The 57671-nt window shown below is 68.2% G+C and carries 48 protein-coding genes and 2 pseudogenes (2 of these 50 only partly in view); 26 read left to right on the forward strand and 24 right to left on the reverse strand.

The window, feature by feature from the left end; translation table 11 throughout:
- The 3 genes from ACQPYS_RS26030 to ACQPYS_RS26040 all read right to left on the reverse strand — a co-directional run.
- Positions 1–4051, reverse strand: partial view of a non-ribosomal peptide synthase/polyketide synthase gene (locus tag ACQPYS_RS26030; RefSeq protein WP_433491084.1) — the start only. It extends 58982 nt beyond the left edge of the window; 4051 of the gene's 63033 nt are visible here — the first part of the coding sequence; its start codon is at positions 4049–4051; its stop codon lies beyond the left edge, outside the window.
- Between the two features lie 338 nt (positions 4052–4389).
- Positions 4390–5148, reverse strand: coding sequence for a precorrin-4 C(11)-methyltransferase (gene cobM / locus ACQPYS_RS26035; RefSeq protein ID WP_433491085.1), 759 nt, complete (start codon positions 5146–5148; stop codon positions 4390–4392).
- 208 nt (positions 5149–5356) lie between these two features.
- Positions 5357–5785 (reverse strand): PPOX class F420-dependent oxidoreductase, encoded by a 429-nt coding sequence (locus ACQPYS_RS26040; RefSeq protein WP_063061446.1) that lies wholly within the window; start codon positions 5783–5785, stop codon positions 5357–5359.
- Positions 5786–6109: 324 nt separating this feature from the next.
- Between ACQPYS_RS26040 and ACQPYS_RS26045 the strand changes: the two genes are divergently transcribed.
- Together ACQPYS_RS26045 and ACQPYS_RS26050 are read left to right on the forward strand one after the other, a co-directional pair.
- Entirely contained in the window at positions 6110–6457 is a 348-nt protein-coding gene (locus ACQPYS_RS26045; protein ID WP_433491086.1) for a DoxX family protein, read from the forward strand.
- A 544-nt stretch (positions 6458–7001) separates the two neighbouring features.
- Entirely contained in the window at positions 7002–7655 is a 654-nt protein-coding gene (locus ACQPYS_RS26050; RefSeq protein WP_433491087.1) for a Uma2 family endonuclease, read from the forward strand.
- A gap of 556 nt (positions 7656–8211) precedes the next feature.
- On the opposite strand, the gene ACQPYS_RS26055 is transcribed toward ACQPYS_RS26050, so the two are convergent.
- On the reverse strand, positions 8212–9195 hold the full coding sequence (locus ACQPYS_RS26055; protein WP_433491088.1) for an Rpn family recombination-promoting nuclease/putative transposase: 984 nt from the start codon (positions 9193–9195) through the stop codon (positions 8212–8214).
- A gap of 94 nt (positions 9196–9289) precedes the next feature.
- Positions 9290–9895: an SACE_7040 family transcriptional regulator gene (locus ACQPYS_RS26060; RefSeq protein WP_433491089.1), complete on the reverse strand. Its 606-nt coding sequence runs from the start codon at positions 9893–9895 to the stop codon at positions 9290–9292.
- 94 nt (positions 9896–9989) lie between these two features.
- On the opposite strand from ACQPYS_RS26060, the gene ACQPYS_RS26065 reads away from it, so the two are divergent.
- The 8 genes from ACQPYS_RS26065 (at position 9990) to ACQPYS_RS26100 (ending at position 21071) form a co-directional block, all read left to right on the forward strand.
- On the forward strand, positions 9990–11609 hold the full coding sequence (locus ACQPYS_RS26065) for a carboxyl transferase domain-containing protein (protein ID WP_433491090.1): 1620 nt from the start codon (positions 9990–9992) through the stop codon (positions 11607–11609).
- A 5-nt stretch (positions 11610–11614) separates the two neighbouring features.
- Positions 11615–13690 carry a biotin carboxylase N-terminal domain-containing protein gene (locus tag ACQPYS_RS26070; RefSeq protein WP_433491091.1) on the forward strand — a complete coding sequence of 692 codons (2076 nt, stop codon included), beginning with the start codon at positions 11615–11617 and terminating at the stop codon, positions 13688–13690.
- 48 nt (positions 13691–13738) lie between these two features.
- Positions 13739–14899: an acyl-CoA dehydrogenase family protein gene (locus ACQPYS_RS26075; RefSeq protein WP_433491092.1), complete on the forward strand. Its 1161-nt coding sequence runs from the start codon at positions 13739–13741 to the stop codon at positions 14897–14899.
- The gene (locus ACQPYS_RS26080) at positions 14896–15426 is read left to right on the forward strand and encodes a MaoC family dehydratase (protein WP_063041814.1); all 531 of its coding nucleotides are present in this window, start codon (positions 14896–14898) and stop codon (positions 15424–15426) included. The genes ACQPYS_RS26075 and ACQPYS_RS26080 overlap by 4 nt, the downstream gene beginning before the upstream one ends.
- Before the next feature lie 34 nt (positions 15427–15460).
- Positions 15461–16294 carry an HpcH/HpaI aldolase/citrate lyase family protein gene (locus tag ACQPYS_RS26085; protein ID WP_433491093.1) on the forward strand — a complete coding sequence of 278 codons (834 nt, stop codon included), beginning with the start codon at positions 15461–15463 and terminating at the stop codon, positions 16292–16294.
- Positions 16295–16713: 419 nt separating this feature from the next.
- The gene (locus ACQPYS_RS26090; protein ID WP_433493135.1) at positions 16714–18660 is read left to right on the forward strand and encodes an acetoacetate--CoA ligase; all 1947 of its coding nucleotides are present in this window, start codon (positions 16714–16716) and stop codon (positions 18658–18660) included.
- A gap of 206 nt (positions 18661–18866) precedes the next feature.
- Positions 18867–19907 carry an NAD(P)-dependent alcohol dehydrogenase gene (locus tag ACQPYS_RS26095; RefSeq protein WP_433491094.1) on the forward strand — a complete coding sequence of 347 codons (1041 nt, stop codon included), beginning with the start codon at positions 18867–18869 and terminating at the stop codon, positions 19905–19907.
- Positions 19908–20243: 336 nt separating this feature from the next.
- Positions 20244–21071: a mycofactocin-coupled SDR family oxidoreductase gene (locus tag ACQPYS_RS26100; protein ID WP_433491095.1), complete on the forward strand. Its 828-nt coding sequence runs from the start codon at positions 20244–20246 to the stop codon at positions 21069–21071.
- A 121-nt stretch (positions 21072–21192) separates the two neighbouring features.
- Here the strand turns inward: ACQPYS_RS26100 and ACQPYS_RS26105 are convergent, their stop codons facing one another.
- The 4 genes from ACQPYS_RS26105 to ACQPYS_RS26120 form a co-directional block, all read right to left on the reverse strand.
- A complete protein-coding gene (locus tag ACQPYS_RS26105) occupies positions 21193–22056 on the reverse strand; it encodes an alpha/beta fold hydrolase (RefSeq protein WP_433491096.1) in 864 nt (287 codons plus the stop codon).
- A 1729-nt stretch (positions 22057–23785) separates the two neighbouring features.
- Positions 23786–24043 (reverse strand): hypothetical protein, encoded by a 258-nt coding sequence (locus tag ACQPYS_RS26110; RefSeq protein ID WP_431941173.1) that lies wholly within the window; start codon positions 24041–24043, stop codon positions 23786–23788.
- A 109-nt stretch (positions 24044–24152) separates the two neighbouring features.
- Positions 24153–24524 (reverse strand): nuclear transport factor 2 family protein, encoded by a 372-nt coding sequence (locus ACQPYS_RS26115; RefSeq protein ID WP_433491097.1) that lies wholly within the window; start codon positions 24522–24524, stop codon positions 24153–24155.
- Between the two features lie 71 nt (positions 24525–24595).
- Positions 24596–26131: an FAD-binding protein gene (locus ACQPYS_RS26120; RefSeq protein WP_433491098.1), complete on the reverse strand. Its 1536-nt coding sequence runs from the start codon at positions 26129–26131 to the stop codon at positions 24596–24598.
- A gap of 396 nt (positions 26132–26527) precedes the next feature.
- On the opposite strand from ACQPYS_RS26120, the gene ACQPYS_RS26125 reads away from it, so the two are divergent.
- The 4 genes from ACQPYS_RS26125 (at position 26528) to ACQPYS_RS26140 (ending at position 29624) form a co-directional block, all read left to right on the forward strand.
- Positions 26528–27232, forward strand: coding sequence for a PadR family transcriptional regulator (locus tag ACQPYS_RS26125; RefSeq protein WP_063041831.1), 705 nt, complete (start codon positions 26528–26530; stop codon positions 27230–27232).
- 31 nt (positions 27233–27263) lie between these two features.
- Positions 27264–27656 (forward strand): alpha/beta hydrolase fold domain-containing protein, encoded by a 393-nt coding sequence (locus ACQPYS_RS26130; RefSeq protein ID WP_433491099.1) that lies wholly within the window; start codon positions 27264–27266, stop codon positions 27654–27656.
- Positions 27623–28603 carry an NUDIX domain-containing protein gene (locus ACQPYS_RS26135; RefSeq protein WP_433491100.1) on the forward strand — a complete coding sequence of 327 codons (981 nt, stop codon included), beginning with the start codon at positions 27623–27625 and terminating at the stop codon, positions 28601–28603. The genes ACQPYS_RS26130 and ACQPYS_RS26135 overlap by 34 nt, the downstream gene beginning before the upstream one ends.
- 220 nt (positions 28604–28823) lie before the next feature.
- Positions 28824–29624 (forward strand): SDR family NAD(P)-dependent oxidoreductase, encoded by an 801-nt coding sequence (locus tag ACQPYS_RS26140; RefSeq protein ID WP_433491101.1) that lies wholly within the window; start codon positions 28824–28826, stop codon positions 29622–29624.
- Between the two features lie 11 nt (positions 29625–29635).
- Here the strand turns inward: ACQPYS_RS26140 and ACQPYS_RS26145 are convergent, their stop codons facing one another.
- From ACQPYS_RS26145 to ACQPYS_RS26155, 3 genes and pseudogenes are all read right to left on the reverse strand, one after another.
- Positions 29636–30472 (reverse strand): IclR family transcriptional regulator, encoded by an 837-nt coding sequence (locus ACQPYS_RS26145; protein ID WP_433493136.1) that lies wholly within the window; start codon positions 30470–30472, stop codon positions 29636–29638.
- Between the two features lie 350 nt (positions 30473–30822).
- Positions 30823–31023: pseudogene (locus tag ACQPYS_RS26150) on the reverse strand (hydroxylase); the annotation flags it as partial.
- A 21-nt stretch (positions 31024–31044) separates the two neighbouring features.
- Positions 31045–32220, reverse strand: coding sequence for a Rieske 2Fe-2S domain-containing protein (locus ACQPYS_RS26155; RefSeq protein WP_433491102.1), 1176 nt, complete (start codon positions 32218–32220; stop codon positions 31045–31047).
- A 360-nt stretch (positions 32221–32580) separates the two neighbouring features.
- Here ACQPYS_RS26155 and ACQPYS_RS26160 point away from each other — a divergent pair, with 360 nt between their 5' ends.
- Positions 32581–33873, forward strand: coding sequence for a TetR/AcrR family transcriptional regulator (locus tag ACQPYS_RS26160; RefSeq protein WP_433491103.1), 1293 nt, complete (start codon positions 32581–32583; stop codon positions 33871–33873).
- Between the two features lie 10 nt (positions 33874–33883).
- Here ACQPYS_RS26160 and ACQPYS_RS26165 read toward each other — a convergent pair whose 3' ends face one another.
- Entirely contained in the window at positions 33884–34069 is a 186-nt protein-coding gene (locus ACQPYS_RS26165; RefSeq protein ID WP_063041841.1) for a hypothetical protein, read from the reverse strand.
- 270 nt (positions 34070–34339) lie between these two features.
- Here ACQPYS_RS26165 and ACQPYS_RS26170 point away from each other — a divergent pair, with 270 nt between their 5' ends.
- From ACQPYS_RS26170 to ACQPYS_RS26180, 3 genes are read left to right on the forward strand one after another with little or no spacing between them, the layout of a single operon-like run.
- Positions 34340–35653, forward strand: coding sequence for an ABC transporter substrate-binding protein (locus ACQPYS_RS26170; RefSeq protein ID WP_433491104.1), 1314 nt, complete (start codon positions 34340–34342; stop codon positions 35651–35653).
- On the forward strand, positions 35650–36603 hold the full coding sequence (locus tag ACQPYS_RS26175; protein ID WP_433491105.1) for a carbohydrate ABC transporter permease: 954 nt from the start codon (positions 35650–35652) through the stop codon (positions 36601–36603). The genes ACQPYS_RS26170 and ACQPYS_RS26175 overlap by 4 nt, the downstream gene beginning before the upstream one ends.
- Positions 36603–37445, forward strand: coding sequence for a carbohydrate ABC transporter permease (locus ACQPYS_RS26180; protein ID WP_063041843.1), 843 nt, complete (start codon positions 36603–36605; stop codon positions 37443–37445). Before ACQPYS_RS26175 ends, ACQPYS_RS26180 begins: the two co-directional genes overlap by 1 nt.
- Before the next feature lie 20 nt (positions 37446–37465).
- Here ACQPYS_RS26180 and ACQPYS_RS26185 read toward each other — a convergent pair whose 3' ends face one another.
- On the reverse strand, positions 37466–38302 hold the full coding sequence (locus ACQPYS_RS26185; RefSeq protein WP_433491106.1) for a class I SAM-dependent methyltransferase: 837 nt from the start codon (positions 38300–38302) through the stop codon (positions 37466–37468).
- Between the two features lie 71 nt (positions 38303–38373).
- Here ACQPYS_RS26185 and ACQPYS_RS26190 point away from each other — a divergent pair, with 71 nt between their 5' ends.
- The 3 genes and pseudogenes from ACQPYS_RS26190 to ACQPYS_RS26200 all read left to right on the forward strand — a co-directional run bounded on the left by ACQPYS_RS26190 (position 38374) and on the right by ACQPYS_RS26200 (position 40032).
- On the forward strand, positions 38374–38970 hold the full coding sequence (locus ACQPYS_RS26190; RefSeq protein WP_433491107.1) for a TetR/AcrR family transcriptional regulator: 597 nt from the start codon (positions 38374–38376) through the stop codon (positions 38968–38970).
- A gap of 24 nt (positions 38971–38994) precedes the next feature.
- A pseudogene (locus tag ACQPYS_RS26195) lies at positions 38995–39354 on the forward strand (ATP-binding protein); the annotation flags it as partial.
- An 81-nt stretch (positions 39355–39435) separates the two neighbouring features.
- The gene (locus ACQPYS_RS26200) at positions 39436–40032 is read left to right on the forward strand and encodes a DUF234 domain-containing protein (RefSeq protein WP_433493137.1); all 597 of its coding nucleotides are present in this window, start codon (positions 39436–39438) and stop codon (positions 40030–40032) included.
- A gap of 696 nt (positions 40033–40728) precedes the next feature.
- Here ACQPYS_RS26200 and mftG read toward each other — a convergent pair.
- Genes mftG through mftA form a run of 5 tightly spaced genes read right to left on the reverse strand, consistent with a single transcriptional unit; the run spans position 40729 to position 45399 of the window.
- Complete coding sequence (gene mftG, locus ACQPYS_RS26205; protein ID WP_433491108.1) at positions 40729–42186, reverse strand: mycofactocin dehydrogenase MftG; 1458 nt, start codon at positions 42184–42186, stop codon at positions 40729–40731.
- Between the two features lie 19 nt (positions 42187–42205).
- Positions 42206–43606 carry a mycofactocin biosynthesis glycosyltransferase MftF gene (gene mftF, locus ACQPYS_RS26210; RefSeq protein WP_433491109.1) on the reverse strand — a complete coding sequence of 467 codons (1401 nt, stop codon included), beginning with the start codon at positions 43604–43606 and terminating at the stop codon, positions 42206–42208.
- Positions 43607–43641: 35 nt separating this feature from the next.
- A complete protein-coding gene (locus tag ACQPYS_RS26215; protein ID WP_433491110.1) occupies positions 43642–43803 on the reverse strand; it encodes a hypothetical protein in 162 nt (53 codons plus the stop codon).
- Positions 43800–45305, reverse strand: coding sequence for a mycofactocin radical SAM maturase (gene mftC, locus ACQPYS_RS26220; protein WP_084481767.1), 1506 nt, complete (start codon positions 45303–45305; stop codon positions 43800–43802). Before mftC ends, ACQPYS_RS26215 begins: the two co-directional genes overlap by 4 nt.
- 16 nt (positions 45306–45321) lie before the next feature.
- A complete protein-coding gene (gene mftA, locus ACQPYS_RS26225; RefSeq protein WP_431941224.1) occupies positions 45322–45399 on the reverse strand; it encodes a mycofactocin precursor MftA in 78 nt (25 codons plus the stop codon).
- Between the two features lie 348 nt (positions 45400–45747).
- Here mftA and mftR2 point away from each other — a divergent pair, with 348 nt between their 5' ends.
- Both mftR2 and ACQPYS_RS26235 read left to right on the forward strand, forming a co-directional pair.
- Positions 45748–46398, forward strand: a complete 651-nt coding sequence (gene mftR2 / locus ACQPYS_RS26230; protein WP_245664806.1) for a mycofactocin system transcriptional regulator MftR2 — start codon at positions 45748–45750, stop codon at positions 46396–46398.
- 68 nt (positions 46399–46466) lie between these two features.
- On the forward strand, positions 46467–47522 hold the full coding sequence (locus ACQPYS_RS26235; protein ID WP_433491111.1) for a 2Fe-2S iron-sulfur cluster-binding protein: 1056 nt from the start codon (positions 46467–46469) through the stop codon (positions 47520–47522).
- Positions 47523–47854: 332 nt separating this feature from the next.
- Here ACQPYS_RS26235 and ACQPYS_RS26240 read toward each other — a convergent pair whose 3' ends face one another.
- Positions 47855–49120, reverse strand: a complete 1266-nt coding sequence (locus ACQPYS_RS26240; protein ID WP_433491112.1) for an FAD-dependent oxidoreductase — start codon at positions 49118–49120, stop codon at positions 47855–47857.
- Between the two features lie 7 nt (positions 49121–49127).
- Positions 49128–50399 carry an MFS transporter gene (locus tag ACQPYS_RS26245; protein WP_433491113.1) on the reverse strand — a complete coding sequence of 424 codons (1272 nt, stop codon included), beginning with the start codon at positions 50397–50399 and terminating at the stop codon, positions 49128–49130.
- A gap of 172 nt (positions 50400–50571) precedes the next feature.
- On the opposite strand from ACQPYS_RS26245, the gene ACQPYS_RS26250 reads away from it, so the two are divergent.
- On the forward strand, positions 50572–51453 hold the full coding sequence (locus ACQPYS_RS26250; RefSeq protein WP_433491114.1) for a LysR family transcriptional regulator: 882 nt from the start codon (positions 50572–50574) through the stop codon (positions 51451–51453).
- Between the two features lie 165 nt (positions 51454–51618).
- Here the strand turns inward: ACQPYS_RS26250 and ACQPYS_RS26255 are convergent, their stop codons facing one another.
- Positions 51619–52377, reverse strand: coding sequence for a glutamate racemase (locus ACQPYS_RS26255; RefSeq protein ID WP_063041938.1), 759 nt, complete (start codon positions 52375–52377; stop codon positions 51619–51621).
- A gap of 9 nt (positions 52378–52386) precedes the next feature.
- Positions 52387–53586, reverse strand: coding sequence for an NAD(P)/FAD-dependent oxidoreductase (locus ACQPYS_RS26260; RefSeq protein WP_433491115.1), 1200 nt, complete (start codon positions 53584–53586; stop codon positions 52387–52389).
- Between the two features lie 309 nt (positions 53587–53895).
- Between ACQPYS_RS26260 and ACQPYS_RS26265 the strand changes: the two genes are divergently transcribed.
- Positions 53896–54252: an SPW repeat domain-containing protein gene (locus ACQPYS_RS26265; protein ID WP_063041865.1), complete on the forward strand. Its 357-nt coding sequence runs from the start codon at positions 53896–53898 to the stop codon at positions 54250–54252.
- Between the two features lie 320 nt (positions 54253–54572).
- Positions 54573–56639, forward strand: a complete 2067-nt coding sequence (locus tag ACQPYS_RS26270; protein WP_433491116.1) for a hypothetical protein — start codon at positions 54573–54575, stop codon at positions 56637–56639.
- 57 nt (positions 56640–56696) lie between these two features.
- Here the strand turns inward: ACQPYS_RS26270 and ACQPYS_RS26275 are convergent, their stop codons facing one another.
- Positions 56697–57671: the 3' portion of a helix-turn-helix transcriptional regulator gene (locus ACQPYS_RS26275; protein WP_433491117.1), read on the reverse strand. It continues 42 nt past the right edge of the window; the window shows 975 of its 1017 coding nt (coding positions 43–1017); its start codon lies off the right edge, out of view; its stop codon occupies positions 56697–56699.

Raw genomic sequence — 57671 nt, forward strand, 5'->3', positions numbered from 1 at the left:
CCGCCAGCGACGCGTGCAAGACCATGAACAGGGTGGCGCCCTGTTCCCGGGCCAGCGTGTCCAGCCGGGCGTGCATCTCCGCGTCGATATCGAGGGAGACCCGGCCGCCGCGGAAACTCTGCATCGGGGGCCGCGGCCGGTCGGTGGGCAGTCCCAGCTGGTCGGGCAGGCCCGCCAAATGCTCCCGGTGATAGGCGATCTGGCGGGCGGCGATGGATTCCGGATCCGATTCCGAACCCAGCATCTCGCGCTGCCAGATGCTGTAGTCGAGGTACTGCACCGGCAGTGCGGGCAGTTCCGGGACCGAGCCGGCCGCCCGCGCCAGGTACGCGGCGGCGAATTCGCGCGACAGCGGTCCCATGGACCAGCCGTCCGCGGCGATATGGTGCAGTACGAAGGCGACGGCGTATTCCGGGTGCCCGTTGGCGCGACCACCCGAGACCTCGTAGATCCGCCAGCGGAACGGCAGTTCGTGGGTCACATCGAAACCGATGGCCGCGAATTCGGCCAGCACGGCGGGCAGTTCCGCCACATCGATCGACTCCACCGGAGCATCGGTTTCGAGCTGATCGATCGGCAGCACCAGCTGGTAGCCGCCGTCCTCGGATTCGGGGTAGATGGTCCGCAGCGACTGCTGGCGGGCCATCACATCGTTGAGAGCGGCCTGTAGTGCCGCCAGGTTCACCCGGCCGTGCATGCGGATCACGAACGGCACGTTGTAGGCCGGGATGGTGGGATCGAACTGGTTGATGTACCAGAGACGTTGCTGCGCCAGCGAAAGCGGCACCCGCTCCACGACCTCGCCCGTGGGGAGGACCTGGCTGGGACGCGGTTGCGGGACCAGCGGCAGTCGGGTACCCGTCTCGTGCTGCGTATCGACGTGCACCGCCAACGCCGCCACCGTGGGTGCCTCGAACAGCATTCGCACCGGCACCCGGGTATCCAGCGCCGCACCGAGGCGGGCCGCGGCCTGCGTCGCGACCAGCGAGTTACCGCCGAGAGCGAAGAAATCGTCATCGGCGCCGATCCGCTCGACACCGAGAACCTCGGCGAAGACCCGCGCCACTATCTCTTCGACCGGGGTCGACGGCGCCCGGAACTCCCGGGCCTCGAATACCGGCGCGGGCAGCGCTTTACGGTCCAGCTTGCCGGAGGTGTTCAGCGGGAACGCGTCCAGTTGTACGACCGCGGCCGGAATCATATAGACCGGCAACACCTCACGCAGCGAGCTCAGCAGCGCGGCGGAATCGACCTGCGCACCGGGCGCCGGAACGACATAGGCGACCAGCTGTTCGCCGAGATCGGAGGCAGCGACGGTCACCACGGCCTGGCTGACCACCGGCCGGGCCAGCAGCGCCGACTCGATTTCCCCGAGTTCGATCCGCTGACCACGGAACTTCACCTGGAAATCGGTACGACCCAGGTATTCCAGTACCGGCAGGCTCTCGCTGTGCGCATCGACGGTGACGTAATTCCACCGCACCAGGTCGCCGGTGCGGTACATCCGCCGACCGGCGTCGAATGGGCTGGCCACGAAACGATCGGCCGACAGATCCGGACGGGACACATAGCCGCGAGCCAGCTGATCACCCGCGAGATAGAGTTCACCCACCACACCGGGGGGCACCGGCCGCAACCGCGAATCCAGTACGTAGACCCGGCTGTTCCACTCCGGCACGCCGATCGGCACACTGCCGGTCTCCGCACCCGTGGCCTGCCAGTACGTGATCGAGACCGCGGCTTCGGTCGGACCGTAGAGGTTGTGCACGGTCGCATCGGAAATCGCGTGCATCGCCGTCACGGTCTCCGGCGGCAACGCCTCACCGATGACGAATACATGCTCGAGCGACGGAATCGACCCCGCCCCGGTATGCGTGGCGAACACACCCAGCATCGACGGAACGAAGTCCGTCACCGTGACGTTCTGCTCGGCGATCGTCCGCGCGAGATATTCGGTGTCCCGGTGACCGTCCGGGGACGCGACCACCAGCCGCGCACCCGCCGCCGACGGCAGGAAGTAGCCCCACAGTGATACATCGAACGTCGTCGCGGTCTTCTGCAGATACGCGTCCGAGGAACCCATCGGATACTGCGCCAGCATCCACGCGACCTGGTTCACGATCGCCGAATGCGAGACGGCCACGCCCTTGGGACGACCCGTGGAACCAGATGTGAAGATCACATAAGCCAGATTCGACGCATGCAACGGCGCCCGCCGATCGGCATCGGAAAGCGCTGTATCCGCGTACCCCGACAGATCGATCTCGTCGACCACCACCACCGGACAGTGCGCCGTATCGAACGCATCCGCGCTACTCGTCAGGACACACAGCGGTGCGGCGGTATCGAGCACATAGTCGATGCGCTCGGCCGGATGATCCAGATCCAGCGGCACATACGCACCGCCCGCGGTGACGACCGCGTGGATCGCCACCACCAGCTCGGCCGACCGGCGCATCGCGATCGCCACCGGCGTTTCCGGGCCCACCCCGGCTTCGACCAGATGGCGCGCCAGCCGATTGACCCGGCCCGCGAATTCGGTATAGGTGAGCGTCCGGTCCTCGGCGACAACGGCGATCGCGTCGGGTGTACGCGCCGCCTGTTCGGCGAGCAGGTCGGGCAGGGTGGCATTCGGTACCGCCCGCGCCGAATCGTTCCACTCCACCAGGGTCCGGGTGCGCTCGGCCGCGGTGGGTAGATCCAGCTCCCACACCGCCGTATCGGTTCCGGCGGCGACGAAACGGTCGAAGAAGTCCAGGAAACGCGTGTGGTGCCGGTCCGCCTCGGCAGTCGTGTAGAGATTGGGATTGAACTCGAAGTCGAGATTCAGCCGGGTGCCGCGCATCGACTGATAGAGGTTGACACTGAGATCGTTGATGATGCCGGTGGTCAACACCTGCAGGGTGCCGACCGTTTCACCGAGGACGATCTCGTCGTCGAACAGCATGATGTTGACCAGCGGACCGAACGTTGTCGTGCTCGCGCCCGCGTCGCGGCGGATGTCCTCGCTCCGATAGCGCTGGTGGCGCAGGGCTCCGGCCACTTCCAGCTGGACCTGCCGCAGCAGCTCCGCCACCGTGGTGCCGTATCCGACGCGCAGCCGCAGCGGCACGATATTCGACATCACGCCGGCCGAGCGGCGCATGGCCGCCGTGACCCGCGCGGTGACGGGCAGACTCAGGATCACTTCGTCGGTGCCGTTGACCTGAGCCAGGTAGGCGGCGAACGCGGCCAGCAGTTCCTGGGCTGAGGTGGAATCACGCCGGGCGAGGGCCGCGTCCAGCGCGGCCTGCCGGTCATCGGTGAATGCCGCGCGCCGCACTCCCTTGCGTGCCGCCGGCGGAGCCGTCCGGCCGGTGAGACCGTTGCCCGCTTCGAGTCCCGTGACGCGTTCGGCCCAGTACTCCTTGTCCGCCTCGAACCGGGCACTGCCGCGATAGGCGATTTCCTGCTCGTACAGCGTGCCCAGCGTCGCGGCCTTGGCCGGCGCCGGCTCGGTTCCGTTGCGATAGGCCGTGTACAGCTCGGCGACCCGGTTCACCGCGGTCATCGCGCCGAGACCGTCGATCGCGATGTGATGGACGCGCGAGTACCAGTACCAGTGTTCGTCGCCCAGCTGCAGAGCGTAGAAGACGGCCAGCCGATCCCGGGTCGGATCCAGGGGACGGCTGTACTCGGTCTGCATCCACTCCTGGGCGGCGGCGGCCGGATCGTCGGCGTCGCGCAGATCGATATAGCCGACCCGCTCGTGGTCGGCGATCGAATAGTCCACCCACTGCCACGGCTCGCCGTCGCGTTCGACGATGCGCAGGAAGGAGGAACGCATCTCGAAGGAGGCGGCGACAACGGCCCGGCTCAGGGTGTCGACATCGAGTTCACCGCGCAACTCGGCGTACTGCGCGATATTGATCGGAACCTGCGGGTCCAGGTACTGCGCATACCAGATGCCCAGCTGCGCGGGCGACAGCGGGAACAGGCTCCCGTCCGTGGCTGCTGCGCCACTGTCCGTACCGTTCCCGCCGTTGTCCAGCCGGTCCAACCGTAACCTCACTTCCGGAACGCACGCGTGCGCTTCCCGTCAACACCCGGATTGCGACGCGCACCGCCGACAGCGCGGCAACCGCGGTTCCAGGCCCACTTCTCGTTTGCTCAGGCAGAAATGTCCATCGGAGTTATCCGTTTGTGAAGCCGGAGCCGTTACATCGGGTGCCCCGTACCACCCGGCACACCCGGTGCCCCATGCCACCGTGCCATCGCACCCGGGCGTCGACTCCTGACCACCGATCCAATCTACCGAAGCACGGCCGTGTCACCAACCGGGTTCGGCGGCGGTGCCGCCGACCGGTCGGCGGTATCCGGGCGCCCCCGGGCAGTCCGGCCACTGCGCCCTCATCCGCCCAGGTGACTGCGGTCACGCACCGGGTCGTAGAGGTGCGATTGCGCACAATCGATTCCGAGCTCCAGCGCCCGCCCGACCAGGATCACCGCCGCCCGCGAAAGCCCCGCCGCCTCGACCCGGTCCGCGATATCGGCCAGGGTGCCGCGCAGCACGATCTGGTCCGGTTGGCTCGCGCGGTAGACCACCGCGGCCGGGCAGCCCGGTCCATAGTCCGCGGCGAGCTCTTGCGCGAGCTGCCGGATCCGGGTGATCGCCAAGTGCAGCACCAGCGTGGCCCGCGTACGCGCGAACCCCGCCAGTGTCTCGGTCTCCGGCATCGCCGTCGACCGGGCCCGCGTACGGGTGAGCACCACGGACTGCGCGACCTCGGGAACGGTCAGTTCCGTACCCAGCAGCGCCGCCGCGGCCGCGTAGGCGGGCACACCCGGGGTGATATCCCACGGCACCCCGGCGGCATCGAGCCGGCGCGTCTGTTCGGTGAGGGCGGAGTAGAGAGACGGATCACCCGAGCACAACCGCGCCACCTCGCGGCCCGCCGCTGTGGCGCGCACCATATGCGCTGTGATCTCGTCGAGGTCGAGCCGCTGGGTATCGATGAGTTCGGTGGCCGGCGCACAGTGACCGAGCACCTCGGGGTCCAGGTAGGTGCCCGGGTACAGGCACACCGGACACCGCCGCAGCAGCTCCACCGCGCGCACCGTCAGCAGATCCGCGGCGCCGGGTCCGGCCCCGATGAAGTGCACAGCCATGGGTGGAAGTGTAGGCACCGGCCGGTTCCGGGCCGGCCGCCGCGTACCCGGCCCGGTGGATACGATCGCGACCACCTGTGCGCCGGATCTCCACCGACTCGACGCTGCCGGTGGGCACCCGGCGCCGCCCACCGGTCGCGTACCCCGCGGTCCCGAATGCGTAGCCGGCCGGGATGCGGGCGAGCCGCGGCCGGTACATCCGCCCCGGTCAGCTCCCCACGGCGTCGAAGAAGGCGATGACCTTGGTCGGCTGTACCCGGACCAGGAGTTCGCCCGGGACACCGTTGCGCCGTCCGAACTCGTCGGCGCGGGCCGTGCCCATATAGCGTCCGCCGATCGCGGTCGCCGACCGCAGCAGCTCGGCCGGATCCTCGGACAGGGTGGCCGTGCCCTGGATCTGTACCGCCGCGTAGGGGGGCTCCTCGAGGTCCACCACCATCGCGATGCGGGGGTCGCGCTGCAGCGCTTTCCCCTTGGCGGTCTCCTTACCGGTGTTGAAAACGATCTCGTCGCCGTCGAGCAGGAACCACACCGGCGTCACGAGCGGACGCCCGTCGCTCGCGGTGAACGCCACTTTGGCGGTTCGGGTTCCGTAGCTGAGGAATTCACGCACCTTGGGGTCGGAAAGTGAGGCCATACGGGTAAGCCTAGGGCGGGCGGGGCCGTTTACCCCGTCTACCGCCCCGCGGGTCGGAACCCTCCTGCCCAGGGACCTCACTCCTCGGCTTCGCCCTCCCGCTCCGTCGGGCCGGACCCGCGCGCCCCGACCACGTCGGCCGGCTGTTCGGAGGTAACGGAGATGCGTGCGAACGCGCGCCGGGGTGACTACAGCACCGCCCGTGCCGCGAGGTCGCCGATCTCCGGACGGCGGAGCGCGGGCAGGGCACCGATGTCACACCCGGACACTCCGCGTCGTCGACGCAGTGTGCGCCGGGGCACCGGCAGAAGAGAAAGGTTCGCCATGGACATCGCCTACTACATCGTCGCCGCGCTGACCGCCCTATGGGTCGGTTTCTCGGGGTACTCACTGTTCGCGAAGAAGCAGTTCGTGGTCGAATCGCTCGAACAGTATGGTGTGCCGCGGTCGTGGTGGAACTGGCTGGCGCTGGCCAAAAGCGCCGGAGCGCTGGGATTGCTCGCCGGTTTCGCCGTGCCCGTCGTCGGCGTGGCCGCGGCCGTCGGCCTGATCGCCTACTTCCTCGGCGCCACCGCGACAGCGCTGCGCGCGCGTTCGTACAGGACCGCGGTATTCCCCCTGCTCTATCTGGCTCCGGTCCTGGCCACGCTGGTCCTGCAACTGGCCCGGTGAGGCGACCGGGCTCCCACCGGCCGGGCGGTCCTCGAATGAACCCGGCGAAACCACCGATGCCGTGACCGCCCCGGGGTGATACTCCCTGTGGGCCCCCTCGCCGGGGCTGGAGTGTGTGAGGAGTCGGCGATGAGTGTGGTGGACAGGTCCGAGAAGGCCGATGGGACCTCGCCGCCGGATCGGTCCGGCTGAGCAGTCCGGGGCACAGGACCAGCGGTCGTCCTCGTCCGCCGCGAGACATCGCGATGGTTGCGTCGCCGTGGCGGACCGTGAAGTGATCGACTTTCGCAGACATGCCGACCATGCTGAGAGGTTGACCCTGCGTCAAGGTCAACTCCCGCCGCACCAAGACAGTGCGGCGCTACCTGTACCCAGCGAAGTCCGCCCGGGCAGCGCCCCTTGTGCGGCGTGCAGAGCGAGTTCTGCGTTCCGGCGACCCCTGACACATCGCGGTCATGGCCCGTGTCGGCACCTCACGGGCTGCGTCGAGCCAACGTGTCAGCAAACTCGCAGGCCAACGGCATGCTTGGGCTACCATTGCACCATGTCGCGGCCGGATCTACAGCGCCCCGAACTTCCGGAGTACATGACCTGGGAGGAGCTCGAGACCCTACCCGAGGAGATCGCCGAACGCATCGAACTCTGGAACGGGCGAGTGGTGTGGTTGCGACGCGGCCCCCATGAGCACCAAGAGTTCACCAATCTGCTCTGGAGCGGACTGCGTCGATGTGCCCGCACGGCGATGTCGGCCGATCCCGAGCAATGCTGGCGGGTGAGCACCGAGACCAATGTGTTCTTCGGCCGAACCGGGATGTCGGACTTCGTCACCCCGGACTTCATGATCTATCGGTGCATGAGCGAACCGTACCGGTATGTGCGCTCCGGTCGGGTCGTACTGGTGGGCGAAGTGTTGTCCCCGTCGAACTCGGATGCCGACATGGAACTGAAGAAGGCCCGTTATGCGAAAGCCGGAATCCCCTGGTACTGGGAGGTGACCCTGGCGACCCAGCGCAGCGAGATCGCTCATATCCACGCCTACACCCTCGTGCCCGACGTGCGTCCTCCCGAACCCGGCATCACCGTGCTGCATCGCGCCAACTACATCTTGGCGGGCGCCTGGTCGCCGACCGATACGGGGTCGATCACGATCAACCACCCGTTCCCGATCACTATCCCCTGGTCCGAACTGGATTTCTGACCGGCCGGCCCCGCTCCTACTCTGTGGCGAACCGGTTCTTTGCGAGCCGAAAGTAGTCTTTCAGCATTTCGGTGGACCACGGCGCCTGGTGGACCTCTCCGCGTGGCCGAACTCCGCGAACCACGGCTTGATGTCCAATACTGGCGATGAAAGACGATCTCGAGATGGCTGAGATCCTCCAAACCTTATCGCGCGCTGCTCGAACGGACGCGCGAGGGTTTGCTCGCGCTCGATACGCGCACCGATGCGCAAATCCGAGCCGACTCTCGAGGACGGTGAACGCCCGCAACGTGAGGTGGACGGTGTAATCGCGCGGCGGAAGGCCCGGCATCCGGAGATGCGGAGATGACAGAGGTCGTGCCGCAGCCCGGCGTGCAGAACACCATGGGTATCGCCGCGATCCGCCCGAGTATCTCGCGGGTCTGCGACAGGAACGCGGGAGACCGAATCGGCTCGCGTACAGGTCTCGCGCATCCGTGCCGTTGCGCACGGTCGAATCAGCCGGTCACCGGTAGCAAGAGCAACTCGATCAGTTCGTACGCAGCGACACCCGGGTTCAGGCGAACAGTTCGTCGAGGGTGGTGGCGGTCAGCACCCGAGCCGTCCAGATGCGGACCCGGGCGGGGTCGGCCGAGCGGACACGGTCGGCAACCGCGCCGGGCACCGGCCCGAATTTCGCAGTCAGCAACTCGAGCAGCGCCTCCACACGACCGCGTGCTTCACCGCGTGCTTCACCGCGTGCCTCGATGATTTCTGCTGTGGTCACGATCGCCTCCTTCGCTCGCGGGCCGAGCCGTTCGAAGACCGCCGCAAGATCGGCCTCGGCTGTCTCACCGACGGTCAAGATGTAGGTCAGGACTGTCAGGTAGTCGCCGAGTGAATCCGGGCCGGTGTCGAGGGCACGGAGGTCTTCGAGCCAGTCCAGCATATCGTGTCCCAGCCGCCCGTTTCTCGGCGCGATGCGCTGTAGGACCAAGAGGACCCTGGCCGCGGGGGTGAGGTCGCGTTCACGCAGGGCGGCGAGGTCGAGCACGGCGATATCGTCGAGCAGGAACCGCAGCCGTGGGAGGTGAGGACCGAGGGCCTCGCGGGCGGCGGGGTCGAGGTCGAGCAGGTCGGCAAGTTCGGTGGGGTGCGCCGGCGACCAGCGGGTGCCATCGGCAGCATTATGCACGACCAACGGGATGATCACGGGCAGTGTTTTGGATTTTTCATTGTCGATGAGGTGCTGGCGCCAGATGGCGACCATGTATTCGAGCATGCGGAAGGCCATGAACCGGTCACTGCTGGATTGGTGTTCCATCAGCAGGTACACGTAGGCGGGATGCCCGTCGAGGCGGGTGCGGAACAGCAGGTCGCTGAAACGGTTGCGCAGGTCGGAATGCACGAAGCTGCCCGGCTGCAGCTGTAGAGCGGTCCAGTCCAGGCGGGTGCTGATCGACTCCGGTAGCGCGGCGCGTAGTTCGGAGGCAGCGTTGGTGGGGCGGGACATCACTTTGCGGAAATACGCGTCGTGCGGGTTGGACCGCTGCTCGGACATGGCGGCGACTCTATGACCAGCGGCCGACAGGTAGCCATCGGGCGAACCGCCCGGCACACTCGGCCGTCGGCACCGCTTGTCCGGTCCGCCTTGTTCAGTCGGGCGAGGGGCCGGTGAGTGCGGTGAGGGCCATCGCGCGCAGCACGGCGCGGCTGCGGTCCCGGGCCGGGGCGGCGCTGTGCGGGGTGGAGTTGAGCAGGCCGAATACCGCGTGGGCCTGTACCCGGGCGGTCTCCTCGGTGAGGCCGGGAGTCATCTCGCACAGCACCCCGACCCACACCTCCACATAGCGGCGCTGGGTGCGCCGGATCTCGCGGCGGGCGGGTAGCGGCACATTGTCGAGGTCGCGGTCCTGGATGCGGATGAGTTCGGGTTCGCCGAGTGCGAAGTCGAGGTGGAATTCCACCAGCCCGGCCAGCGCCTGCCGGGGTCCGTCCGCGTCGGCGGCGACGGCGCTGCCGCCGTCCAGCAGCCGGCGGCTGATGCCCACCAGCAATTCGACCAGCAGCGCCTCCTTGTTGGGGAAGTGCCGGTACACCGCGGGACCGCTGATCCCGACCGCGGCGCCGAGATCGTCCAGTCGCATACCGAGGTATCCGCGTTCGGCGATGAGCCGTGCCCCGGCGACGAGCAACTGGTCGCGCCGCTGCTGTTTCAGCAGTTCGCGGCGGGTCGGGGTGGCAGAATCGGCACTGGTCACCCGTACTCCTTTCACCCGGCCTGGACAACTCGGTTAGTCAAGATTAACCTCAATTCCAGTTATCAGTGATTAACTCAGACGTCAGGATGACGCGATGACCCGCACCGCGAGCCCAGCGCCCGCCACCCGGTCCGACTCAGATAACCGGACCGCGAATCTCGCCCTGGCCGAGCAGTTGCGTCACCGTCTCGCCGAGACCGCCCGGGGCGGTCCGGAGAAGGCACGGCAGCGCCATATCGCCCGCGGCAAACTTCTGCCCCGCGACCGGGTGGACCAGCTGCTGGACCCCGGGAGCCCGTTCCTGGAGCTGTCCCCGCTGGCGGCCGACGGTATGTACGGCGGCGACTGCCCCGGCGCCGGCATCATCACCGGGATCGGACGGGTTTCCGGCCGGGAATGCGTGATCGTGGCCAACGACGCCACGGTCAAGGGCGGTACCTACTACCCCGTCACAGTGAAGAAGCATCTGCGCGCCCAGGAAGTGGCGCTGCACAACAATCTGCCGTGTGTGTACCTGGTAGACTCCGGGGGCGCCTACCTGCCCAAACAGGACGAAGTATTCCCCGACCGCGAACATTTCGGCCGCATCTTCTACAACCAGGCCACCATGAGCGCCCGCGGTATCGCCCAGATCGCCGCGGTCCTCGGTTCGTGTACCGCGGGCGGAGCCTACGTCCCGGCCATGAGCGACGAAGCGGTGATCGTGCGCGATCAGGGCACGATTTTCCTGGGCGGCCCGCCGCTGGTGAAGGCGGCCACCGGTGAAGTGGTGACCGCGGAGGAACTAGGCGGCGGCGCCCTGCATTCCCGGACCTCCGGGGTCACCGACCATCTGGCCCACGACGACCGCGACGCCCTACGCACGGTCCGCCGGATCGTGGCGACCCTGGGTCCGCGCCCGGAACCGGCCTGGCAGGTGCGGCCCGCGCGCGAACCCGCCGCCCCAGCCGACGAGCTCTACGACATCGTGCCCGCGGATCTGCGCACCCCCTACGACGTCCGCGAGGTGATCGCCCGCATCGTCGACGCCGACGAATCCGGCGCCGCCGGGTTCGGTGAGTTCAAGGCCGAATACGGCACCACCCTGGTCACCGGCTTCGCCCACATCCACGGACATCCGGTGGGCATCGTGGCCAACAACGGCGTGCTGTTCAGCGAATCCGCCATGAAGGGTGCGCATTTCATCGAACTCTGCGACAAACGCGAAATCCCGCTGCTGTTCCTGCAGAACATCACCGGTTTCATGGTCGGCCGCGACTACGAGGCCGGCGGTATCGCCAAACACGGCGCGAAGATGGTGACCGCCGTGGCGTGCGCGCGAGTCCCCAAACTGACCGTGGTGATCGGCGGATCCTATGGCGCGGGCAACTATTCGATGTGCGGGCGCGCCTATTCGCCGCGGTTCCTGTGGATGTGGCCGAACGCGCGGATCTCGGTGATGGGCGGTGAACAGGCGGCGTCGGTGCTGGCGACGGTGCGCGGCGATCAGCTCGACGATAACGGGCAGCCGTGGAGCGAGGCCGATCAGGAGGCGTTCAAGGAACCGATCCGCCAACAGTACGAAGAGCAGGGCGATCCCTATTATTCGACGGCCCGGCTCTGGGACGACGGCGTCATCGACCCTGCCGATACTCGCACCGTCCTCGGGCTGGCGCTCTCGGTGTGCGCGCAGGCGCCGCTGGCACCGGTCTCCTACGGCGTCTTCCGGATGTGATCACCATGCTGAACTCCACTCACCCCCTGCCCTTCGACACGGTGCTGGTCGCCAACCGCGGCGAGATCGCGGTGCGGGTCATCCGGACGCTGCGGGCCATGGGCCTGCGCTCGGTCGCGGTATACAGCGACGCCGACGTGCGGGCCGCGCATGTCCGAGCCGCGGATATCGCGGTGCGGCTGGGTCCGGCCGCCGCCCGGGACAGCTATCTGAACATCGACCGCATCGTCGACGCGGCCCGCCGCACCGGGGCCGGCGCGGTCCATCCCGGCTACGGATTCCTCTCCGAGAACGCCGCTTTCGCTGCCGCGCTGCACGCCGCCGGAATCGTCTTCCTGGGCCCGCCCGCCGCGGCGATCGAAATCATGGGCGACAAGATCACCGCGAAGACCACGGTCGACGCCTCCGGTGTTCCGGTGGTGCCCGGGACCGCCGAACCCGGCCTGACCGACGAACAACTCGTCGCGGCGGCCGCCGATATCGGTTTCCCGGTGCTGGTCAAACCATCCGCGGGCGGCGGAGGTAAGGGGATGCGCCGCGTCGACGAGCCCGCCGCGCTACCCGCCGCGCTGGTCAGCGCCCGGCGCGAGGCCGCGGCTGCTTTCGGCGACGACACCCTGTTCCTGGAACGCTTCGTCACCCGGCCACGCCATATCGAAGTCCAGATCCTGGCCGACACCCACGGCACCGTGCTGCATCTCGGCGAACGCGAATGCAGCCTGCAACGCCGGCACCAGAAGGTGATCGAGGAAGCGCCCTCGCCCCTGCTCGACCCGGCCACCCGTGCCCGGATCGGCGCCGCCGCCTGCGCCACCGCACGCAGCGTCGACTATGTGGGCGCGGGCACGGTGGAGTTCATCGTCTCCGCCGACCGGCCCGACGAGTTCTTCTTCATGGAGATGAACACCCGCCTCCAGGTGGAGCATCCGGTCACCGAGATGATCACCGGTTTCGATCTGGTGGAATGCCAGGTCCGGATCGCGGCGGGGCAACAGATCCGGCTGCGACAGGACGATATCCGGCTGCACGGCCATGCCGTCGAGGCCCGGGTGTACGCCGAGGATCCGGCCCGTGACTTCCTGCCCACCGGCGGCACCGTGCTGGAGCTCACGGAACCCGGCGGCCCCGGGGTCCGGGTCGATTCCGGGCTCGCGGTCGGCACGGTGGTGGGCAGCGATTACGACCCGATGCTCGCCAAGGTCGTCGCGCACGGTCCCGACCGCGCGTCGGCGCTGGCCACCCTGGACCGCGCACTCGCCGAGACGGTGTTGCTCGGGGTCCGGTCGAATATCGACTTCCTGCGGTTCCTGCTGGCCGACCCGGATGTGGCGGCGGGCCGGCTGGATACCGCGCTGCTGGACCGGCGGGCCGGGGACTTCCACGCGCCGCCGGTCACGGATGACATTTTCGCGGCCGCGGCCGTGTCCCGGTGGCTGCGCCGCTGGCCGACGGGTCCGACGGACCCCTGGGATCGTCCGGACGGCTGGCGGCTCGGAGCGCCGGCACCGATCCGGATCCGGCTGGCCGGCGGAGAACGGGTGGTGCACGTCGACCTCACCGGCACCCCGGAGGCCGTCGGGGTGCGGATCGGAGACAACGAGCCCGCGCAGGCCACCGCCGCGCTCGATCGAGACGCCGCCCGACTGCCCGGCGGAACCGCGGTCCACACGGTGACCCTCACGCTCGACGGGATACGCCGCGACTACCGGGTGGCCGAATCCGCGGACGCGATCTGGGTTGCCGGTGCCTCCGGGCCGGCCCTGCTGCGGGAGCTGGCCGAGGAATCGGTGCGCGCGGGCGACGCCGCCGCGCACGACGCGGAGATCCGCAGTCCCATGCCGGGAACGGTGCTCACCGTCACGGCGGAAACCGGGAAACCGGTAGCGGCCGGCGACCCGATTCTGGTGGTCGAGGCCATGAAGATGGAGCATTCGCTGACCGCGCCGCTGGCCGGCACCGTCGAGATACTCGTCGCGGCGGGCGCGCCGGTGCGGTTGGACGAAGTGCTCGCGCGGGTGCACCCGGAACCCGCGCCCGAGGCCGAACCGGCCGATACCACAGCCGAACCCGCCGCGAGTTGATGCGGCCGGGTCCCGGCGAATCCACACCGAGAACGAGAAGAGGCACAGGTGTCCGATTTCCTGTCCACCGGCACGCTGCCCGAGCACTACCGCGACCTGGCGCTGACCGTCCGGGATTTCGCGAACCAGGTGGTCGCCCCCGTGGCGGCGAAACACGATGCCGAGCACAGTTTCCCGTACGAAGTCGTCGCCGGGATGGCGAAGATGGGCTTGTTCGGCCTGCCGTTCCCGGAGGAGTACGGCGGGATGGGCGGTGACTATTTCGCCCTCTGCCTGGCCCTCGAGGAACTCGGCAAGATCGACCAGAGCGTCGCCATCACCCTGGAGGCCGGAGTGTCGCTCGGCGCCATGCCGATCTACCGCTTCGGCGACGAGAAACAGAAACAGGAGTGGCTGCCACGTTTGGCGAGCGGACAGAACCTCGGCGCGTTCGGGCTCACCGAATCGGGCGCGGGCAGCGACGCAGGCGGCACCCGCACCACCGCGGTCGAAGACGGTGACAGCTGGGTGATCAACGGCAGCAAACAGTTCATCACCAACTCCGGCACCGATATCACCGCCCTGGTCACAGTGACCGCGGTGACCGGGCAGACCGGAGACAAGAAGGAGATCTCCACCCTCCTGGTCCCCGCGGACACTCCCGGATTCACCGCCGAACCCGCCTACAACAAGGTCGGCTGGAACGCCTCGGACACCCATCCGCTCACCTTCGACGATGTCCGGGTACCCAAGGAGAACCTGCTCGGCGAACGCGGCCGCGGCTACGCCAACTTCCTGCGCATCCTCGACGAGGGCCGGATCGCCATCGCGGCACTGTCGGTCGGGGCAGCACAGGGCTGTGTGGACGAATGTGTGCGCTACGCCGGGGAACGCGAAGCGTTCGGGAAGACGATCGGCAGCAATCAGGCGATCGCGTTCAAGATAGCCCGGATGGAGGCGCGAGCCCATACTGCCCGCACCGCCTACTACGACGCCGCTGCGCTCATGCTGTCCGGGAAGCCGTTCAAGAAGCAGGCCTCCATCGCGAAACTGGTGGCCGGCGAAGCCGCCATGGACAACGCACGCGATGCCACCCAGATCTTCGGCGGCTACGGGTTCATGAACGAATACCCGGTGGCCCGGCACTACCGGGACAGCAAGATCCTCGAAATCGGCGAGGGCACCACCGAAGTACAACTCATGCTGATCGGACGGGAGCTCGGCCTATGAACGGCGAGAAGATCACCAAGGACGTCGACCATGACGTCTCCGGCCTGAAACGGGTGGTGCAGACCGGTCTGTGGTTCGAGGAGCTGGAAACCGGAGTGCTCTACGAGCACCGTCCCGGTCGCACCATGACCGAGACCGACAATGTCCTGTTCAGCACCCTCACGATGAACACCCAGGGCCTGCACATCGACAAGGCATTCAGCGATGCCCAAGAGCCGTTCCATGAGCGGCTGGTGAACTCGCTGTTCACTCTGGGCACCATGATCGGGCAGGCGGTGGCGCATCTGACCCAGGGCACCACGGTCGCCAACCTCGGCTTCGAGGAGGTCAAGTTCCCGGCGCCGCTGTTCCACGGCGACACCGTGTACACCGAGACCGTCGTGCTCGACAAGCGGGAATCGAAGAGCCGGCCGGGTCAGGGCGTGGTCACCTTCCGCCACGTCGCCCGTAATCAGCATGGCACCGTGGTCGGGGTGGCCGTCCGCAACGCGCTGATCCGGTTGCGCCCGTCGGAAGAACGACCGTGAGCGGCGGCGAGCACACCTCGAGGGGGTACCGGCATTGACCGACCACTACAGCGCGGACACCACCTGGCAATCCGCGGGGCCGGCATGGCTGTTCTGCCCCGCGGATCGCCCCGAGCGCTACCGCAAGGCCGCCGACGCCGCCGATGTGGTGATCCTGGACCTGGAGGACGGTGTGGCGGCGGCCGACAAACCCGCCGCGCGTACCGCGCTCGTGGAGACCCCGCTCGACCCCGCGACCACCGTGGTGCGGGTGAACCCGGCCGGTACCCCCGACCACGAGCTCGATCTGGAGGCTCTGCGGCGCACCGGGTACCGGCTGATCATGCTGCCGAAAACGGAATCCGCGCAGCAGGTCACCGGCCTCGGCGAATACCTGGTCTTCGCCCTGATCGAATCCCCTGCGGGCGCCCTGGCGATCCGAGAGATCGCCGCCGCGCCCAATACCCGCGGCGTGATGTGTGGCGTGGAGGACCTGGTCGCCGCCATGGGCGGTACCGGCACCCGCCGCCCCGACGGCAGCTACCGCGATGTGGCGCGGCAACTGCGCAGTACCGGCCTGCTGGCCGCCAAGGCACACCGGCGCCTGGCCCTGGACATGGTGTACCTGAACATCCGTGACCTCGACGGCCTGCGCGCCGAGGCGGAGGACGCGGTGGCGGTGGGCTTCGATATCAAGGTCGCCATCCACCCCGCCCAGCTTCCGGTCATCCGCGCCGCCTACGCCCCGTCACCCGAAGAACTCGACTGGGCCCGCGGCGTATTGGCCGCGGCCCCGAACCATCGCGGCGTCTTCGCCTACGAAGGCAAAATGGTGGACGCCCCCCTACTCCGTCACGCCGAACAACTCCTGCGGCGCAGCCCAGAATGAAATCCGAGCCCTCTCCGGAGAGTCGACGTCCGTGGTCGGGCCCCGCCCTCGGTTCTGGAGCGACCGAGCGTATGCAGCCAACAGTCCAGGTACCGGTGGTCATTGAGCACTTACAGTGAAGTGAACCTTCAGGCCGGTCCAGGCGCACGACACCACGCACCTGCTGTCCCCTCCGGATGGTCGACCTCCACGGTCGGGGCCCGCCCCCGATTCTGGAGCGACAGAGCGAAGCAGCGCAGCGACCGAGCGTGTGCTGTCGTCCGTCCATAGATCGGCGACCATTGAGCACTTACAGTGAAGTGAACCTACCCACGCTGGTCGAGGCGCACGACAACCCGCACCTTCCGTCTACTCCGGATGGTCTACCTCCGAGGTCGGGGCCCGAGGCGCCGCCATGAACACAGAAGGGTCCTTTGCCGGTGGAACCTCAGTGGATACCGACCGAACGGGATATCGCCGATGCCCGGGTCACCGATTTCGCCCGCTTCGTCGCCGCGCGTTCCGGTGCGGAACTGCCCGACTACCAAGCACTCTGGCGCTGGTCGGTGGACAATCTGGCCGAGTTCTGGCTGGCGGTGTGGGAGTACTTCGAGCTCGGGACCGTCGCCGGTGAGGTGCTGCCCTGTCCGGAGATGCCCGGCACACGCTGGTTTCCCGGGACGACCTTGAACTATGTGGACCGGGTGGTCGCGCAGGCGCGGACCGACCGGCCGGCGATACTGCAGGTCACCGAGGGCAGTGCGGACGTGGTGGCGACATCGTGGGCGGAGTTGTCGGCCGCGGTCGCCGCGTTCGCCCGGACCCTGCGCGGGCTCGGTGTCCGGCCCGGCGACCGGGTGGTCGGCTATCTGCCGAATATCACCGAAACGGTGGTGGCGTTCCTGGGTACCGCGGCTGTGGGGGCGGTGTGGAGTGCCTGCGGGCAGGACTATTCGGCCAAGGCCGCGCTGGATCGGCTGGGCCAGTTGGAGCCCGTGGTCCTGGTGACCGCGGACGGGTACCGCTACGGCGGGAAAACCCATGACAAGAGCGCGGATATCGCCGCCTTGCGAGCCGGTCTGGAAACCGTGCGCACCACCGTGGTGGTGTCGCGGCTGGGTGTCGAGATCCCCGACAGCACACCGTGGTCGGCCGCGGCCGACCCCTCCGGCGGCGAACCGCTCCCGGAAACCGAAACCGTCGATTTCGCGCATCCGCTGTGGATCGTGTTCTCCTCCGGCACCACCGGACTGCCCAAGGGGATCGTGCACGGTCACGGCGGGGTGCTGCTCGAACACATCAAAGCCGTTGCTCTGCAATCGGATATCGGGCCCGAGGACACCTTCTTCTGGTACACCAGCCCGAGCTGGATGATGTGGAACTTCCAGGTGGCCGGACTGCTCGCCGGGGCGACCATCGTCTGCTACGACGGCAGCCCGGCCCATCCCCGGCCGGATACGCTCTGGGAGATCACCGCCCGCACCCGCACGACTGTGCTGGGCACCAGTCCCGGTTATGTGCTGGGCTGTATGAAGGCGGGCGCGGTGCCCCGGACCGATCACGACCTGTCCGCCCTGCGGCTGATCGGTATCACCGGTTCGTCCCTGCCGCCGGCGTCGGCGCTGTGGCTGCGCGACAACGCCGGGAACATCCCGGTGGCCTCGATCAGCGGCGGTACCGATGTGGTCTCGGCGTTCGCCGGCGGGGCGCCCACCGTACCGGTCTGGCCGGGTGAACTCTCGGCGCCCTATCTGGGTGTCGCTCTCGACGCCTACGACGAGGTCGGGCAGCCGGTCCGCGGCGAGGTGGGCGAGCTGGTGATCACCGCCCCCATGCCGTCCATGCCGATCCGTTTCTGGCGCGACCCCGATGGCACCCGCTACCACGAGGCCTATTTCGACGCCTACCCCGGCGTGTGGCGGCACGGTGACTGGATCACCCTCACCGGCCGCGGCAGTGTGGTGGTGCACGGCCGCTCCGATTCGACCCTCAACCGGCACGGTATCCGGATGGGCAGCGCCGATATCTACCAGGCGGTCGAGCGGCTCCCCGAGGTGGCCGAAGCACTGGTCATCGGCGCGGAACAACCCGACGGCGAGTACTGGATGCCGCTGTTCGTGGTCCTGGCTCCCGGCGCCGAACTCACCGACGAACTGCGCGGCCGAATCAACGAGGTGATCCGCACCGAAGTGTCGCCGCGGCACGTCCCCGACGAGATCCTGCTCGCCCCGGCGGTCCCGCACACCCGCACCGGCAAGAAACTCGAGGTCCCGATCAAACGGCTGTTCCAGGGCGCCGACCCGGCCCGCGTGGTGGAGCGCAGCGCCGTCGACGACCCCGCCCTGCTCGACTGGTACTCCGGGATCCGTCCACCGGGCCGGCGCTGACCTGCCCGGCGCCGGGCCGCCAGATCTCGGCGACCCGTGCGGCGGGATGCGACGTGCCGCCACCGACCGCCGCGACCTGGTCGAATGCCTGAATGCCCCCGGCCGGGCGCGGCCCGAACTAGCCTGGTCGCAGTCGGTGTATCCGCATGTTCGCTGCCGTTCCACCAGTACGCACCCAGTCGCTCGGCTCAGAGAGGACAGGCGCAATGAAGGCACTGCAATACGTGACCGTCGGGGCAGAACCGGAGGTCCGCGAAATCCCCACCCCCGAACCCGGCCCCGGCGAGGTACTGCTGCGGGTGACCGCGGCGGGGGTCTGCCATTCCGACGATTTCGTCATGAACAACCCGCCGGAACAGTTCGGTATCGAACTGCCCCTGACCCTCGGGCACGAGGGCGCCGGACAGGTCACCGCCCTCGGAGAAGGCGTGCGTGGTATCGATATCGGCACGAATGTCGTGGTCTACGGCCCCTGGGGCTGCGGGAACTGCTGGTTCTGCGCCCAGGGTCAGGAGAACTACTGTTCCCGGGCCGCCGAACTGGGCATAATGCCGCCGGGGCTCGGCTCACCGGGCGCCATCGCCGAATACCTGATCGTCGATTCCCCCCGCCATCTGGTACCGATCGGCGATCTCGACCCGGTGGCGACCGTACCGCTCACCGATGCCGGCCTGACCCCCTATCACGCCATCAAACGGTCGCTGGACAAGATCCGCCCCGGCTCGTGGACGGTGGTGATCGGCAGTGGCGGGCTCGGCCATGTGGCGATCCAGTTGCTGCGGTACCTGTCCTCCACCCGCGTCATCGCCCTGGATGTGAACGACGAGAAACTCGAATTCGCCAGGTCGGTGGGTGCGCACGAGGCCGTGCTCTCCGACGACCGGGCCGCCGAGAACGTCCGCAAGATCACCGGTCCGGCCGGGGCGAGCCTGGTCCTGGATTTCGTGGGCTTCCAGCCGACCATCGATACCGCCATGGCGGTGGCCGGGGTGGATTCCGATGTGACCATCGTCGGTATCGGCGACGGAAAGTCGGCCGCACGGGTCGGATTCGGGATCAGCCCGTACGAAGCAACCGCGACCTCACCGTACTGGGGTGCCCGCGCCGAACTGATCGAATTGATCGATCTCGCGCACGCCGGAGTCCTGGAGATCGCGACCGAACGGTTCGGTCTCGACGAGGCGCCCGAGGCGTATCGCCGGCTCGCCGCCGGGACACTGCGCGGCCGGGCGGTCGTCGTCCCCTGACATCTGTCCGGCTCCGCGGGCCGGGAAGCCGACCGGCGCCTTGATCTGAAACACGCAGGGTGCGCGCCGGTCGCGATTTCCCGGCCCAGCCCGCCGGCGCTTCCGCGATGTGCGCGGTGGCGGTGAGGCCGGCGGCGAGGGATTCGTGCGCCGTGACCGGCCGGGCGGCACACCGCTCCGGACCCGGTAGTGGATGGCGGATATACCGGGCGGCGCCGGTCCCACCCAGCGGGAGCGGTCTCCGGCACGGCCCGGTGACCGGGAGCAACGCGGTCGCGGAACATTCGGTGGGCCTAGCGTCGCCCGCATGGATGCGGTATTTGCCGGAGGTGCCCGATGACGCGCCTACAGGACCGGGTAGCGGTGGTGACCGGGGCAGCGGGCGGGATGGGCCGCGCCCATTGCCGCCGGCTGGCCGAGGAGGGCGCCGATATCGTCGCGCTGGATCTCTGCGGGCCGGTGGAGACGGTGATCATTCCGCCGGCCACACCGGAGGACCTCGAGCAGACCGTGCGAGCCGTGGAGAAGACCGGGGCGCGAGTCGTGGCCGCCACCGCCGATGTCCGGGACGGCGCGACGCTACGGGCGGCGACCGACCGGGCGGTGGACCAACTCGGCGGCCTGGACGTGGTGTGCGCGACGGCCGGGATCACCTCCAGCGCACCCGGTCTGCAACTCACCGAGGAGCAGTGGCGGACGATGCTGGACGTCAACCTGACCGGCGTATGGCAGACCTGCAAAGCGACCGCCCCGCATCTCATCGCCCGCGGCAGCGGGTCGATAATCCTGACCAGCTCGATCGCCGGACTGCGCGGACTGGTCGGCGTGGCACACTACACGGCGGCCAAGCACGGTGTGGTCGGACTGATGCGGTCGCTGGCGCAGGAGCTGGCGCCGCACGGGGTCCGGGTGAACTCGGTACACCCGACCAATGTGGACACCCCGATGATCCAGAACGATATGGTCCGCCGGTCGTTCCGCCCGGACCGGGAGAACCCGACCCGCGAAGAATTCGCGGAGGCCGCACGGACCATGAACATGCTGCCGATCCCGTGGGTGGAACCGGTCGATATCGCGAACGCGTCGCTGTTCCTGGCCTCGGACGAGGCCCGCTACATCACCGCGGTGACCCTGCCGGTCGACGCCGGCAGCACCCAGCGATAGGGCCGACCGATCCGGGCGCTTCTCGCGGCGTGCGGCGCGGCGAGGTACCTCGCCCTCCATGCCCCGCGCCCGGGCGTGTCTCCACTGCCGGGGCTCCGTCGGCAGCGGGCTCCCCGGCGCCTCAGTCCTTGCGGGTCAGGAAAGCCATGACCGTGGATTCGAAGGCGGCCTTCTGCTCGATCATCGCCCAGTGGCCACAGTCCGGGAACACGTGCAATTCGGCGCGCGGGATGGTGCGCATCGGCAGCAGAGCCATATCCAGTGGGCTCACCCGGTCGTCGCGCCCCCAGGTCACCAGGGTCGGCGCCTTGACCTTGTGTAGCAGCGCCCACGGCGGCGGGGCGTCCGCGGCATCCATGGCACGCACCATCGCGGTGAACGCGGCCCGGCTGTACATCCGGCGAGCGCTGTCGAGGGTGGCCGGATCGGTGGCCTGGACCCAGCGTTCCTCGATCATCTCCTCGGTGACCAGGGCCGGGTCGTACACCATCGAGTGCAGCCAGGCGATCAACCGTTCCCGGGTCGGGTTCTCGGTGAAGTCCTGAAGCAACCGGATGCCCTCTCCCGGGCCCGGACTGAAGATGTTCTTGCCGATACCACCGATGGTCACGATCTTGCCGACCCGGTCGGGGTGGGCGATCGCATAGTTCAGCGCGACCCCGCCGCCCATCGAGTTGCCGATGATATCGACCCGGTCGAGACCGAGCGCGTCGACGAAGGGGACCACCGCGTCCAGGGCGGTGACCATCGGGTGCCCGCCGAAATCGTCGCTTATACCGAAGCCGGGGAACTCCAGGATGATTGTGCGGAACCGTTCGGCGAAGAAATCGAGATTGCCGCGGAAATTACGCCATCCGGTGACCCCGGGCCCGGAACCGTGCAAGAGCAGCAGTGGGGTACCGGAGCCTGCTTCGTAATACCGCAGCGTCCCGGCGTCGGTCCGTATCTCCCGCAGCTCGTGCTCGGTGCCGGAAACCGCTGTCATCGTCAACCCTCCATCTCGGCGTACTTGCTACCGACCACGCTGCCAGCTATACGGCGACCGCTCACCCGGCGTTCCCGGTGAGCGGTCGCCGGTCGGATCACTGGATTTGTTCCCTCACCGCCCGCCGTCGACAGAGGCAGCGGGTGGGCCGAGATGTCTGTGAATCGACAAGCAGCAAAGGCTCCGTCCGCGACCTCGGTGGCAACTCGCGGCGGAAGATGACGATGTTTCCGTAGTGCCAGGCGACGCCTATAGCCAGCGTGCTGCGAGCGATCGTCGCGATAGCACGAGTGCCGCAGCGTGCTCTCGCGAGCTCGATCCGGACCGGCCACACCTGCATGGGCGAAGTTGTCCGAGTTATTCTTCCCGCCGCCGGGAACCGTGCAAGTGGCGATCGGACGCCGGGCGATCGAAACTCGATCCCATGCCCCCTGTCGCAGGCCGGGTGCCGTCGACTCCCTTGGAGCCGGGCTCCGTGCCCATAACGGCGCGCGAAGCCATGAAGAGGCTGGCAGGGACGATTACAACGAACATCGAACAGGCAGCTTCCGCTTCTGCGCGTCCGCTGAACGAGGTAGCCGATCATCTCGGCGAGGCTTCGAAAGTGTCGGGGATGGCAGACCGCGATGGATACGATCGGATAACGGCAGGTATCCGTGGTCACGACGAATACGGCGAACTTGCGGTGTTCTCGCCGGATGATGTGATATATCACGCGCTGAGAGACCGCCGAGGCTTACGCGGCATCGCCTTTCCGACAAAAGATTCAGACGAATTCCACCGGATCCCATGGATTAAGCGAGCCGGCGAAAAATTCGATCGAGAGTATCACCACTTCTGGCCTGTTACCAGGTTGTCAACAAGGAAATCGGACTACGAGTTCGATCCCACTCCTCAGCCCATTCCCGGCGCGGACGGCGCAGAAGCAAAGCGTGCCATAATAGTGCAATCACACGCCAACCCGGATGGATTCGCAGTCAAGGTGAGGACGCACGGACCGCCCGATTTAAGATCCGGATCACCTCCCCTCGGTTCAGAATCCATACTGCCGAGTGGGCGGAAAAATCGAATCATACCATCCACACTCCCACCCCGTCTCGTATATCCCACACGGAATATCTTCCTGGGCGGAGCGGAGTACGGGCGGTTACTCGCGGCGAAAAAATCCGAGTTGGAGGATGCCGCGGAGGCGCCGGACAGTCCAATACGATTTGTATCGTGTAGCGCGGGCGCACCCGAAGGGGATGCGGCCGAGAGTGCGGTAGCATCGATGCGAGAAAATGGTATAAATCGGGAAGTAAATGCCGGAACCGATACCATGTTTCTGGCCGAAGGCGCTGATGGATCTTCGGTGATCGGCATCGCCGGACGCGGAGACCCGCATGGGAACATATCGCCCGCATGGCGAACTTTTCCGGCATCGCCTCTCGGAGACACCAGCTGATGCCCCATTCCTCCGGCAGTAATCAGCTCAGACGTGATCGGTAACGACAACGGCGCCGGTTCCGCTGGATAGCAGATCTTTACCCCCGTGCCTGTCGAATCGTTGGAAGTGCCGGCGAGGCCATACGGCAGCGGAAAGGATAAATATCCCAAGTGGACGCACCCTGCCCCCGCTGTTCTCGGCCTCGAGCATTGTGCGGGGGCGAGCGATCTCTCTGCGCAGTAACCATGATCGCTCACCGGCCGGAACCCTGGCCGCCGCACGGTAATGACCTGCAGCGCGATATCAGCCGAGGCGCCCCGGCACAGGCTCCCGGCGGCGTTCGTCGGTGGGCAGATCACCGTCGGCGACGGCCCGTTCGATGGAATCGCGTAGTGCCGGGCAGGTGGGGATCCATTTGCTGGGCTCGCCCAGAGCCGCCCGGCGGGCGAATTCGGGGCAGGCGGATTCGGCGTCGTCGAGCCATTGCACACTGGTGTGACTGGGGCTGAATTTTTCCACCAGTACTCGGTTACCGCAGTTGACGCACTGTACGGGCTGCACGAACACTCCTTCGTCGCGGCGTGGCGGGCGGTGATGTAGCCGAACATCATGGCGGGTCCGATGGCGGCGCCGGCGCCCGTGTATCTCTCTTCTCTCGTAGAGATCGAACTCAGCCGAAGCTGATGTCCTCGGCCGACCAGAAGGCGCGCATACTCGTGATCCGCGCGTTCTCGTCGAAGGTCATGACGTCGATGGGTTCGATGGTGATGGTCTGGTCACCGGTCTCGGTGACCACCCGGAAACCGAATGCGGCGCTGTCGCCGCTCACCCGCAAGCTCAGCAGTTCGGTACTGCGACGTGCGGATTCGAGGCTCCCGTAGAACTTCTCGATGGCCGCGCGGCCGGTATGCGATGGACTGCCCACCGGGTCTTCCAGGGTGGCGTTCTCGTCGTAGAGGGCGGCGATATCGGCCGCGGTTCCGGTGGCCACCGCATCGAGGTAGCGGTGTACGGCCGCGCGGATCTGTTCGGGTGCGGGCATGGTTGTTTCCTGTTCGGGTTCGGGCGCCGTGTTCCGGCCGATCCGGGTGGCGAGCGTGTCGCCGGTCGGCGCTAACGGCCGAGCATGTCGAGGACGGCGAGGTGAGCGAACAGCATCGAGGCGCCGATCGGGTTGCCGCCGCCGGGGTAGACGGTGCCGCTGACCGCGGCCATGGTGTTGCCCGCTGCGTACAGACCGGGGATCGGCGTCGCGGTGCGGTCCAGCACCCGGGCGGCGCTGTCGGTACGCAACCCCCCCTTGGTGCCCAGATCGGACAGGCCGAAGGCGGCGGCGTGGAAGGGTCCCCGCTCGATCGGCACCAGCGGCAGCTCGCCCTCGAAAAAGGCCCGGTCGTAGGCCTCGTCGCCGCGGCCGAAATCGGTATCGGCGCCCGCGGCGACCATCGCGTTGTACCGCTCGACGGTCTCGACGAGGTTCGCGGCGGGGACGCCGAGGGCCGCGGCCAGTTCTTCGAGCGTTTCGGCGCTATGCCACAACCCGGCCGCCTGGTACTTCTCGGTTTCGACCATCGACACATTGGTGGCCTGTATCGGCGGCCTGACCCCGTCCCGGTCGTCGTAGATCATCCAGAACGGCAAGGTCATACTGCCGGCGCGCAGCCGTTCGATGGCCGCCCGGCCGAGCCGGTCGTAGGGCGCGGATTCGTTGACGAACCGCTTACCGTCCTGGTCGACGAAGATCCCGCCGGTGAACCACAGCGCGAACGCCGACCGGCCGTCCGGATGGGTGAGTCCGGGCGACCACCACGCCTGGTCCATGAGATCGATATCGGCTCCGGCGGCGATACCGGCCCGATGCGCCTTCCCTTGATTGCCGGGCGGGCCCATGGTGTCGCGGGCGGCGCCGGGCACCCCGTAGTGGCGGCGCATCTCTTCGTTGCCCTCGAATCCGCCCGCCGCCAGGACCACACCGCGGCGGGCCCGGATCGTCATCGTGCCCTCGGGCTTTTCGATACGGGCGCCGATCACCGTACCGTCCTCGACGATCAGCTCCGCGAGGGCGGCGTTACGGTACAGCCGGACGTGCGGATAGCCCGCCAGCGCGCGCAGGAAACGGCCGATCAGCGCCTGGCCACCGATCAGCAGTTCCGGCGGCTCGGCGCCGAGCCGGTCGGTGTCCAGCGGGCCGCGCAGATGGGCACGCAGGTCGCCCAGTTCGGCGGCGGGCAGCGGGACGGGGACGATATGGCGCCGGCCGTCCGTTCGCGCTTTCGGCGCCGCACCGAAATAGTCCGGCCACGGGTACATCTGGAATTCGAAACGCTCGTCGCTCTCCAGGTATTCGATGAGGCCGCGGCCGCGGCGCACGAAGGTTTCCTGTAGTTCCGCCGGGGTGCGGTCACCCACGACCGCGCGGAAATAGGTGAGCGCGTCGTCGAGGGTGTCGTCGGTGCCTGCGCGCTCGAGTACCGGGTTGCACGGAAACCAGACCCCGCCGCCGCCCGAGTACGCGGTGGTACCACCGAATTTGTCGGTCGCCTCCACCACCGCGACCGACAACCCCTCCCGGGCCGCGGTGTAGGCGCCGGCGAGTCCGCCGCCGGACCCTGCCACCAGCACATCCACTTCGTCGTCGAAGTCCACCACTGCTCCACCGCCTCCTCGCGCTGCCGGCTCGTGCCGAGGCCGACGGTAGGGCCGGTGCGCCGCGCGGGCGAACGGTTCTCCCGGTGACCGGGAGAACCGGAGTCATCCGGTGGATATGCCGGTCAGCGGGAGGAGGACGACCAGGAGGTCGCGGCTGTCCCTACCGTCGCCGCAGAGCACCGGACACCCGAGCGGTCGGAGGCACGGTGAAGCCCGGAAAACCCTGGTCACCCGGCCGGACCCGAGTCGATGTGGCGGTCGTCGGCGCGGGCATCGCCGGGGTCGCGGCAGCCGGCTACCAGGGCTTCGACCTGCTGCACCGGTGAGCGGCGCGGTCCGCGCCCCCACGGTGGTCATATGCCGGACCGGCATATGACCACTGATAGCATTCGGCGAATGACGACGAGCGAACCCGACGTGGCGCAGATCAACCTGCCGCCGACCAGCTGGGCGGTGCTCGCCATGCTCTCCTACGAGGAAGAGATCTCCGGCTACGACCTGAAGAAATGGGCCGACTGGAGTATCCGCTACTTCTATTGGAGCCCCTCCTACAGCCAGATCTACTCGGAGCTGAAGAAGCTCGAACGGCACGGATTCGCGCATTCGCGGGTCGACGCCGACAACGCCATGCGCGGTCGCCGCCTCTACCGGATCACCCCGGCCGGCCGGGCCGCCGTCACCGCCTGGACCAACAGCGCGCCGGTCGACCCGCCGATGCTGAAACATCATGTGATGTTGCGGATCATGTTCGGGCACCTCAGTTCGCCAGAGCGGCTCAAGGAGATCCTGCGCGACCATATGGCCGATGCCGAACGGCTCGAACGCAGTGCCGCCGTGGACGCGGCGGCCGCGAAATCCGAACCCGGCTGGGCCTACTCGCAGATCGTGCTGCAGTGGGCCGAACGCTACTACGCCTCCGAGCGCCACCTCACCCAGCAACTGATCGACGATATCGATGCCGCCGAGGCCGCCCTGGTGGCCGCCGAACGCGATGCGCAATCCACCTACCCGCACCCCACCCCGGGGCGCTGGCGGGAAGTGGAGCAGCAGGTCAAGGACGAGGATCCCGGGCGGCGCCGATCGCGATCACCCGGCGCCTGATAGACCTTCGCCGCACCCATCGCGTCACGGTATGGCCGTATCCGGCGGTCCGGCCGGGACCGGCCCACTCTCCGGGAGACACGACTCCGTCCGCGCGAGCGCCGACCTACGGTGGCCCGATCGGGTGGTGATCACCGCCGAACTCGACCCACCCTGCTCATCCGGTGACACTTATGCCCGGCCGCTCACCGAAGCCGGTGTCGCGGTGCGTCACCGGCGCTACGACCAGCTGTTCCACGGGTTCCCGACGATTCCCGCTCTCACGGTCACCGGACCGTACGAGAGGAGATCTGGGAGATGGTGCGCGCCGCATTTCCGCCCACCAGTCCGGGCGATAATCGACCGCAGACTCGTGACATCGGGTGATTCCCATTACATCAATACCCGAATATGCTGCACGACAACACATTTGATCTTTCGGTGATATTCGGTTTCGGTACTGTCGGCCCAGTGATCGGAAGACATCTCGCCGACTGGTTTCGTAAACATGTGGCCGGGAAACTCACCGGGCAGGTCATCCCCGACACCGCAGGTGCCGCGGGGTATCCGATTCGGCGGACCAAGAGGGTCGTGAAGGACACGACGGAGACGGTGCCCGACCAGGAACTGGCAGGCCGGCGACAGATCGAGCAGACCGGTTTCGGAATGAGTGAGCGGCCGGGAGCCACGGAGGACACCGATCTTTCGATCGCCGATCGAGCCGCCGACCGCGGTGACCACGCCCACGCCGAACCAGTGGATTCCCATGGAGAGCCCCCGGCACCGGCATCGCCTCCAGCCGGCGAGAAATTCACACCCGACACCCGCAGAGCATGGTTCCAACGGCAATTCGACGAAGGGAACCTCGATCCCGAAAATCTGGCGGCAGCCAAGGTGGTCATCATGGACGAGAACGGCCGGGTGCTGATGCTGCAATCTCCATACGAAGGCAAACGGACCATGCCCGGCGGCTTCGTCGACAACGGACCGCGAAAGAGAGAACAACCAGAAGAAGCGGCGAAACGAGAAGTTCGGGAAGAACTCGGGGAAGAACTCCAGAGAGCCGTCGGGATCGAGCGACTGCTTGCCACCAACAAGAAATCACCGGACCCCGAACATGGACGCGACTACCCGTTGACGGACTATATCTACCTCGCCACCTTCGATGAGACGACCGGTACCAGGGTGTCGGGTATGCGGTTCGATGTCGACGAGAAAGAAGTCACAGGATTCGACTTCCTTCCACCGGATGAGGCGGTTGAAAGCGCCGGGCGAAAAGGGATCGATGTCTCCGCGGCTCTCGAGGCGCACTCATCCGGAACAACAATCCACCTTGTAGACGGCGCACCTCCCTCGCCCAGCGGCCGAGATGACCAGATCGGCCCGGAATAGTTGGGCCGGATCCCCTGGCAGTGTCACCTGCGGATTCTTATCGGACCGCCCCCTGCCCCGACGCTGTGTGTACTTGTGCAGCGTCGTCCGCGAGGCCCCGCGCAGTCGCGCGATCGAGAACGCTGCACCCAGCGCTGCCAGCCGGTGGCGGAACTTACGTGACCACGCTGCCGCGAACGAACGCTGGCGGTCGACAGCGCTTCCGGCCTAACGTCCTGCCATGACCACCACAGCAGTTGTGACCGGCGCCGGCCGCGGAATCGGATTCGCCTTCGCCCGCCATCTCGCCGACGCGGGCCATCTGGTCGTGCTCACCGATATCGACGGTGCCGCCGCGCGGCGGGCCGCCGCGGAGATCGGCCGGGGTGCGGTCGGACTCGAACAGGATGTCCGCGATATCGCCGCGCACCGGGAGATCGCGGCGCGGGCCGCGGCCCTGGGACCGCTCACGAACTGGGTGAACAACGCCGGGGTGCTCTTCGCGGGCGACGCCTGGACCCATCCGGACGAAGAGATCGCCACCATCCTGGACGTGAATATTCGCGGCGTCGTGGCGGGGACCGCGGCCGCGATCGCGCAGATGGGGCAGGCGGGCGGGGTGGTGCTCAATGTCGCGTCGCTCTCGGCGCTCACTCCGGTACCAGGTCTCGCGCTGTACGCCGCGACGAAGGCGGCCGTCCTGTCCTACACGACCTCGGTGCAGGGCGACCTCCGGCATGCCGGGCTACCGATCCGGGTCCGTGCCCTGTGTCCCGATGTGGTCGGCACCCGGATGGTGACCGCACGGGTGGCCGATCCCGGTGCGGCGCTGCTGTTCGCCGGGCCGAAGCCGATGGACGAGGACACCGTCGCCCGCGCGGGTATGACGCTGATGGACAGCCGGCAGATATTCCGGGTGATACCGCGCTGGCGTGGTGCGCTGGTTCGCGGCGTCGATCTGGCACCCGCGTTCGGCCTGAACCTGATCGCGCTGATGCGCAAGCTGGGTAACCGCCGTCGGCGACGGGCCGCCCTCGGGTAGCACGACACCGGTCAGACGTACTGCAGGGCCGCCGCCGGGCGGGGCGGCGGCACCGGCCCCAGCGGGCGGGGCCGCTGCAGCGTGGGATGCACCCGGGCCCGGCCGTCCTCGACATTGCGCCAGATCCCCAGCGCGGTCATCCGCACCGGCGCGGCCGTTCGGTGGTCGAAGCTCATCCGGTCCACCGGCCCGCAGATCGATACCGCGGCCACCGCCTGACCGATCTCTCCGACCGGTGCCGCCACGCACCCGAATCCGGCCAGTGATTCCTCGCGCTCGAAGGCGATACCGTGCGCGCGGACCTTGACCAGTTCGGCCCGCAATTGCGCGGCCGTGGCGATGGAGTACCGCGTCTTCGGCCGGACGGGGCCGGCCTCGAACACATTGCCGCGCTCGCTGTCGGCGTAGGCGAGGATCGCTTTGCCCACCGCCGTACAGTGCGCGGGCTGCCGGCCCCCGACCCGAGTCGGTACCACGCCCGCCAGCCGGCCGCCGACCTTGTCCAGGTACACCACGTCCGTGCCGTCGAGTACGGCCAGATGCACCACGCAACCGGTGGTGCGGTGTAGTTCGTGCAGGAAGGGCACGGCGGCGCGGTGCAGCCGGTCCTGATGCACCGCCAGCGAGCCGAGTTCCATCAGCCGCAGGCCCAGTTCGTAGTCCCGGCCGTCGCGCCGCAACCAGCGCAGTTGTACGAGCCGCTCCAGGATGCGGTGCGCCGAGGACCGGGGTAGCCCGGTGCGGCGCACGATCTGGGCGAGCGTGAGGCGCCCCGGCCCCTCCAACGCGTCGAGAACCAGCGAGACGCGATCGAGCACAGCGCTCGGGGTGGCGGCGTCGGCCTGGATAGTCATGAACCCTCCATTGGGTCTACGTGCTGATGCCGAATCGGATATGACGAATAGGCATATTCCTATTAGTAGCATCCTATTGTGTCTGCTGTCACACGAATGGCAAAGGTTGGCCGAAAATCACGAACGGCCCCTCGGGCCGGGCGATACGCCCGGCCCGAGGGGCCGTTCCAAGCATTTCTGCGGTGACCTCCTCACGCGGTGTAGTACTTTTCGTCGACCTTGATCCCGTCGGTGCCGAATTCGATATCGCAGCCGCCGGGAGCCCGAGCACCTCGCAGGCGAACTGCCGCCAGCGCGCCATATCCGTGGTCTGGATCTGTACGTAGCCGAGCGCGATGCTCGGCCGGATCGAATCCCATCGAGCTCGGCGCCGAGGCGTGGTAGACAATGCTCCGCACCTGGAGCGCGTGGTCGACGTCGCGTCAGTACCACTGCAGTGGTGTGTCCCTTCGCGGCGCGTTACCGCCCGACCGGGCGAAGAGCTGGTCCACGGCCATCACCACCCGCCAGGCCGCCCAGGTGAACGCGCGCCGAGTGTGCACCCGGCGCGGACGAGAATGTTCGGGTCAGGTGGTGGTGTCGAGTACCGCGCCGCGAGCGATGTTGTCCGCGACCTCCGCCTCCCAGCTGGTGACGGCGCGCTCGGTATCGATCTCGAATTCGAACCGCTTGGTCATGTCCTCGGTGATGTCCTCGACATCCACGTAGAACTGCTGATACCAGCGGCGCAACTGGTACACCGGCCCGTCCTCCTCGGAGAGCAGCGGGTTGTCGATCGGCGCCTTGTTCTTCCAGATCTTCACGTCCTGCTCGAAACCCACCTCGACGCCGCGCGCGAACTGCGCCGCCATCGCCGCGGCGTCGGCGTCCGACATGCCCTGGGGTTTCTTCACCATCGCGCCGTACTGCAGGACGAACGAATTCGATGTGACCGGGTAGTGACAGTTGATCAGCACCGTCTCGATCGTCATGCCCTGCGCCTCGTTCCACAGCCAGTCGATCATGTAGGACGGGCCGAAGTACGAGGCATCCGAGCGCAGCGCGGAATCCGGATCGTCGTAGTTGGTACCGACGTTGATATCGCCGCGCGGGGTGGACCGCATGTACTGGGTCGCCACATGCCCTTCGAACACGTTCTTGAAGTAGCGCGGGAAAGAGTAGTGGACGTAGAAGAAGTGGGCCATATCGACGACGTTGTCGACGATCTCGCGGCAGTTCGACCCTTCGACCAGCAGGGTGTTCCACGTCCAGTCGGTCCACTCCGAGGTGCCGTAGCCCTCGATCTCCGGGATCGTCACCTCGTCGGTGGGTTTGCTGCCCTGCGGGTCGTGCCAGACGAACAACTGACCGTTGCGTTCCAGCGTGGGCCAGGCCCGGGTGTGGGCCAGCGGCGGTACCCGGCGGGCGTACGGGATCCCGGTGCACTTACCGTTACCGCCCCAGCGCCAGTCGTGGAACGGGCAGGCGATGGAATCGCCTTTGACCGAACCCTGGGCCAGATTGCCGCCCATATGCCGGCAGTACGCGTCGAGTACGTGCAGCGTGCCGTCGGTCTCGGACCGGAACACCACCAGCGTGGTGCCGAATGCCTTGACCTCGTGCGGTTGCCCGTCCCGGAACGATTTCGCCAGTCCCAGGCAGTGCCAGCCGCGCGCGAACCGGGTCGGGGCCGCGGCCGCCTCGATCTGCCTGTATTCGTCTGTACCGTGCTGGGGTCGCCCGTTCGGTGCAAGATCCGGCATCGGAACCTCCATGTTCCAGCGGAGTTGTGTGACTGCGCCGATAGTGGCCTGGGGCACCGGGTCGCCCCAGCCGCATTCCCGGTCAGTGGACACGTTTCGGCGCCGCGTTCGCGCCGAGTACCCCGGACGACCGGAATCCCCGGTCACTTCGACCGCCGCGGTACCCCGTGTCCGGAACCCGGGGACACCGGTGTGTGCCATGGTTGTGTTCTCCCCTTCGGGGAGTCTTCGTGCCCCGGCCCCCACGGCCACCCGGCGACGAGCCGGAAAGCCGGGCCGGGCCGGGCATCGGCCGCCGGAAACGCCCCCCGAGCGGGGTGCGCGGCATTGTCGCTGGTTACCCGACGATAGGATTACGGAATGAGCGTCGACAATCGCCGGGTCCGGTCGTCCGCGCCGCCGGTGCGCGCGAGCGGTCGCGACGATCCGGGCAGCGACGTCGCCACCGAAAAGGGTGCCGCGGCGGCCCGCCCCGTACGGCGCCGCCCGAAGAACCGGCGGGCGCAGATCGCGGCGGCCGCGGCCAACGCGTTCGGTTCGCTGGGGTACCACGGCGTAAGCATGGAGGACATCGCCGGCGGGCTCGGTATCAGTTCCGCTGCCCTGTACCGCCATTACCCCAGTAAGTACGCGCTGTTCCAGGAGGAATCGCTGCGGGTCGGGCAGGCCATGGCCGAATCGGTACGGCTCGACGCCGATGCCGCGGCGGCCCCACCCGAGCAGCGATTGCGCACGGTACTGGAAGCGCTCAGCGCGGTCACGGTCGCCAACCGGGCCAGTGTGACGCTGGTGCGCTGGGAGGGCCGCTACCTGGAGCCGGCGGATCGCGAGATCCGGGACGGCCAGCAGAACGCGGTGCTGGAGGCGCTGGGTACCCAGCTCGCCGCCTACCGTCCGCAGCTGCGCGGTCAGGATCGCCAGGTGCTGGTGGTGGCGCTGCTGTCGGTGATCACCAGCATCGCCGATCACCATGCGACGCTACCTACGAAACCGCTTGCCGGGCTGCTGGTTTCCACCGCCATGGACCTCGCGGCCGTCTCGCTCCCGGAGCCGGGGGATGTCGAACCCGCCCGCCCGGTGGAGATCCCGGAATCGTTCAAGCACGAATTGCTGCTCCGCAAAGGTGTGGAACTCTTCCACGCTCGCGGATATCCGAATGTGAGCGTGGAGGATATCGCCACCGCGGCGGGTCTGTCCGCGGCGTCCGCGGTGTACCGCTTCTACCGCGGGAAGAGTGATCTGCTGGCCGCCGCCTTCCGGCGCGCCGCCGAACGGGTGTCCAGTGCGATCGGTCCCGCGGTGGCCGGGGCCGCCGGACCGCGTGAGGCGCTGGATTCGCTGATCGACCAGTACGTCGAGGGTTCGTTCGCCGAACGGGAACTCACCTTCGTCTACTACACCGAATTCCAGCACGTACCCGCCGAGGAACGCGCCGCCCTGCGCAATGTGCAGCGGCTGAGCGTGGAGGAGTGGGCGCGGCTGGTCCGGCAGGTGCGCCCCGAACTCTCCGGTCCGCAGGCGCGTTTTCTCGTCCACGCGGCCTTCGCTCTCGTGGTCGATCTGGGCCGCGCGTTCGGCACGGTCGCGACCGCCTCGCAGCAGCGGGTCGCCTTGCTCATGCGGGCGGTGCTGTACGGCCCGACCGCCCGCTAGCCGTACCCGGTCACGATGCCGGGCCGGGAGCGAGCGGGGTGATCATCTGATCGACCAGCCACTGCCCGTCGATCTTCTGCATCCGCATCACCATGCTCAACTGCCCCGGCGCGGGCTGCCCCCGGGTACCGAGACTGGTAATGGTCTGGCCGATCACCACCACGGTCTCCGCCGACTCCGCGTCGGCGGTTTTCACCGCGAGTCGTACCGCGGGCGGTGCAGTCCCTACGGAAGAACCGGGAAAGCTCCGACATTGCCTCACACCGGCCGTACCGATTCGGCTGGGCGAGAACCCGGTGAGTCGTTGGAGGCGATTCATGCGCCGGCGGTGGACAATCGCAGGGGCCCGGGACATCGGTGCTCGCAGGCAGGTGTACCAGGCGGGCCTCGGCGGGCACGGTAGACGATTCGCGAATCCGGATAGGGACGATTTCGCGCGAGGGCACGCGCGGGAGGTGGTTGCGGCGTGCGTGAGCGAGGCACCTCACTGGGACGACGCGAGTTCCTGCGGGCCGTCGCCGGTGCCGGTGCCGCGCTGACACTGGGTGGGTGTGGCAGCGACGACGACGCGCTGACGTTCTTCTTCCAGGCCAACCCCGCCGAAGCCGACGGACGGCAGCGGGTGATCGACGAGTTCACCCGCCGGAATCCGGATATCCGAGTGCGCACCCTGCTGTCCGGCCCCGACCCGATGCAGCAGATGCTGACCTTCTGCGCGGGCGGCAAATGCCCCGACGTGTTGATGGCGTGGGAACAGACCTACGCCGGTCTCGCCGACCGGGGCGTGCTGCTGGATCTGAACACCCTGCTCGACCGTGATCCGGCCTTCGCCGCCGATCTGCGGGCGGGCGGTACCGCGGCGCTGTACGACACCTTCACTTTCGAGGGCGGGCAGTACGCACTCCCGGAGCAGTGGTCGGGAAACTTCCTGTTCTGCAACAGGACCTTGTTCGACGAGGCGGGACTGCGGCCGCCCGGGCGGTGGGAAGGCGCGTGGAGCTTCGCCGAATTCCTCGATATCGGGCGCGCGCTCACCGAGCGTGACAGGTCCGGCGAGGTCCGGCAGTGGGGGTTCGTCGATACCTGGGTGCCGTACTATTCGGCCGGTCTCTTCGCCGTCAACAACGGCGCCGAATGGGCGAGCCCGCGGACCGTTCCCGACCGGTCGGATTTCTCCACCGCGGCTTTCATCGAAGGCGTCCAGTTCTATGCGGACCTGGCCAACAGGTATCGCGTCGCACCGAGTCCGGCTGATCAGCAGTCGATCTCGGCGATGGATCTGTTCACGCGGGGCAGAGCCGCGCTGGCGATGGGCGGGCACTGGCGATATCGCACCTTCACCGAGGCCGACGATCTGGATTTGGATATCACTGCCCTGCCGACCGGCCCGACGGTCCGCGGCGCGCGCTCGAATATCGGCACCACGGGCCTCGCCATATCCGCCGACAGCCCCCGGAAAGAGCAGGCCTGGGAGTTTCTGAAATTCGCAGCCGGGCCGGTCGGCCAGGCGGTGGTCGCGGAAACCGGTCTCTTCGTGCCGGCCCGCGAGTCCGCCGTGCGATCACCCGGATTCGCCGCGGCGCACCGCGATATCCGGAACCTGGACATCCTCCTCGACGGACCGGCGCACTCCGCCCCACTCCCGGTCACGGTGAAATGGCCGCGCATCGACGCACTGATGGACCGGTACATCGGTCCGGTGCTCCGCGGCGCGGCCCCGGCGACCTCGCTGGCGGACAATCTCGCTCCGGAAGCCGACGAGGTGCTGCGCAACCGATGACCAGCACCGACAAGATCGCGACCGGGAAACCGGCGGCATCGGATGCCGCCAAGGGACGGCACCGCTCGGAGTCGGCGAAGCGGCAGGCGCGGGCGGCCGGGCTATTCATCGCCCCGAACCTCCTGGCGGTCGCGGCTTTCCTGGTCTTCCCGCTGGGCTTCTCGCTCTACCTGAGCTTCCATGAGTGGGATATGTTCGGCCCGGTCCGGTTCACCGGGTTGCGGAACTTCCGCGAGTTGCTCACCGCGGATCCGCTGTTCGCCATCGCATTGCGGAACACGGTCGTCTACACCCTCGGCACGCTGATCCCCACCATCTCGATAAGTCTCGTCGTCGCCGCGGCCCTGAACCGGGGAGTCCGGGGAACCGGCTTCTTCCGGACGGTCATGTTCCTGCCCCTGGCGATATCGAGCGTGGTGATGGCGGTGATCTGGCGTTTCCTCTTCGATACGAACAACGGGCTGCTCAATACGATGCTCGGCCGGATCGGCCTCGGCCCCGTCCCCTGGCTGGTCGAACCGCGGTGGGCGATGGTCTCGGTCTGCCTGGTCAGCGTGTGGAAGAGCATCCCGTTCGCCACCGTCGTGCTGCTCGCCGCGATGCAGGGTGTCCCGCAGGACCTGTACGAAGCGGCGAAGATCGACGGGGCCGGCGCGATCCGGCGATTCGTCTCGATCACCGTGCCCCTGATCCGGGGCGCGCTGTCCTTCGTCCTCGTGGTCTCGATCATCGACGCGGTACAGGCTTTCGACCAGATCTATGTGCTCACCGGCGGCCACGGCGGCCCGGAAACCGGGACCTACGTCTTCGGCATCATGATCTTCCAGAACGCCTTCGCCTTCGGCGACGCCGGCTACGCGGCGGCCATCGCCTGGCTGATCTTCGTGGTCCTGTTGGTGCTGACCCTCACGCAACTGTGGTTCGCCCGCAAGAATTCGACGGAGCAGTGATGGCGGCACCGGGCTGGAAGACCCGCGCATTCGTCCGGGCCGCCGCGCTCTACCTGGCGCTCATCGCAATGGCGTGGTGTGCTCTGCTTCCCATCCTGTGGGCGCTGGCGGGGTCGGTGAAGAAGCAATCCGAGGTCACCACACCGACCCTGCTCCCCCGCGAACCGCAGTGGTCCAACTACCGCACCGTTTTCGAGGAGATGCCGTTCGGCCGGATGTTCCTGAACACCGTCCTCTACGCCGGATGTGTCACGGCCGGTCAGGTCTTCTTCTGCTCACTGGCCGGGTACGCGTTCGCCCGGCTGCGCTTCCCCGGCCGCGACGTCCTGTTCATCGCCTACCTGGCCACCCTCATGGTCCCGCTCACCGTGACCGTGGTGCCCCAGTTCGTGCTCATCCGGGTGCTGGGCTTGACCGATACCCCCTGGGCGTTGATCCTGCCCGGACTGTTCGGCAGTGCGTTCGGCACCTATCTCATGCGGCAGTTCTTCCGCACCCTCCCCGTCGAACTCGACGAGGCCGCAGTGCTCGACGGTTGCTCCCCGTGGCAGATCTATTGGCGGGTCCTGCTGCCCAATGCCAAACCGGCGGTGATGGTGCTCGCCGTCCTCACCTGGGTCAATGTCTGGAACGATTTCCTGTGGCCGCTGGTGATGATCCAACGCCGGGAGATCTCCACCGTCACCCTCGGCCTGGTGTGGATGCAGGGACAGTATGTCTCGGACTGGCCGGTGCTCATGGCCGCGTCCATGCTGATCCTGCTACCGCTGGTCATCCTCTACGCCGTCGCGCAGAAGGCCTTCCTCCGTGGTATCGGCATGTCGGGTTTCGGTGGACGGTGACGGGCCGGGCGGCGCTGTCATCACGTCGCCGGTCGATTCCGCCCGGTGGTCGATGCGGTGATCACCACGGTCGTGTATTTCATGACGAAGCTGCCACCGGCGTCGTCGACCGCGGACCCGAGACCGGTGAGCAACTGATCGAGCGTGTCCGGCGGGAACTGGCTGTGACCGCCGAAGGTGGGTACCTGCTCGAGCCACTCGTCCCGGGTGAAGCGGCGCGTCCAGGGAAACTCCCACTGTTCGGGCGCCTCGAATGCGCCTGCTCGACGCATCCCGTCGCCGACCGCGTTGAACTGGCCGGCGTACATGGTGGGGCCCCCGAACGGTCCTCGGGCGAACGGCGAGCCGGGCAGGAGCCGCTGATAGACGTCCCCGAATGCCTGCGCGAGCTCGGCCGGGGGTGCGAACGCGTTCCAGAAGACGGCCAGCCGGCCACCCGGCCGCAGGATCTGTGCCGCCTTGGTGGCACCGCGGACGGGGTCCACCCAGTGCCAGGACTGCCCGGAGATCACTGCGTCGAAGTCCCGGCCCGCGGGATCCCAATTCTCGAACTTCGCCACCTCGACGGCGAATCCCTCCTCGGCCGCGAACTCGGCCATCCGCGGGTCGACCTCGACGCCGAGTACTCGACATCCGGCCGCGGCGAAGGGTTGCGCTGAAATCCCGGTGCCGATGCCGACATCGAGGACATCGTGACCGGGAGCCGCCGCGATGACCCGAGCCGCCATCGCGGCGGGGTAACGCGGCCGGGTTCGGTCATAACGTTGCGGGTCGTCGCCGAAGGACTGCGCGAGCCGGCGTGCGTGGTGGGAATCGCCCACGGGGGGCGACGACGAATCGGACGGTAGAGTGGTCATGCGCCCACTATGAGTGGGCGCCCGCCCACTTGTCAATCACGCAGCGAGAATTACGGAAAGGCGGTGCCCGGATGCCGACCGGTGTGGCATTGCGTGATGCGCGCGAACAACTCTTCGCCGCCGCCCGGCGCGTCCTACTCGTCGGCGGACCCCATGGACTGACCAGCCGGGCGGTGACCACCGAAGCCGGGGTCGCCAAAGGCGTGATCCACCGGCACTTCACCGATTTCGACGCCTTCCTCGCCGAGTTCGTCCTCGACCGGATCGCGGCACTCGACCGGCAGGCCGCGACGCTCCGCGATACCGCCGGGACCGGCCCCGTCGCCGAGAATCTCGCCACCGCCCTGACCGAGCTGTTCGACCCGGTGGCGGTAGCGATCGTCGCGCTCATCGTTTCTCGCGACGACCTACGAGTCCGCCTGCGCGAGGCCGGCGCGGCCCCCATACCTGTCCTGGGCGAAGGCACCGCCATGATCGCCGACTACCTCACCGCCGAACGAGACCTCGGGCGCCTGGCCGCGGACGCCGACGTCGCCACCCTCGCCCCCACGCTCACCGGTGCGGCACACCTGCTATTCGCCGACCGCGAGAACGCACCGACCGCGACCGCCGTCCACAGATCGGTAGCGGCCGTGCTCACCGGCGTCCTGCCACAACCCCACGCCTGAAAACGCCCGCGAAGGTCGCACGAACTCGCCACGCTCGATATCCGGCTGCGGCGCGTCACCGAATCCGCCGTCGGGTCTGCGGTGGCCATCCGGGGCCGACGCCAGGTCGGCAAATCCCGCCTGGTCCAGGAATTCTGTGACCGCGCCGGATTGCCGTACGTCTATTTCATGGCCCCCAAGGGTGCCGCACCGGCCGAATCCCTGGCCGCCTTCCTCCTCGAATTACGAGAGTCCTCGCTGGTCACCGACCCCGCAGTCGTTCCCGAACTGGCCGGCTCGTGGGCCGATGCGTTCCGGAGCCTGGCCGGGGTCCTGCCGGAGAGCCCGGCCGTGGTGGTGATCGACGAGCTGCCCTGGCCGGCAGAGCAGGACGCGAGCTTCGACAGCGTGCTCCAGACCGCCTGGGATCGACTGTTGCCCCGGCGCCCGGTGCTCCTGCTGCTCCTCGGTAGCGATCTGCACATGATGGAACGCCTCACCGCCTATGACCAGCCGTTCTTCGGACGCGCCGACAAACGAGTCCTGGCCATAGACGAACCACTGTCCACCCGACCCGGCAGGCCCGCGCTGTACCGGGTCGCCGACAGCAACCTTCGGCTCTATCTGGCGATTCTGCGTTCTGCGCAGGAACTTTCCCGTCGGGGGCGGTACCAGAGCGCGTTCCGGCTGATCCAGCGACGCTGGTCGACCTGGCGCGGCCGGGCAATCGAACCCTTGATCCGGGAATCGCTGGAACTCGCCGCCCTCGCCGGTGCCCTTCCCTGGCCGGAGGTGGAGACCGTTGGTGGCTGGTGGAACCGACGTTTCGATCCCGAAATCGACCTGGTCGGCGCGGACCGTGGGCCCATCGCCCGGAACGTGTACTTCGCGGGATCGGTCGAATGGCTGGACACCCCATTCGACGACCACGACATGTCCGCCTTGCACAAATCGATATCGCAGATGCCGGACTATGAGCCCGGAAAGACCGGCCTGGTCATCGCAACCCGGTCCGGAACGGCCCGGTGCAATGCCGACCTCACCTGGGGACCGGACGACATATTGTCCGCTTGGAGCAGTTGAACACCGGGCCCGGGTGGGTCATCCGACCGTCACAGCCAGGCACCCGGTTCGGTATCCGTGGATCGATCACGAAACCATATTCCGGCAAGTCACGCCGCGGGTCGTTCGAAGTCGACAATTGTGGGTCGCGGGGAGTTCGCTGAGTCTTCCGCACCGGCGCCGTACCTTCCCCGGTGCCCGGCGCCGGGTGCGGATTCTCGGGTGGCCGGATCACGTTGCCGCAGCGGGCCACCCAAGGGACCAGAGTACAAGCTCGCGGTCCGAATCCCGGGAGATCGGCCCGGGGTGTCGGAAATGTGGACGCAATATTGCACGGTGCCGCTTGATATTTCGGCGGGCAGACCCCGGTGAGCTGTATCCCCGACCGATACAGCTCACCTACCACACCGGTTGGCCCGGCGCAGGCAATTGGGGTACGCCGATAGCGGACGGCTATACCTCGGTGGCGGCGATTCGCGCCCGGGTGCCGGGCAGTGTCCGGATATCTGCGCAGGGGCCGGTCCTGATCACCGACCGGCGAATCGCACCGGTGGAAGGTACCGCACCGGCCACGGCCGCGCCAGTGGGAGTTCCGCGCCTTTGCGGGGGCCGGGCGGCCGGGCCGAGCGAGTTCGCCACCGATTAGCACACCGTCGACCGCTCCATGGCCCGAAAGGCGCTGCGGCAGTGTAAATGCAGGTGATCAATGGGCGGGATTCAGCGCAGTTCGGCGGACGCCCGTTCCGCCAGCAGCACCACGGTCGCCTGCGGACCCCGGCTCAGTGGTACCGGCACCACGGACAGGTCCACGACCGAGAGCCCGTCCACCCCGTGCACCCGGAACCGCTCGTCGACCACCGCCCGCGGATCGCCGGCGCGTCCCATCCGGCAGGTACCCCCGAGATGCTGTGAGGTACCGAGGCGGTCGTACAGCCACCGATCCGAAACCGGGTCGACGGGGCCTACCGGTTCGGCCGCCATGGACCCGAGGATCTGCCCGGTCAACTCCACCGCGTTGCGCAGCCGGGTCCGGTCGGTTCCGGTCCCGAGGTAGCCGTGTTCGATCCGCGGCGCGGCCAGCGGATCGGCCGAGTTCAGCGTGATGGTGCCCGAACTGGTGGGCCGCATCAGGGTCACGCCCATCCGGTAGCCCCCCAGTGTGAACGCGACCGTATAGGGACGGATCTCGATATCGTCGAACTCCAGGACGTATTCCAGGGGGACGGACCGGCCCGCGGGCGCCGGATACCGGTAGTCGATACCGATTTCGGGATGGTCGGTGAGCCATCGCCCGACCGGTACGTCGGCGACCACCGGGATACCCAGTGCCGTGGACTCCGCGGCCGGTCCGATACCGGAACGCAGCAGCAGTGCCGCCGATTCGATCGCGCCCGCGCACACCACCACCCGGTCGGCCCGGATCGTATCGGGTCGGCCGCCGTGGAGGAAGTCGGCGCCGACCACCCGGTCGCCGCGGAAACGCAGCCGGGTCACCAGGGTTTCGCCCTGCACCGTCAGATTGGGACGCGACAGCGCCGGTAGCAGATACGAATGCGCGGGACCTATCCGATGACGCCGGCCGGAGGCATCGGGCGGCCCGACCGTGCACGGCACCGGGCCTACGCCCGCCTCGGGGCCGCCGGGCAACGCGTTCCAGTCCGCGACCTCACCGAATCCGAGTTCCCCGCAGGCCGTGCCGAACTCCTCGACCAGCCGAGTGAACGCGCGCGTCCGGCGTACCGGGACCGGCCCCGCCCGGCCGTGGCCGGGGTGATCGCCGTAGTCGTGATCGTTCTCGAGCGCCCGGAAATAGGGCAGCACCGATTCGAAATCCCACGCGCGGGTACCCACTTCCCCGCTCCATGCCGCGAAATCCCGCGCCGCGGCCCGGATGAAATAGGACCCGTTCACCGACCCCGAACCGCCGATACCGCGGCCGCGCACGATGGTGCCCGGCCGGCCCGGTGCCAGGGCTACGGGATAACGCCACAACCAGGCGGCCTGGTCACCGAGCGGCAGGTCGGCACTGTCGGCGAGCTCCGGGGGGAAATCGTCGGCCGAAGCCCAGTGGCTACCCGCCTCCACCACCCGCACAGTATGTCCCGGATCTTCGCTGAGCCGGGCAGCCAGCACACATCCGGCGCTCCCGGCGCCGATGATCAGCGTGTCCACCATGCGGGGCGACCTGCTCGGGTTACTGGGGCGGGGCGGTCGGCTTCAGGGCGGCGGGACTGCCCGCCCGGAGCGCGCCCAGCCACAGGCCGGTGCCGTAGCCGATATCGTCGACCCGCCGGAACACGATATAGCGCAGCGGATCCAGTCCGCCGGGCTCGCGATGGGTGTACCAGTCGACCGCGCCCTCGGCCACCGCCAGCGATAGTGCGATCTGTCGTATCCGGCGGGAGAACAGCATGGCGGCCAGGGTTATCGGCCAGTAGTGCCGGCACATGGCCGAGGCGATCCGCCACAGACCGGCGAAAAACCCGCGTGCCACGTAGATCGCCGCGACACCGGTCGGGTTGTCGACGCCGGCGAACGCGCGCCGCAACCGGCGCAACGGCAGCAGCAGTGTGAGTCCCGCGCCCAGCACGCCCCAGCGGGTCCGGGTCGCCAGCAGCATAGCCGCCGCCGCGGTCCATTTCGGTACCTGCAGCGGTGACACCATTCCCGCGTGCCGGTCGCTGAGCGGGGCGGCGCCGGTGCCGTAGAACATCTTGCGACGGAACCAGTCCCGGAACGACACCCGGTGATCGTGGGCCACGTGCGCGGCCGGTTCGTAGCGGGCCCGCCAGCCCGAACGCTCGAGCCGCCAGCACAGGTCCACATCCTCGGCGACCTGCATGGTCTCGTCGAAACCGCCTTCGGTCTCCAGCACCGAGCGGCGCACCAGCAGCGCGGCGCTGGGCACATAGGACACCACCCCGCGTGATTGCACCGCCGATTCGCGGCGGCCCAGATCCAGCGAGGAGCGGGCGTGCTCATAGCGCGCCAGCGTATTGGTCTCCGGGTCCAGCGCCACGATCCGCGGCGCGACCAGGGCGACCTGAGGGTCGCTGAAATGCCCGAGCATAACTTCGAGCCAGCCGCTGCGCGGTACCACGTCCGAGTCGAGGAAGGCCACGAACTGGGTCGTCGCGGCCCGCAGGCCGGTGTTACGGGCCGCGGCGGGGCCGCGGCGCCGTTCGTGCCGCAGCACTTTCACCCGGCAGCGGCCGGTGTGCCCGTCGGCGATCCGTACCTCGTCGTCGGAACCGTCGTCGACAACGATCACCGTATGACCGCGCAGCGCGGCCAGCAGCCGGTCCAGCCCGCCGGGGTTGTTGTGCAGCGGGACGATGATCGTCACATCCTCCGGCGACGGCAACAGCCGCGGCCGGGGATTGGCCACCCCGGAATCCAGTAGCCGTCTGGCAACCACTGCCGATTGCGGGCTGTTCACCTCGAGATAGCCGTCACCGATCATTTCGGCGGCCTCGGGAGCCAGGCGCAGCAACCGGGCAGGTGAACCTCCGATAAGGATTCGCCCCCCCGAGTATGCGCGCACCCGTGGGTCGATCCGCACCCCGAATCCGTCGGGCAGGCGATCATTGCGCATTCCACGGATGGTAACTGCCGATTCGATACAAGACATCAGCAGTCCGGGAAAAAGTGCTTCGAGCCGAAGAAATTCCCGGAATTATCGGGCGTGCGGGCATGAAATAGATCACCGCGGCCGTAGCGCAGGCATGAAAAGCCGCCCGGAGCAATGGTCTGGCTACCGTCGCTCCGGGCGGCTTCCCGGAAGTTGCTCACACGAGCGGACTCTCGTCGCACGCGCGCGCCGGACGCCGCGCCGGCGGCAACAGCGTCAGCGGAACCGGACCCCCGGAACGCGCCCGGCGCGGGGCGGTCTTTCGCGAATGGTCCACCGCCGGACGCGGGATCACCCGTCCGGTGGCGGCCAGCGCCGCTTCCCCGTAGCCCTGCACGCATTCCGGATCCGGACCATCGGCCGGCAGTCCGGTGAAGAACTTCGCCGCCATACACCCGCCCCGGCAGGAGTCGTAGTGCGCGCACGAGGCGCAGGCCCCGCCGCCGCTGGGCTCCCGCAACTCCTCGAACAGCGCCGATTCCCGCCACACCGTGGCGAAACCGCCGTCGGTCACCACATTTCCGGCATGGAATTTCTCGTGGATGGCGAATGGGCAGGCGTAGACGTCGCCCAGCGGGTCGACCAGGCACACCACCCGGCCGGCCCCGCACATGTTCAATCCCGGCAGCGCCTGACCGTAGGCGGAGAGGTGGAAGAACGAATCCCCGGTGAGCACACCCTCGCCGTTGCGGACCAGCCAGTCGTAGAGCGTGCGCTGCTGTTCCGGAAGCGGATGCAGTTCGTCCCAGACGTCCGCACCGCGACCCGACGGCCGGAGCCGGGTGAGCCGCAGGGTGGCGCCGTAGCGGTCCGCGATCTCCTTGAACTGGTCGAGCTGGTCGATATTGTGCCGGGTGGCCACCACGGACAATTTCGCGTCCCGGAAGCCGGCATTCGCGAGATTCTCCAGCGCCCGGATCGCCGTGGCGTAGCTACCCGGCCCGCGGACCGCGTCGTTCACCTCGGCGTCGGCACCGTCCAGCGAAATCTGGACGTCGACATAATCGCTGGCGGCGAGCCGCTGCGCGACCTCCGGAGTGATCCGGACCCCATTCGTGGAGAACTTCACCCCGACCTGATGCGAGGTCGCGTAATCGACCAGTTCCCAGAAATCCGGACGCACGGTGGGTTCACCGCCGCCGATGTTCACATAGAACACCTGCATCCGCTGGAATTCGTCGATCAGCGCCTTGCACTGTTCGGTGCTGAGTTCACCCGGATCACGCCTGCCCGACGACGACAGACAATGCACACACGAGAGATTGCACGCATAGGTGAGTTCCCAGGTGAGGCAAATCGGAGCCGCCAGACCCGATTCGAAACGGTCGACCAGCCGGACCGCCGGATCGGCCGGCCCCACCCCGGTGAAGGGCGCGGGCTCACCGAGCACCGCCGTTTCCGGCGCGCGCTGGATCATCTGCGAATCGGCCAGTTCGGTCAGCGCCCGCAGGTACGGGGCGGCGGCCGCGTCCTCGATCCCGGCAGCCCGGACGGCCGCCCGCGCCGAGGTGTGTCCCGGCAGGGAACGCACGATCTCGACGATCCGCGGATTCTTCAGGAACGACAGCTTGCGGGTTCCGAAGTGGTAGAGCAGCGCACCGAAGGGCTCCGGCCGCAGCGCCACCCGGGGATGCAACTGCCAGCGGTTTTCCAGATCGAGCATGGTTGGCTCCCGCCGGTCAGTAGACGCCGCACATACCGTCGATGGACACCTCTTCGATCAGCGATTCCTCGATTACGGGCGCATTCGCGGCCACGTCGGTGTCGACGGTTGCGATCGGGCCGCGGTGATCGGTTTCGGCCGGTCCGAAGGAACGGTTGTCCGCCATGGCTACCTCCACAGATTGGTGCCTGCGCCGGCTCGCTGCCGTGGTGACCCGCCCGCCGCGGCGCCGCTGGGGAAACCGCCGGTGGGCCCCGGCACAGCGCCGGCGCCGCGGTCGCCGGGTGCGACCACCGTCACACCATAACGTCATCCACTGACAAAATGGAACAGTTTTCGGGTAATGTCCACGCTCACGCCGGAACGCGACCTCTAGACTGCGGGGGCAGAGCAGCTGAACAGAACGTGACGGGCGGATGCCGCTCGACGTGTAGAGGTGGCAATGGGAGTCGTGCGAATGCAGGCGAGCGCGGGCGGGGGCGGTAACGGCAGCACCCTCTCGGAGACCGAGATCGTCGAAGCGGCACTTCGGGTGGTCCGCGCCGACGGGGTGGAGAAGCTGTCCATGCGACGACTATCCCGCGAGCTCGGCGTCTCCCCCATGGCGCCGTACTACTACGTCGCCGACAAGCGCGAACTACTGGACCTGGTGGCCACCGCGGCACTGACCGGGGTGCGCAAGCCGCCGCCCGACTCGGGCCCCTGGCAGGACCGCCTCGTCGATCTGCTCGCCCAGATCGACGAACGGCTGCGCCGGCACCCCGGACTGGGCGATGTGCTCATCGAGCAGATGCTCGGGAAACAGCTCGACCTGATCGCCGGAATCATGGAGATCCTCTACGAGGCCGGGTTCGACGATCGCAATGTACTGGCCGGTTACGCGACCATCCACACCTACCTGTTCGGACGCCGGCGGGTGAATCCGCGCAACCTCGACACCCCGCCCGATGTGGTGATGCCGGAACGAGTGGCCCGCGCAATGGAACACCTGCCCGATCTGCGGGGCAAGTATTCCTACGATTTCGGGGTGGGCGTCCTGGTCTCCGGCCTGGAGAGTCAGCTCGTCCGCCAACAGTCCGCCGGCATAGGCTAAAATTGGAACACGTTCTAGTTTTGCCGTAGGCTCGAAGCCACCGGCAATCAGTGTTTCGAGAGGACGAGATGACCACCGTCGAAGTGCCCCATGGCTCGCGATCCGTCGTATTGCGGGTCGCCCAGGTCATCGCGGAAACCGCCGACGCGAGCTCGCTGGTCTTCGAGGTCCCCGAGCAGGCGCGGGAGAAGTTCGCGTACCGGCCCGGCCAGTTCCTCACCCTGCGTATCCCCAGCGACCGCACCGGATCGGTGGCGCGCTGCTATTCGCTGGCGAGTTCGCCCTTCACCGACGATCTACCCAAGGTCACGGTGAAGCGCACCAGCGACGGGTACGGCTCCAACTGGCTCTGCGACAACATCAAGCCGGGTGACCAGCTCGAGGTGCTGCCACCCGCCGGGGTGTTCACCCCGAAAGATCTCGATGAGGACCTACTGCTCTGCGCGGCCGGCAGCGGTATCACCCCGGTGATGTCCATCCTCAAATCCGCGCTGGCGCGAGGCAGCGGCAAGATCGTGCTGTTCTACGCCAACCGCGACGCCGAATCGGTGATCTTCGCGACCGAACTGCGCGAACTGGCCGAGAAGAACCCGCAGCGGCTGGTGGTGGTGCACTGGCTGGAGGCGCTCCAGGGCCTGCCGACCGTGACGGCGCTGTCCGAAGTACTGCGGCCCTACACCGAGTACGCCGCCTTCATGTGCGGTCCGCGGCCCTTCATGGACGGGGTGCACGACGCCCTCACCCAGCTCGGGGTACCGCGCAACCGCACCCACGCCGAGATCTTCAACTCGCTCGCCGGTGACCCGTTCGCCGATACCGCCCCGGCCGAGATCTCCGAGGCGGACGCCGCGGACGCGGCGACCGTGGAGGTCGAACTGGACGGGGAGACGCACAACCTGAGCTGGCCGCGGAAACAGACCCTGGTCGACATCATGCTGGACAAGGGCCTCGATGTGCCCTACTCCTGCCAGGAGGGCGAATGCGGGTCCTGCGCCTGCACGGTGCTCGAGGGCAAGGTCGAGATGGAGAACGCCGAGATCCTCGATCCCGAGGACATCGAGAACGGCTACATCCTGGGTTGCCAGGCCCGGCCGGTCACCGACCACCTGCGAATCCAGTTCTGATCGCCCGGCCTGCGTCCTGGGTCGCCTGTATCCGGTATCCGGCGGTACGGCCTACCGGATAAGGGTGAGCCGGAGGTGCGTGCCCATCTCGTTGCCGACGATGCGGTCCGTACGTCGTTGCACTTGGCCGTCATCTGGTTCCTGAGAGACAACCGGGCGATCGTGCGCCGAGCCGGTCGCCCAGGGCCGAACGGGATGCCGATCGAGGGACGTACGGCGGCGGGGCGCCACGGTCATCCGGGAACTCCCGGATGACCGGGAGCCCGCGAACCCCTCGATACGATCCGCCGGACGATCGTTGCCCGCGGGCTCCCGGTCGCGTTTCCCACCGGTTAGACGGGCACGGGCTCGGGTAGCCGGGCTCCCTGACGCTGAAGTTCCTCGCGCACGCTCGCGGTGGTGACCTCGCCGTTCCGGACCTGCTGCGCCGCCGCGACCCCGGCCGCGTGCCCGGTGGCGAAGGCGGTGCCCATCACGCGCAGCGATGCGCCGGCCTGCCGGTCGCCATCGAGAGTTCGCCCGGCGGCGTAGAGATTGTCCGTGCCGACACTGCGCAGGCAGCCGAGGGGAATCGGGTAGAAACCGGGATCGCCGATGAATTTCCAGGTGGACGGGATGCCTGGGCCCGGATGGTACTCCATCGGCCAGGCCCCGATCGCGACCGCGCTCTCGGTGGTGTCCGGGTGGACGATATCCGCCTCACGCAGCCGCTGCCGGGTGACGATATGGCGGGATTCCCGGGTACCGAGTTCGGGACCGGTGGTGACGATATACGCGTGTTCGGCGCCGGGGATCGTCCGCACCACCGGCAGATACGCCTGGGCCTGGCGGCGGGCGCTGATCTCGGCGCGGGTGGTGTCGGCGGCGGACCGGGCGTCGTAACCCTCGTCCACCAGGTACATGATGACGTCGCCGGAGACCGGCATCCGGGCGACCAATCCGGACTCGGCGAGCAGGCCGTCCACACCGGCGGCTTTGGCATTGCGGACCGCCGCGCCGACGGTATCCACCGTGACCTCGGCATCCGGTTCGATACCACCGAACCGGACGCCGAGGCTGCCGTTCTGGACCCAGCCGTCGGTGCCATAACGCACCTCGGCCCCCGCGTGGTGCGCGAGATCGGCGTCCCCGGTGGCATCGACGAAGGCGTCGGCGGTGAACCGGTGCACGCCCTCGTGGTCGGCGACCTCCACGGCGGTGATGCTGTCGCCCTCGGTGTGGGCGCCGATCAACAGACTGTGCAGGCGGACATCGACCTGGGCCTCCCGGCACAGCTCGTCCAGTACGACCTTCACGTTCTCCGGGTCGAAGACCACGGTGACCGCGTTGAACCGGCGGGGCTCGCCGACCGCGCCGCGCGCCTTCAGCCGCGATATCACCTCGTCGGCGATACCGAAGACGACCTGCCGCAGGTCGTCGCGGGTGTAGAGACCGCAGTAGGTGACAACATTGCGCAGCGTCGCGGCGCCACCCAGGCACGGCCCGCGTTCGATCAACAGGGCGCGGGCACCGGACCGGGCAGCGCCCACCGCCGCGGCGATACCGGCCGATCCACCGCCCGCGACAATGACGTCGTAGTGGGTATTGCTCGGGGTCATACGGGGATCAGACCTTTCCATTGGTGGCGAGGATCAGCGCATTGCCGTCGCCGGGCGCGGCGGTACCGGACGCGGATTCGCGCTTGTCGGCGTCGCGGATGAAGTACATGGGAAGGATCGCCAGGCAGGGCCCGGCGGCGAGGACCAGGAAGACCAGCTGGAACGAGCCACTCGCGGCGAAGACCAGGCCCACCACGGCGGGCACGATGGTGCTGCCGAGCTGCCAGAAGGCATTCACGCCGCCGGTCGCCGTCCCGGCGAGTTCGGCACCGGACAGGGTCGGGATCATCGCCATCATGACCGGGCTGTAGATGTAGGCGGTGATGCCGAGGAACGGCGCGATCCACAGAAACTGGGTGGCGGTGGTCGCGAAACTGAAGACGATCAGGCAGGCCACGAAGGCAGCCAGGATGGCGATCGTAAGCCGTCGGCGACTCAACCCGAGCGCATCGCCGAGCAGCCCGATCAGTGGTTTGGAGAACACCGCCACCGCGCCGAAGATCACCACCACGGTGCCGGCCCGCACCGGATCGATACCGACGCCCTTGACCATCAGCAGGTTCGACCAGGTGATGAACCCGTAGGTGCCCCACAGCGCGCCGAATCCGGCGAGCGCGATCAGCAACAGGCCGCGATTGCGCACCAGCGGCCGCAGATTCGGGCGGCCACCGGTTTCGGTCCGGGCCTCCACCAGCGGGCCGGGGCGCAGCAGGATCAGGCACAGGACACCGACCACGATCGACGTGAGACCGAACAGGTGATACGACGTGCGCCAGCTGTGCGATTCGATCAACCGGGGTACGACCGCGTTCGCGATCACCAGTCCGAGCGAGGTCGCGGTCATGAAGACACCCATCGCGAAGCCGCGCCGCTGCGGGGTGAACCAGCTGGTGAGCAGTTTGACGCCGCCACCCACCTCGGCGCCCGCGCACAATCCGATACACGCCTGGAAGAGCAGGCCCAGCGCATGGCTGTCGACCTCGCCGAAGGCGAGCATGAACCCGCCGGAGAGCAGGATGCTCACCCCGACGGTCATCCGCGCACCGAGCCAGTCGGCGACGAAACCGCCGATGGCATTGGAGATCACGTAGCCGATGTAGTAGGTGGTGGCGAAGACACCGAGGCCGGCGACGGCCACCCCGAGGTCCTCGCCCACCGAGCCCGCCGCCGGGCCCCAGGTGGCCCGGTCGACCGAGGTCATCGTGAAGGCGGCCCAGCAGAGGGTCAACACCACCCAGCGATATCGGGTGTCGGGTGTTGCGGGGGATATCGCGGTCACCGGAGGTCCTTTCGAGTGAAGCTGGGGCGCCGGCGCCCGCACACTACGTGGCGGCTGTGGCACCCACCACAATGCAACCGTGCGGACGGCTCATGATCCAATGCCACTTGGATGACCCGGGTATGTCCTGAAGTTATGGCATACCGATCGGTATGCGAAACAGGGAGCAACGATGGAGCTACGACAGCTACGGTATTTCGTCGAAGTATTCGATCGCGGCTCGCTGTCGGCGGCGGCGAAGGCGCTACTGATTTCCCAACCGGCCCTCACCCGCCAGGTCCAGCAGCTGGAACGCGAATGCGGCGTGCCCCTCTTCGAGCGGGTACCTGCCGGTATCGTGCCCACTCCCGCCGGGACCGCCCTTTATCAGCATGTCCTCACCCTGCTCCGCTACGCCGACACCGCGAAGGACGCCGCCCGGGAGGCCGGTCCGGTCCGCGAGATCGTGCAGATCGGCCTCGCCCCCGGCCTACCGCCCACCTGGCTCGGGCAAATCATCGACACCGTGCGGGTGGCCGTGCCCCAGGCATACCTTTCGCTCACCGACGCGACCAGCACCGCCCAACTCCAGCAGCTGCGGGCCGGACGACTCGATATAGCATTCGTGCATGAACCGCCCGCGGGGGATCTCGTCCGGCACCGGGTCCTCGAGGAGCCGTTCGGATTCGTCGTGGATCCGCGACTGGACGGCGAGTTCAGCGGCGATATCTGCCCGCTGAGCGCCCTCCACGGCATGGACGTGCTCGCGCACGCCCGTGACCAGGTGCCCATCGGCCACGACCGGCTGGTATCGGCGGCCCATGAAGCCGGTGTCAGGCCGCGGTGGCACTTCGCCAACTACACCGAGAACGCGCGGGCCTGTCTGCATGCCACGGGAGCCGGCGGAGCGATCCTGAGCCGCACCACCGCGGACCGCCTGCTGCCCGGATGGGTCTGGCGGCGACTGGTCGACCCGCCGATCACCATGCAGACCTGGATCGTGCGCCAGCCGGTGGTCCGGGGCACCGTCGCCGCGGTCGCCGACACGATCGCACGCTCCTTCGGCATCGACTGAGACGGGGCCGGAGCAGCCGCGCCCCTCCCCGCCTCCGGCTCGGCGCCATCCGGCTGCGACCGCGCCGTCGTGAGCGGGCGGAATCGACCGATGCCGACACCGCGCAGCGTCCCGAGCCCAGCGTCGAAGAGCAGCCGGTCGCGCACTCGGGAAGGCGAGGCCGTATTACCCGGCCCCCAGGATCCGCCCGGATTCGTATGCGGCCGCGCCGGGCGGCAGCACGCCGGGACGGCCACTCAGATACACCTGTACGGTCCCTTCGCCGGTCGCCGAGCCGGCCAGCGCCTCCATCCGCCGCACCGTCTGCGCGGCGACGGCCTGCGCGCTGTCGAACAGCCGGACGCCGTCGGGCAGCGCGGCCAGGATGCTGTCCACGATCAGCGGGTAGTGGGTGCAACCCAGCACCACACCCTCGACATCGGCGGGTGTCCGGGCCGCGGCGTCCGCCACCGCCGCACGCACCGCGGCCATATCACCGCGATCCACTGCTTCGGCGAGTCCGTGGCAGGCCACCCCGGTCACCTTCGCCTCGCCGCCGAACCGCGCTATCAGATCCGCCTGGTAGGGGCTGGCCGTAGTGGCCGCGGTCGCCCATACGGCCACCGACCGGCAGGCCGCCGCGGCCGGTTTGATCGCCGGCACCGTACCCACCACAGGGATCGCGGCGCCCAGATCGGCACGGACGTGTTCGAGTGCGGTCACGCTGGCGGTGTTACACGGCAGCACGACCACCTCGGCACCCAGGTCACGCGCGCTACGCCCGGCCGCCACCACCCGGTCGATCACCCAGTCCTGTGGCTTGGGGCCCCACGGCGCCCCTTCGGGGTCCAGTTGCAACAGCAGATCCACGTCGGGACGCAGCTTGCGCAGCCACGCCGCGGTGGGCAGCAACCCGAAACCCGAATCGATGAGCGCGACGATCACCCCCACAGGTTATTGAGTCGCGCCGAGCAATTCCTCCACCGGGGCGGCCGCGGCGATCTTGGCGCGCATCTTCATCACCTGCCCGGTCATCCCCGCCCCCACGACTCCGGACAGCCGGCCCTCGCGGAAGTAGTAGGCGAGGAATTTGCGCCCGTCGTCGGCGAGGATGTGGATATCGTCGGTCGCGCGCGGCGTGCCGAGCGCCTGCAACTTCAGGTCGTACTGATCACTCCAGAAGTACGGGACCTGCGGGGTACTCGGCGCCGCGACCCCCAGCAGGGCGCAGGTCAGCAGTTTGGCCTGTTCACCGGCATTGGTCCAGTGCTCGATCCGGCGATGTTCACCCGTAGGGGTCCGCCACGCCGCCACATCGCCCACCGCCCAGACGCCGGGCGCACTGGTCCGCCCGGACTCGTCGGCGAACACTCCGCCACCGGCGGTCGGTTCGGCCAGTTCGATACCGGATCCGGCCAGCCAGTCGGTCACCGGACGCGAGCCGATACCCGACACCACCAGGTCCGCGGTCACCTCGGACCCATCCGCCAGCCGCGCACCGCGCACCCGGCTTGCCGGACCGGCCAGCAATTCGGCCACCCCGACCCCGCAGCGCAGATCGACGCCTTCGGCCCGGTGCAACCGGGCCACCAGTTCACCGAGCGCCACGCCGAGCACCCCGGCCAGCGGAGCGGGCTGAGGTTCCACCAGCGCCACGGGCACCTTCTGCGCGCGCAGGCTCGCGGCCAGTTCACAGCCGATGAAACCGGCGCCGATCACCAGGGCCTCGGTGGTATCGCGCAGCCCCTCCCGGATCGCCACCGCGTCGTCGTGACTGCGCAGGACGTGGACCCCGGCCACCTCGTCCGCGCCGGGCAGCAGCCGGGGCCGCAGTCCCGTCGCGACGATCAGATGCTCGTAGGTGACCGTGGAACCGTCGGCCAGCCGCACCTGTTTGGCCTCGGTGTCCACGCCGGTCGCGGCCGTACCCAGACGCAGCTCGATCTTCTTCTCGTCGTAGAACTCGTCCGGACGCAACGGCGTCGCGGTGGTCTCGCCGCGGACGAACTGCTTGGACAGCGGCGGACGGTCGTAGGGTGCGCGCGGCTCGTCCCCCAGCAGTACCAGCTCGCCCTCGTACCCCGCACGGCGCAACTCCTCGGCGGTGCGCAACCCGGCCAGGCCGGCACCGGCGATCACGATCGGTGCGGACATACCGAACTCCCTCCCCGCGGCAGGGCGCCGCGCCTGGAACAGGTTACAGAAAATCGTGTAGCCCACCCTAACAAGCACAGCTCGGCGAAGCCCATCCCCCGATCCGCGCGGCCGCGGCGAAACGGAGGTACCCGAAGAGCGCACGCGGCGGGTACAGGACCCGCCGGGCTCCGCGGCGGAAGCGCGTCCGCTGCGCATCGTTTCGCCGCGCAATCGTGTCCATCGCGATATCGACCGGTCGCGGCCGGACACGCTATACCGAGGTCAGGCCCTTTCTACGGACCTGTTTTCCAGTCTCAGGAGGCCATTATGTTCACAGAAAGCCGGACTCAGGATTTCCTGGCCGTGGTGCTCGGTGTCTTCACCGCCCTCTCTCCGATCTGGGTGGCGACCAACAATCGGGCAGTGTGGACGATGATCGTGCTCGGAGCGCTCATCGCACTCACCGGACTCGCCCAGATGTACCGGCCCGCGATGGCAGCGGCCGACTACGGAATGGCACTGTTCGGCGCACTGCTGTTCATCGCACCGTGGGCCATGAACTACACCAGCTACAACGGGGCATCGTGGACGTCGTGGGTCGTCGGAATCGTCACCGTCGTACTCGCCGTGGCAGCGCTGCCGGCGGTGGCGGGCCGGATGCACGGGGCCGCGACGCACCACTGATCCGCAACCGTCCCGACGAGCTACCCGCCGGCCGAGCCCGGCGGGCAGACTCATTTGCGCCATCGACACCAGCGGGAAAATTTCGAGGGGGCCGACAGACCCGGCGAGGAGCGGGCGTCCGGTGCACCGTTCCCGGCCGGTTTCCGCACATCCCGCCGTCCGGGCACGTCAGAGCCGCGTATCCGGAAATCCCGGACGCGGCGCCGTGCGCCGGCCACTCTCGGAGGCGATGTAATACTGATCACCGCGGGCGGGTCACGCACCATTCATGGGCTTCGCACACTAGAACGAAATCCACCCCGGCGGGTAAGAATGGGCCCATGGATGCCGAAAATGCCAGCCTCGGAGACGAACGTCGCGGCCGCCAGGAGGACTACGGCCACGCGCAACAGAACTCCGAGTCGAGGGGCTTCGCCGGCTTCGGATCGAACGAATTCGATTCGGCGAATGGAACGAACGGCGCCACGAACCGATCCGATTCCGTACCGGATCACGGTTACACGTGGACCCCCGCACCACCGTCCACTCCCACCCAGAACCAGCACAGCACCGGCGGATCGGCGGCACTGGACCCGTTCGCCGCCTGGAACACCCCCGGAGTCGCCGGTGATATCGCCGCGGTCGGCGTCATGACATCCGGTAACCAGGAACCGGATTCCCGCTTCAGTACCTCGCCGACGGACCCGTCCCAGTTCCCCGCACCTCCCGATGATCCCAACGGTCCGGATACCGCCGCGTTGTCCACCCGCCACGGCGCCGGGCCGATGAGCGATCCCGGGCAGACCGATCCCGGGGCGCTGCCGCGCGTATCGCAGCCGGGCCCCGGTCAGGTCGGCGAACACTCGGCCGCACTCGCCTCCTCGGCACGTATCCCCGCGCCCACATCGCCGTACACGGCCGAGTCGGCGCTGTCCGCCGATCCCGCAGCCGGTCGGCCCGGTGCCGATTCGTTCTCCGTCCCGACCACGCAATTATCCACGTCCGGTTCGCTGGCGGACGCCTATCCGCTGCCGCCGGAGACACCGCAGCGGCCCGGCACCTACGGCGAGGCGGATACCGGGTCGCTGCCGAGCTGGCTCAGCTCCATCGGGGACGAACCGGTACCGCACCCGCTGGAAACCGGCGGGCGGCGCCGCAAACTCGATCTCACCGAATCCGGTGCACCGGCGGATGCTTTCAACCCGTTCGAGGACCAGCATGTGCCCGGACACGAGGAGAGCCCCGCGGCCGCGGTCACCGATACGCATGCGCTGTCCGGGGCGCCGAGCGAGGAGCGCGGGCCCGCACTCGACCACGAGCCCGCCGCACGGCCGGAACTGCCGTCACGCGGGCTGCCCACCCGTGGCCACACCGCACCCGGCCCGGGCGCCGAGGAGGAATCCGCCGCGCCCGCACTGCCGGCCCGGCGCCTGCCGCGGTCCGCGGCCCGGCACGCCCCCGCCGAGGAGACGAACACGGTGGCTCCCGCCGCACAGGAGGCGCCTCCGGCGAACTCCGTGGGCCTGCCGGAGCCGGCACCGGCCGCCGCCGCGGACAGCGAACTGCCGGCGCCGCGCCGGCTGCCGCGGTCCGCGGCCCGGCACAACACCGACGACGAGCCAACCGGTACCCGCGATGACCAGCAACCCGCGCTGCGGCTCGCGGCGCAGCCCGAAGAGGCGGCCCTGACCGGCGAGACCGGCGCGCATACCGCTCCGCCGCGGCTGTCCCCACCGGACGGCACCCCGATCCTCGACCGGCTGCTGGATTCCGAACCCGCGCACGGTATCGACTCCGACGACGAATCCGGCGCGCCGGTGGCCGAATTGCTCACCCGGATCCTGGAGTCCGAGGATTCCCGGCCCGCCGGATCCGACGAACCGGCCGAGGAGGCGCCGGAAGTCCCCGCCACGGCCGTATCGCCCCTGACCCTCGTACCCGACGCCGCGGGTGAGGCCCCGGACTCGGGTGAGGGCGCCGATTCCCGGCCGCCGCTGGAAACGCGCCGCTCCCGGCGGGCACGTGAGGCGGCCGAGGCCGAGGCCGCCGGTTCCGCGGTCCCCGACCACGCTGAGGCGGCACTGCCGGGCCCCGCTCCGGAACCGGTATCGGCCCTGCCGGGAGCCCGGCGCCCGGCGCCCGTGGAGGACACCACCTCCCGGCACAGCCGCAGCGAGGAAGGCGCCGATATAGATATCCACCTCATCATGCGGTTGCTGACCGCGAGCGATGATCTCGAAGTACTGGCGGGACAGGCGGAGACCGGCGAGGTGTCGGCCGCGGAGGTGGCCCGCGCGGCCCGCGAGGCCCGGGCCGCGGTCCTCTCCGCGGTCACCGCCTGGTACGGCGGCCCGGCCCAGATGGTGAAGTTCGCCAACGCCCTGCTCCAGGCCGCCCGCGAAACCTGATCCGGAGTTACCACGTCCCGGCGACGGTGCGCGCCGGGTTTTCCGGCGTACCCGCGATCACGGGTGCGTCGCCGGTTCGGCATCACCGACCACGGCCTGCCACCGTCGCACCAGCCGGCGGCAGGCGGCCACCAGTTCCGGGGGCTCGACATCGGCCAGGTCGGTATCGAATGTGGCGAGCAGACCCGCGACACCAGCCCAGGACCAGGCACCGAGGGTGAGCCGGCAATGATCGGAATCCAGGTGCTCGACAACCGATCCGCCGGGTGCCCAGCGCGCCACCGTCTTCGCCGGCAGATTCAGCCGCGCGCTTCCGACGCATTCCCACGTGGCGGGAGTGTCCCCGCGATCGTGGGTGCTCATCACCAGAGCGGCGATATCACCGCCGGGCAGCTCGCGCGGAGTGAACCGGATACCCGTGGGCGGGTGGAGGTAGAGGCGGTCCAATCGGTGCACGCGCCAGGCGGCATCGGCGTGGTCGTAGCCGACGAGGTACCACCGGCCCGCCCAGACCACCAGGTGATGGGGTTCGAAGCGCCGGGCCGGGGCGAACTCGGCGGTACCGGGGTCGGGGCGGGCGCCGTCGGGCCCGAGGATTTCGATGATGAGCACCTCGTGACGGCGCACGGCACCGCCCGCGGCCGGCAACGAGGCCGCATCGATGGGGTGGGCCGGAAACTCCCAGTAGTTCTGCAAACTCGTCAGCCGCAACGCTGCCACGGCCCCTCGTAGCCTGACCGGCATGACCTGTTCCAGGGACTCCAGCGCCCGCTCGGCGTCGTCGGCGAGGCCGGACACCGTGGTCGGCGCGGTCTGTAGCGCTATCGCGACCGCGAGTGCTTGCTCCTCGTCGAATTGCAGCGGCGGCAGTGTGTGGCCCGCCCCGAGCCGATAGCCCCCGGCCGGCCCGCGCAGCGTGACGACCGGATAGTCGAGCGAACGCAGTGTTTCGATATCCCGCCGGATGGTGCGCTCGCTGACCCCCAGCCGGGCGGCGAGCGCGCCGAGCGACCAGCTCCGTCGAGTGGCGAG

The organism is Nocardia grenadensis, from assembly GCF_050942415.1.
Taxonomy (GTDB): Bacteria; Actinomycetota; Actinomycetes; order Mycobacteriales; family Mycobacteriaceae; genus Nocardia; species Nocardia grenadensis.

Bases quoted from the DNA above. Each gene is read 5' to 3' on its own strand.
- ACQPYS_RS26270 (WP_433491116.1), top strand. From the start codon at position 54,573: ATGGATGCCGAAAATGCCAGCCTCGGAGACGAACGTCGCGGCCGCCAG.
- ACQPYS_RS26180 (WP_063041843.1), top strand. From the start codon at position 36,603: ATGGCGGCACCGGGCTGGAAGACCCGCGCATTCGTCCGGGCCGCCGCG.
- ACQPYS_RS26190 (WP_433491107.1), top strand. From the start codon at position 38,374: ATGCCGACCGGTGTGGCATTGCGTGATGCGCGCGAACAACTCTTCGCC.
- ACQPYS_RS26260 (WP_433491115.1), bottom strand. From the start codon at position 53,586: ATGTCCGCACCGATCGTGATCGCCGGTGCCGGCCTGGCCGGGTTGCGC.
- ACQPYS_RS26045 (WP_433491086.1), top strand. From the start codon at position 6,110: ATGGACATCGCCTACTACATCGTCGCCGCGCTGACCGCCCTATGGGTC.
- mftR2 (WP_245664806.1), top strand. From the start codon at position 45,748: ATGGGAGTCGTGCGAATGCAGGCGAGCGCGGGCGGGGGCGGTAACGGC.
- ACQPYS_RS26250 (WP_433491114.1), top strand. From the start codon at position 50,572: ATGGAGCTACGACAGCTACGGTATTTCGTCGAAGTATTCGATCGCGGC.
- ACQPYS_RS26125 (WP_063041831.1), top strand. From the start codon at position 26,528: ATGACGACGAGCGAACCCGACGTGGCGCAGATCAACCTGCCGCCGACC.
- ACQPYS_RS26140 (WP_433491101.1), top strand. From the start codon at position 28,824: ATGACCACCACAGCAGTTGTGACCGGCGCCGGCCGCGGAATCGGATTC.
- ACQPYS_RS26265 (WP_063041865.1), top strand. From the start codon at position 53,896: ATGTTCACAGAAAGCCGGACTCAGGATTTCCTGGCCGTGGTGCTCGGT.
- ACQPYS_RS26135 (WP_433491100.1), top strand. From the start codon at position 27,623: ATGCTGCACGACAACACATTTGATCTTTCGGTGATATTCGGTTTCGGT.
- mftG (WP_433491108.1), bottom strand. From the start codon at position 42,186: ATGGTGGACACGCTGATCATCGGCGCCGGGAGCGCCGGATGTGTGCTG.
- ACQPYS_RS26105 (WP_433491096.1), bottom strand. From the start codon at position 22,056: ATGACAGCGGTTTCCGGCACCGAGCACGAGCTGCGGGAGATACGGACC.
- ACQPYS_RS26115 (WP_433491097.1), bottom strand. From the start codon at position 24,524: ATGCCCGCACCCGAACAGATCCGCGCGGCCGTACACCGCTACCTCGAT.
- ACQPYS_RS26160 (WP_433491103.1), top strand. From the start codon at position 32,581: ATGAGCGTCGACAATCGCCGGGTCCGGTCGTCCGCGCCGCCGGTGCGC.
- ACQPYS_RS26040 (WP_063061446.1), bottom strand. From the start codon at position 5,785: ATGGCCTCACTTTCCGACCCCAAGGTGCGTGAATTCCTCAGCTACGGA.
- ACQPYS_RS26185 (WP_433491106.1), bottom strand. From the start codon at position 38,302: ATGACCACTCTACCGTCCGATTCGTCGTCGCCCCCCGTGGGCGATTCC.
- ACQPYS_RS26050 (WP_433491087.1), top strand. From the start codon at position 7,002: ATGTCGCGGCCGGATCTACAGCGCCCCGAACTTCCGGAGTACATGACC.
- ACQPYS_RS26175 (WP_433491105.1), top strand. From the start codon at position 35,650: ATGACCAGCACCGACAAGATCGCGACCGGGAAACCGGCGGCATCGGAT.
- ACQPYS_RS26130 (WP_433491099.1), top strand. From the start codon at position 27,264: ATGGCCGTATCCGGCGGTCCGGCCGGGACCGGCCCACTCTCCGGGAGA.
- ACQPYS_RS26070 (WP_433491091.1), top strand. From the start codon at position 11,615: ATGCTGAACTCCACTCACCCCCTGCCCTTCGACACGGTGCTGGTCGCC.
- ACQPYS_RS26095 (WP_433491094.1), top strand. From the start codon at position 18,867: ATGAAGGCACTGCAATACGTGACCGTCGGGGCAGAACCGGAGGTCCGC.
- mftF (WP_433491109.1), bottom strand. From the start codon at position 43,606: ATGCGCAATGATCGCCTGCCCGACGGATTCGGGGTGCGGATCGACCCA.
- ACQPYS_RS26080 (WP_063041814.1), top strand. From the start codon at position 14,896: ATGAACGGCGAGAAGATCACCAAGGACGTCGACCATGACGTCTCCGGC.
- ACQPYS_RS26240 (WP_433491112.1), bottom strand. From the start codon at position 49,120: ATGACCCCGAGCAATACCCACTACGACGTCATTGTCGCGGGCGGTGGA.
- ACQPYS_RS26065 (WP_433491090.1), top strand. From the start codon at position 9,990: ATGACCCGCACCGCGAGCCCAGCGCCCGCCACCCGGTCCGACTCAGAT.
- ACQPYS_RS26200 (WP_433493137.1), top strand. From the start codon at position 39,436: ATGGAACGCCTCACCGCCTATGACCAGCCGTTCTTCGGACGCGCCGAC.
- ACQPYS_RS26235 (WP_433491111.1), top strand. From the start codon at position 46,467: ATGACCACCGTCGAAGTGCCCCATGGCTCGCGATCCGTCGTATTGCGG.
- ACQPYS_RS26055 (WP_433491088.1), bottom strand. From the start codon at position 9,195: ATGTCCGAGCAGCGGTCCAACCCGCACGACGCGTATTTCCGCAAAGTG.
- ACQPYS_RS26100 (WP_433491095.1), top strand. From the start codon at position 20,244: ATGACGCGCCTACAGGACCGGGTAGCGGTGGTGACCGGGGCAGCGGGC.
- mftC (WP_084481767.1), bottom strand. From the start codon at position 45,305: ATGCTCGATCTGGAAAACCGCTGGCAGTTGCATCCCCGGGTGGCGCTG.
- ACQPYS_RS26155 (WP_433491102.1), bottom strand. From the start codon at position 32,220: ATGCCGGATCTTGCACCGAACGGGCGACCCCAGCACGGTACAGACGAA.
- cobM (WP_433491085.1), bottom strand. From the start codon at position 5,148: ATGGCTGTGCACTTCATCGGGGCCGGACCCGGCGCCGCGGATCTGCTG.